The 57,671-nt window shown below is 48.7% G+C and carries 31 protein-coding genes (2 of these 31 cut by a window edge); 12 read left to right on the forward strand and 19 right to left on the reverse strand.

Annotated features, from left to right (window positions below; genetic code table 11):
- The 10 genes from IC229_RS02895 to IC229_RS02940 all read right to left on the reverse strand — a co-directional run.
- On the reverse strand, positions 1–1,869 hold the 5' portion of the coding sequence (locus IC229_RS02895; protein ID WP_190885424.1) for a c-type cytochrome. It extends 831 nt beyond the left edge of the window; the window shows 1,869 of its 2,700 coding nt (coding positions 1–1,869); its start codon is at positions 1,867–1,869; its stop codon lies beyond the left edge, outside the window.
- Positions 1,870–2,289: 420 nt separating this feature from the next.
- Complete coding sequence (locus IC229_RS02900; protein WP_190885425.1) at positions 2,290–3,801, reverse strand: RagB/SusD family nutrient uptake outer membrane protein; 1,512 nt, start codon at positions 3,799–3,801, stop codon at positions 2,290–2,292.
- Positions 3,802–3,853: 52 nt separating this feature from the next.
- Positions 3,854–7,069, reverse strand: coding sequence for a SusC/RagA family TonB-linked outer membrane protein (locus tag IC229_RS02905; protein ID WP_190885426.1), 3,216 nt, complete (start codon positions 7,067–7,069; stop codon positions 3,854–3,856).
- 188 nt (positions 7,070–7,257) lie between these two features.
- On the reverse strand, positions 7,258–9,432 hold the full coding sequence (locus IC229_RS02910) for a c-type cytochrome domain-containing protein (protein ID WP_190885427.1): 2,175 nt from the start codon (positions 9,430–9,432) through the stop codon (positions 7,258–7,260).
- A gap of 192 nt (positions 9,433–9,624) precedes the next feature.
- Positions 9,625–11,079, reverse strand: a complete 1,455-nt coding sequence (locus IC229_RS02915; RefSeq protein ID WP_190885428.1) for a DUF1501 domain-containing protein — start codon at positions 11,077–11,079, stop codon at positions 9,625–9,627.
- Between the two features lie 4 nt (positions 11,080–11,083).
- Complete coding sequence (locus IC229_RS02920; protein ID WP_223833833.1) at positions 11,084–13,360, reverse strand: PSD1 and planctomycete cytochrome C domain-containing protein; 2,277 nt, start codon at positions 13,358–13,360, stop codon at positions 11,084–11,086.
- Positions 13,361–13,513: 153 nt separating this feature from the next.
- Entirely contained in the window at positions 13,514–14,944 is a 1,431-nt protein-coding gene (locus IC229_RS02925) for a DUF1501 domain-containing protein (RefSeq protein ID WP_190885430.1), read from the reverse strand.
- A gap of 62 nt (positions 14,945–15,006) precedes the next feature.
- Positions 15,007–17,364 carry a DUF1549 domain-containing protein gene (locus tag IC229_RS02930; RefSeq protein ID WP_190885431.1) on the reverse strand — a complete coding sequence of 786 codons (2,358 nt, stop codon included), beginning with the start codon at positions 17,362–17,364 and terminating at the stop codon, positions 15,007–15,009.
- Positions 17,365–17,485: 121 nt separating this feature from the next.
- Entirely contained in the window at positions 17,486–18,982 is a 1,497-nt protein-coding gene (locus tag IC229_RS02935) for a RagB/SusD family nutrient uptake outer membrane protein (RefSeq protein ID WP_190885432.1), read from the reverse strand.
- Positions 18,983–18,994: 12 nt separating this feature from the next.
- Positions 18,995–22,183, reverse strand: a complete 3,189-nt coding sequence (locus IC229_RS02940) for a SusC/RagA family TonB-linked outer membrane protein (RefSeq protein WP_190885433.1) — start codon at positions 22,181–22,183, stop codon at positions 18,995–18,997.
- A gap of 263 nt (positions 22,184–22,446) precedes the next feature.
- On the opposite strand from IC229_RS02940, the gene IC229_RS02945 reads away from it, so the two are divergent.
- Positions 22,447–23,463: a GntR family transcriptional regulator gene (locus IC229_RS02945; RefSeq protein ID WP_190885434.1), complete on the forward strand. Its 1,017-nt coding sequence runs from the start codon at positions 22,447–22,449 to the stop codon at positions 23,461–23,463.
- A 97-nt stretch (positions 23,464–23,560) separates the two neighbouring features.
- On the opposite strand, the gene IC229_RS02950 is transcribed toward IC229_RS02945, so the two are convergent.
- Both IC229_RS02950 and IC229_RS02955 read right to left on the reverse strand, forming a co-directional pair.
- Positions 23,561–24,697, reverse strand: a complete 1,137-nt coding sequence (locus tag IC229_RS02950) for a glycosyltransferase family protein (RefSeq protein ID WP_190885435.1) — start codon at positions 24,695–24,697, stop codon at positions 23,561–23,563.
- A gap of 10 nt (positions 24,698–24,707) precedes the next feature.
- On the reverse strand, positions 24,708–25,499 hold the full coding sequence (locus tag IC229_RS02955) for a UDP-2,3-diacylglucosamine diphosphatase (RefSeq protein WP_190885436.1): 792 nt from the start codon (positions 25,497–25,499) through the stop codon (positions 24,708–24,710).
- Positions 25,500–25,937: 438 nt separating this feature from the next.
- Here IC229_RS02955 and IC229_RS02960 point away from each other — a divergent pair, with 438 nt between their 5' ends.
- Together IC229_RS02960 and IC229_RS02965 are read left to right on the forward strand one after the other, a co-directional pair.
- Complete coding sequence (locus tag IC229_RS02960) at positions 25,938–28,835, forward strand: TonB-dependent receptor (protein WP_190885437.1); 2,898 nt, start codon at positions 25,938–25,940, stop codon at positions 28,833–28,835.
- Positions 28,836–28,881: 46 nt separating this feature from the next.
- A complete protein-coding gene (locus IC229_RS02965; RefSeq protein ID WP_190885438.1) occupies positions 28,882–30,576 on the forward strand; it encodes an IPT/TIG domain-containing protein in 1,695 nt (564 codons plus the stop codon).
- Between the two features lie 139 nt (positions 30,577–30,715).
- Here the strand turns inward: IC229_RS02965 and IC229_RS02970 are convergent, their stop codons facing one another.
- Both IC229_RS02970 and IC229_RS02975 read right to left on the reverse strand, forming a co-directional pair.
- Positions 30,716–31,255 carry a hypothetical protein gene (locus IC229_RS02970; RefSeq protein ID WP_190885439.1) on the reverse strand — a complete coding sequence of 180 codons (540 nt, stop codon included), beginning with the start codon at positions 31,253–31,255 and terminating at the stop codon, positions 30,716–30,718.
- A gap of 39 nt (positions 31,256–31,294) precedes the next feature.
- Positions 31,295–32,479: a hypothetical protein gene (locus tag IC229_RS02975; RefSeq protein WP_190885440.1), complete on the reverse strand. Its 1,185-nt coding sequence runs from the start codon at positions 32,477–32,479 to the stop codon at positions 31,295–31,297.
- A 367-nt stretch (positions 32,480–32,846) separates the two neighbouring features.
- Here IC229_RS02975 and IC229_RS02980 point away from each other — a divergent pair, with 367 nt between their 5' ends.
- From IC229_RS02980 to IC229_RS03005, 6 genes are all read left to right on the forward strand, one after another.
- Positions 32,847–33,551: an RNA polymerase sigma-70 factor gene (locus IC229_RS02980; RefSeq protein ID WP_190885441.1), complete on the forward strand. Its 705-nt coding sequence runs from the start codon at positions 32,847–32,849 to the stop codon at positions 33,549–33,551.
- A gap of 57 nt (positions 33,552–33,608) precedes the next feature.
- Positions 33,609–34,622: a FecR family protein gene (locus IC229_RS02985; protein ID WP_190885442.1), complete on the forward strand. Its 1,014-nt coding sequence runs from the start codon at positions 33,609–33,611 to the stop codon at positions 34,620–34,622.
- 23 nt (positions 34,623–34,645) lie between these two features.
- Positions 34,646–38,188: a SusC/RagA family TonB-linked outer membrane protein gene (locus tag IC229_RS02990; RefSeq protein ID WP_190885443.1), complete on the forward strand. Its 3,543-nt coding sequence runs from the start codon at positions 34,646–34,648 to the stop codon at positions 38,186–38,188.
- Positions 38,189–38,311: 123 nt separating this feature from the next.
- Positions 38,312–39,790: a RagB/SusD family nutrient uptake outer membrane protein gene (locus IC229_RS02995; RefSeq protein WP_190885444.1), complete on the forward strand. Its 1,479-nt coding sequence runs from the start codon at positions 38,312–38,314 to the stop codon at positions 39,788–39,790.
- A 209-nt stretch (positions 39,791–39,999) separates the two neighbouring features.
- Positions 40,000–41,430: a sulfatase family protein gene (locus IC229_RS03000; RefSeq protein WP_317171512.1), complete on the forward strand. Its 1,431-nt coding sequence runs from the start codon at positions 40,000–40,002 to the stop codon at positions 41,428–41,430.
- Positions 41,431–41,454: 24 nt separating this feature from the next.
- Positions 41,455–42,924 carry a sulfatase family protein gene (locus IC229_RS03005; protein ID WP_190885446.1) on the forward strand — a complete coding sequence of 490 codons (1,470 nt, stop codon included), beginning with the start codon at positions 41,455–41,457 and terminating at the stop codon, positions 42,922–42,924.
- A gap of 98 nt (positions 42,925–43,022) precedes the next feature.
- On the opposite strand, the gene IC229_RS03010 is transcribed toward IC229_RS03005, so the two are convergent.
- The 4 genes from IC229_RS03010 to IC229_RS03025 all read right to left on the reverse strand — a co-directional run bounded on the left by IC229_RS03010 (position 43,023) and on the right by IC229_RS03025 (position 50,587).
- The gene (locus IC229_RS03010) at positions 43,023–43,796 is read right to left on the reverse strand and encodes a polysaccharide deacetylase family protein (protein WP_317171514.1); all 774 of its coding nucleotides are present in this window, start codon (positions 43,794–43,796) and stop codon (positions 43,023–43,025) included.
- A 105-nt stretch (positions 43,797–43,901) separates the two neighbouring features.
- Complete coding sequence (locus IC229_RS03015) at positions 43,902–45,218, reverse strand: NAD(P)/FAD-dependent oxidoreductase (protein WP_190885447.1); 1,317 nt, start codon at positions 45,216–45,218, stop codon at positions 43,902–43,904.
- Between the two features lie 56 nt (positions 45,219–45,274).
- On the reverse strand, positions 45,275–46,357 hold the full coding sequence (locus tag IC229_RS03020) for a shikimate dehydrogenase (protein WP_190885448.1): 1,083 nt from the start codon (positions 46,355–46,357) through the stop codon (positions 45,275–45,277).
- 249 nt (positions 46,358–46,606) lie between these two features.
- Positions 46,607–50,587, reverse strand: a complete 3,981-nt coding sequence (locus IC229_RS03025) for a hybrid sensor histidine kinase/response regulator transcription factor (protein WP_190885449.1) — start codon at positions 50,585–50,587, stop codon at positions 46,607–46,609.
- 323 nt (positions 50,588–50,910) lie between these two features.
- Here IC229_RS03025 and IC229_RS03030 point away from each other — a divergent pair, with 323 nt between their 5' ends.
- The 3 genes from IC229_RS03030 to IC229_RS03040 all read left to right on the forward strand — a co-directional run bounded on the left by IC229_RS03030 (position 50,911) and on the right by IC229_RS03040 (position 55,991).
- Complete coding sequence (locus IC229_RS03030; protein ID WP_190885450.1) at positions 50,911–51,585, forward strand: 3-keto-disaccharide hydrolase; 675 nt, start codon at positions 50,911–50,913, stop codon at positions 51,583–51,585.
- 137 nt (positions 51,586–51,722) lie between these two features.
- On the forward strand, positions 51,723–54,563 hold the full coding sequence (locus IC229_RS03035; protein WP_394355922.1) for a PVC-type heme-binding CxxCH protein: 2,841 nt from the start codon (positions 51,723–51,725) through the stop codon (positions 54,561–54,563).
- Between the two features lie 168 nt (positions 54,564–54,731).
- Positions 54,732–55,991, forward strand: a complete 1,260-nt coding sequence (locus IC229_RS03040; RefSeq protein ID WP_190885452.1) for an FG-GAP repeat domain-containing protein — start codon at positions 54,732–54,734, stop codon at positions 55,989–55,991.
- 76 nt (positions 55,992–56,067) lie between these two features.
- Here IC229_RS03040 and IC229_RS03045 read toward each other — a convergent pair whose 3' ends face one another.
- Positions 56,068–57,671, reverse strand: partial view of a cytochrome c biogenesis protein CcdA gene (locus tag IC229_RS03045; protein WP_190885453.1) — the 3' portion only. It continues 508 nt past the right edge of the window; the window shows 1,604 of its 2,112 coding nt (coding positions 509–2,112); its start codon lies beyond the right edge, outside the window — the gene reads right to left on this strand; the stop codon is at positions 56,068–56,070.

Below are 57,671 nucleotides of genomic sequence, written 5' to 3' on the forward strand. Positions count from 1 at the left end.
CAGAATAAGATCGCTTGATGCAGTTACGGTTTCGCCACCAACAGGGCCGGTATCTTCGTTTTTCTTATCCAGCAGAGCAAGCGTACGGTCTACTACGTTGGGCGCTTCCAACGTAATGAGCAGTTTGCTATAATACCGGTTCGCTACAGCCGATTTTGCCGGATAATGCGGATTCAGATAAGCAATCACTTTATCACGGTCGGCACCTTCAGCAACGCCCGTGCGGGTAAATACTAGCTCAATGGCACGTAGCACAGCCAGTTGTTGCTCTTCTGTGAGTGGATCTAGTTTGATTTTTAGTAACGTATTGAGCATCTGGCTTCTCAACGAAGCGTCACCGTGGTGTGTCAGCGCAATGATGGCATACGTAGCACGAATGGGATCGGTTTCGGCCAGCGCTTTCTGCTGCCACTGCGCAACTGGCTGATGTTCGACAGCTACGCGAGCCGCATAACGAACGAACCGATCAGGATGATTCAGGTAAGGCCAGGCCGTTTCAATAGCATTCGCCATTGGCTCGCCGTGAAATGCTTCCAATTTTGTCCGAATCTGATGCTCGGCGGTTGGGGCGGGCGTTTGCGTTGCAGGTGTAACTGCATCGGTACCCGCATACGTAATGCGATACAAATCAGACTCTAACCGACGACCACCCGTCAGGAAATAAACCGCGCCATCAGGGCCAACCATGCCGTCGGTGAGGGGTAGGGGAGAGCCTGAAATGAATTCCTCGGCAGTCGCTTTGTACGAAGAACCCTGTGGCTGTAAGTGAACGGCGTACATGATACCAAAACTCCAGTCGAAGGCATAGATCGCTTTCTGATACTTCTGTGGGAAACGTGAGCCACGGCCTGCAAAAACGCCCGTTGGTGATCCCTGTCCCATGTTCAGAACAGCAGGTAAACAATCAGCAAACGTAGGCGACCAGTTGCTGGCGGCTGTGCGCCATCCGAACTCAGCACCACTGGTGATGTGGCAGATACGGGTAGGCTTATACCAGGGCAAACCGAAATCCCACTCCATGTCAGAGTCATAACCGAAGATGTCGCCCGCATCGTTAAACGCAAAATCGAACGTATTACGGAAACCACCTGCGATAAACTCCCAACTTTTACCTTCTGGATCCGTTTTAGACAACCAGCCACCCGGCGCCATCCGGTCGGTAGCGTGACCGCGTGGATCTTTGATGGCCGGAAACAAATTGTCTTCTTTCCAGACGGGAGGCAACCGGTAAGCATCCAGTTTCGGTACGTCGGTGAAGTTACCGCACATGAGGTATAGCGATTTCTTGTCGGGCGACAACACAATGCTGTGTGGGCCGTGTTCGCCTTCGCCTTTCAGCGATTTCAGTAGCGTTACTTTGTCATACTGGTCATCCCCGTTGGTGTCCTGCAAACGGTACAATCCACTGCCTTTTCCAAAGTCCTTGTTTTCCCGGTTGTTCACCATGACGTACAGGCTGTTGAAAGCATACAACAAACCCTGTGCATAGCCCATACCAACCTTGGCTTCGTCGGTTGTCTGGCCGTTTTCCAGCGGTACGTTCAACTTTTCAACCTTCGGCGGCTGAGAACCGGAGCCGAGTGGAGGTAACGTAAGGCGATACAGAAAACCATACTGATCCGATGTAATCATCCGGCCCTTATCGTCGAACGTCATCGACACCCAGGAACCCTGTTTGTTTTCGGAAGGGCTGTAAAGATGGTCGGCTTTAAAACCGGGCAACAGTTTCAGCTTGTCAGTTCTGGGGTCGGCTGGGGCGGTTTTAACCGTAGCAGCTTCCTGCATACTAATCCAGGAGGCTCCAAGCAGAACGATTGCCGAAACCGCCAATCCGAGCTTAGCCTTAGCCTTGTTGAGTCTGAATATCATAGCATTTAGTAGAAAAAGGTTTGAAAAAAATGGAGGCTTTCACGTTTTCAGCGGCTAGCCGATGTCAATTGTAAGGTTGTTATTCTTTATTAAGAGGCAGCAACAGGTCGTACTCTACTGCTTTATTGCCTGAATTCTTTGTGTATATACCAGCATTTTCGTTCTTAAATCAGTGCTACGTTGTACTGGTGTTTAAGGTCTTCATGATTACCACGTAACGGTTGGCCGGAATAAGCTATTTATACGGTTAAATTGTTGCGGAGGTAATCAGCGTGTTTGTTGAGACGGATAACGTGTTGATACTTCAGAATGTGATTAATCAGTGGATAAGGCTTTTCGTTAACTAGTACGTATTAAATCGATTTGATCAAAAGAAAAAGGTACCGAAGTACGAGACTCCGGTACCTCCGGACGTATTGATTAGAAGCTTGGCGTCAGAGCGGCTTCAACAGCAGGCAGACCATAATAATCGTCAAGTACCGTGAACGCGTTTGGTGGCGGAACAGCCCCGGCTGGGAAATAGTAATCGGCCGGATTCGCTTTCACTTTTGCGCCGTAAGCGCCGATAATTTCCTTCACACGACCTGTTCTCGTCAAATCGAACCAGCGTTTGTTTTCAAAGGCCAGTTCAACACGGCGCTCTTTGAAAATCGCTTCCCGCATGGTAGCCTGCGACGTAGCGGTTGTTGCGGCCAGCCCAGCGCGGGTCCGCACCTGATTGAGATACGTAGCAGCATCGGCTGTTTTGCCTTGTTCGTTCAACGATTCAGCCATGAACAGCAGCACCTCCGCGTAGCGGTAAACGGGCCAGTTCTGACCCGTATTGTTGTGTTGCGAATGAGGGCGCGCGTATTTTTTGATATACGGATACGTTTTGTTAGCCCGCAGACTTCCACTTAATACGACGGTACCGATGGAAATATCTTTCCGTTTATCCCCCGGCTCATAGGCCGCAATCAGGTCTGGAGTCGGAATGTTATTGCTCTCCTGAGATGTAGATTGTGCATTCGACGTACCGGTAAGCGGAAGAATTTCAGCTGCCGATATTGGCGATGGTATAAACCGATAAATCTGATTACCGTTGTACCCAGCTGAACCTTCCATGTACTGAATCTCAAACACCGACTCCTGATTGTTCTTGTTCGTGCTGGTGAACGAAAAGGCGTTGTTGTAATCAGGCATCAGCATATAACCGTCGTTGGTTATTACTTCCCGCATCAGTGTTTCAACCTGAGCCCATTTTTTCTGGGTCAGATACAGGTTTGCCAGCAGTGTTTTTGCCGCCCCCGACGTAGCACGACCAGCTTCCTGTTTTGCTTTGTTAGGCAGCAACGTAGTAGCTTCTTTCGCGTCTTTTTCGATTTGATTATAAAGCTCCTCTGTGGTCGCCAGCGGTGACGCTGCATCGTTACGTCCCGTAATTGGGGTTAAGTGCATGGGCACTTTTCCAAACAAACGAACCAGATCGAAATAGGAGAAAGCTCTCAGGAACAGCGCCTGACCTTTCAAATTATTTTTGGTATCAGGACTGGCAAATGTGATCCCGTCGATAAGCGCCAGAATCTGATTCGCCCGAGCAATAACCACGTAGTTTAACCGATACTGAACCAGTACGTTATCGTTGGCCGTAACACCACCAGCCGTTGGAACGGCGAAGTCTGCTACGTTCTCCGTTGGGTCAACCGCGCCATACAACGTATTACGGGCATAATACGTATTGTCGGAGTGCATTTCCTCCAGAACCCACGCCCGTTCGTTATACATCTGCCGGAAGGGGACGTAAGCGCCATTGACAGCCTGTGCGAAATCAGCTTCAGTTTTGAAAAACGTTGCCGAACTCAACGCTGTTTCGGGCACTACGGTTAAGAAACTTTTGCCGCAACCGCTTAGGAAAATACCTAAAAGACAGGCAGCTATATATTTTATTTTCATCCTAATAACGAATTAAGAATGTTAACAAATGAGTTTAGTTTACCTGTCTGGCTTAGAAGTTAAAATTAACACCAAGCGTGTAGGTACGTGGAACTGGATAGTTCGAGAAATCAACGCCCTGGCTCAGGTTACCGCCATCGCCGTTACCGTCACCCTGTGCGCTGGTTTCCGGGTTAGGACCACCCCAGTATTTGGTGAAGACGTACACCTGCTGAGCCGATGCATACACGCGAGCCGATTTGAAGAACTTGTTCAAAGCGCCGAACGTGTAACCCAACGTTATGTTTTTGATGGTGAAAAACGATGCATCGGCCAGAAACTGTGTACTGTTCCAGTCACGCTCGATACCGGTGAAATTACCACCGTTGTTTGTCGCGCCAAACTGACCAGCCCCAGGAGTAATAACCGTCGTAGCAACCCCTACGCCACCAACCATCGTGTTTTGAACGCGGAAACGATCTTTAACGCCCTCAACCATGTTGAACACAGCGTCCAGATTGGCGGTGCTATACAGGTGACGAACCCACAATTGGTTGCCATACGAACCAGATCCAGCGATCGAAAAGTCGAAGTTGCCGTATTTCAGATCGTTGGTGATACCATAGGTAAATTTCGGGAATGGAGTGCCGATAATCGTCCGGTCATCCGCATCACCACCGTTCGTAATCACACCATCGCCGTTGACATCCTTAAACTTGATCGTACCGATAGCCGAACGACCCGGAATGATGGGCGAGCTTTTCAGTTCTTCAGCATTCATGTAATACCCTTGTTTAACCAGACCATAAAACTGGCCAAAAGGCTGTCCTACCTGAGTGATGTGGAACGTACCATACACGCGGTCGATGCCGGGAGCCAATGAAACGACCTGATTCCGGTTGAACGAGATGTTGGCATTGGTGGTCCATTTTAGCTTGCCCGTTGTATTTTTGGTCGTCAGCGAGAACTCATGGCCCCAGAACTTAATCTCTCCGATGTTATCGGGGAAGTTAACAAAACCGGATTCCTGCGGAACCTGTACGTTATAGAGCAGGTTCGTCGTATTCTTGGTATAAAAATCGTAGATAAACTGAATCCGGTCGTTGAACATACCCAGATCTAAACCTAAGTCAAACTGCTTGGTAGTTTCCCAGCCTAAGTTTGGGTTCGCCAGCGACGTAACAACCGATCCGGTAGCAACGTTGCTGCCAAAAACAGCATTGGTCGTGTTATTCACCAGCGCATACGATGTGTAGTTACCGATGTTGTTATTACCGATAACCCCGTAGCTGGCCCGGACTTTGGCAAATGAAACCGGCGTAACGGCTTTCATGAAATCTTCATCCGATATTACCCAGCCTACCGAAGCAGATGGGAACGTACCAAACTGGTTATTAGCTCCGAAACGAGACGAACCATCAGCCCGTACAGCCGCTGTGAACAGATACTTACCTTTGTAGTTGTACGTTAAGCGAGCCAGATAAGACGTTAGAGTCCATTGGTTAATACCGTTGTTCGTGCCACCCCGGTTGATGTTAAGGGCACCCTGAATCGTTGGCAGGCGATCATCGGCATACGTATCCGCCTGAATCCGACTGAATTCCTGACGGAAATACTGGTTCGTGAAACCGGCCAGCACCTCGAAGTTATGTTCGTTAAAACTCTTTGAATACGTAGCCAAGTTTTCGTTCAGCCAGGATGTGTTTTCCAGTCCTTGTCGAATCGAAACAGCCGTGGTTGGAATCGGTGTGTTGATGGCGCTGGTGGCCGTCGACGGGTTAAAGAAGAAGAATTTCGAGTTTTGGTATTCGATGTTCATCGTCGACCGCAGCGATAAACCTGAGATCGGCCGGTACTGTATGTAAGCATTCGCCAGCAAGTTCGTATTCCGGGTTTCATTGATCAGCTCGCTGGCTGCCCGTACCCAGTTCGGATACTGGAAAATATTACCCGTGCTGCTTGGGAACGTATTAACTTTAGTCAATTCGCCATTGGCATCGCGAATTGGCATCACCGGCCAGGTATGCAGGGCGTTAAACAGAATACCTGTTCCCCGGTCACCGTCGGTTCGTGGTGTGTTATCAAAAACATACGAAGGCGCTACGTTAAAACCAACCGTAACGCGATCAGACAGGTTATAGTTAGAGTTCAGACGTAGTGAATAGCGCTTGTATTTGTTATTGATGACAACGCCATCCTGACTGAAAATACCCGCTACTAACGACGTATTAGACTTGGCTGTATTGCTCGAAACGCTCAGGTTATAACTCTGAATGGGTGCCTCACGTAGCAAAGCGTCATACCAGTCGTTATTTTTGCCCGCATACTGCGACGGGTTCTGAAACTCCGCCGGTACTGGCTGTAGCATATCTTCGTAGAACTCTTTCTTAAACTGGGCGAATTGAACCGCATCCAGCATTTTCACCCGACCTTTCATCGGCACCGTCTGGGTACCGTAGTAGGAGCTAAAGCTGATGTTTGTCTGACCTGGTTTTCCTTTTTTGGTCGTAATCAGCACAACTCCGTTGGCTGCCCGTGAACCGTACAATGACGTCGAAGCAGCATCTTTCAGGATAGAAAGGTCTTCAATTTCGTCTGGGTTAAGTTGAGCGATATCGCCCGTAATTGGAAAACCGTCGATAACGTAGAGCGGGTTGCTACCTGCCGAAACCGATACCTGTCCGCGAATCCGGATGCTGATACCCTGACCAGGTTTACCCGTCGTCTGGTTAATCTGAACCCCGGCCAGACGTCCCTGTAGTTTCTGACCAATCTGCGAAACGGGTAAATCTTTGATTTCCGCAGCACTTACCGTTTGCACAGCGCCAGTTACTTCTTTTTTCAACTGGCTACCGTACCCCACAACAACTACTTCGTTCAGCGTCTGATCGTCGGGAGCTAACGTAACGGATATGTTTGTTTGACTGCCAACCGCGACTTCCTTGCTGCCATACCCCACAAAGCTAAAAACAAGGGTAGAACTGGCACCGGGTACGTTGATTCGGAAACTGCCTGATGGATCAGTGGTTGTTCCCTGGGTGGTTCCTTTAATCACGACGCTCACACCGGGCAAACCGCTCCCTTTTTCGTCAGTAACCTTCCCTGAGATGGGAATATCCGCCAGAGCATTAATTCCCAGTCCCTGCTCCACTTTGACAATGTGTTTGGCCAGTAGCTGACCATTCACTCCCTTACTCTCTTTCTGCAGGACTGACTTAAGTTCCTGAGCAAAGGCAGGTGATACGCCTGTCATAATACTCAGCGCTGCTAACTGATAGAGTCTTTTCATAATTTAGGATTTATAGATAGGATGGCACAATAGAGGCTTGCAAAAAGCCAAAAGAGTAGCCAAATATTACCAGCTTTGCTCCCTCAACTTTCCTATACCTACCCAATTTTAGTATTATTTGAGTAATTTTCTTGGAATTTTTAATATTAAATTTCTGGATAAGCCTTTTTATAGCTGATATATAGAATTTAGTTTATAAATATTTCGTCGACCAGCAGAAGCGCCTTATTTCCTTTATTTGAATGCCATTCTGGTATCTGCGCAAGCGGTTTTGCAATAATTTTTATATAGGATACTGTATGAGGCTTAAATGTGCAGCCGATAGCTTTCAGAACTGGGCTACTACCTTTAATAGGCATAGCAGGATGAGCCGTTCCAAGTAGTTGCATCTGATCTCGACTGTTACCACCCCATACCTCGATTAACGATGGCGGAAAAATGCTCGTTTCCGGCTCAATCATCGTCCGCAGCTCAACCGACGTAATACTGACGGGCTTTTTAAATTCGGATACCAGCACCAGATCATTTTTGCGTACCCCCAACCAGTTATTTGCCCATGCCGGACTATTGGCATTGAACGTACCCAGTTTGTGATCAAAGAACGACTTCACACCTTCGGCCTGATGCACCGGACTAAGCGGCAGTAACAGCGTGGAACTGTCTGGTTTGTAGGAGTTTTTATAATAATCGAACGTAGCAACCGGGCTACTTATCCAGCCGTCCTTATATGCTTTCGCCTTGATGGATTTGCTTCCCGTGATAACCATTTTATTGTCCATCAGGGGCGAATTGATACTGTCAGGATCAGTGCCATCGGTCGTATAACGTATCACTACGCCTTTTACCGGGTGTCTCAATTGCACAACCGTTGACGTAGCAAAAATGGCTGAGTTTCCTAGTTGTGGCGGATTTAGACGTATCGGTTCGCTCTTGTCGCCGTTGAATCCGGCAATGAACTGAATACGTGGGTATGCCTTCTGCAACTGGTTGATTTCAGCATCGGTGAGGCCGGTTTCCCAGAGCGCAACGGTTTTCAGATTTTTGAACGTAGCAATCTGATTTTTTAAATCGGCAAATTTCACCTGTGTCCCCGATAAAGCGAGGCTTTCCAGATGCTGTAACGTAGCAAGCTGGTTCAGTTCTTTGCCAGTAATATCGGTAAAGTTTATGTCGAGTTTCTGAAGATTTTCGAACTGACTGATGTGTTTCAGGTCGGCGTCGTGCACCGGCATTTTATTCAGATTGAGATAAACAACCTGGCTTTTGATGGGACTAAGTTCCTGTAGTTTTTCGGGGGAATACGATGCTTTGTTGTATAAATTAACCGATAGTGCGGGTGAGTTTTTGGATAAGGGCGCAATCGTTCGGTAATCGGAATTCAATTCTTTGATGGTTTCATCATCGGCCGCGTCGAACGCAAATTCTGGTTCAGTTAGCTCCGTGGGACTGAATAGCGTTGTCGCCAATATACGTAGCGAATCGGTAGCTGGTAAGTCAACAACCTTTTTGTTGAACTCGGCTCTGCCTTTTACCCACAGCGCCAGCAGCTTTATTTCCGTGGGAGTAAGTTGCGCCTTACCCGACGGTGGCATGTGCTTTTTTTCTTCTACCGGTAAGTGTATACGTCGAAGCAGCAAGCTGATTTCAGGTTTTCCAGCTACAAACAAAGCCCCGCTTTTACCACCCTTCTGAATGGCTTCAGGCTCGTTCAAGGCCAGTGCGCCTTTTAGCTTATCGGGATTGTGGCAACTGGTACATTTCTGCTCAAAAATGGGCTTGATGACATCATTAAAAACCAGCGCCTGCTGAATATCGACAGGTTCTGGTGTCTGGTTCTTAGTTAAAGGGGCTAGCACAAAATCAGCACCGTGAGTAATGGTGGCTCCATAATGACCTGCACTAAGCAAAATAACGCCTAAAATCACCGAACCTGTTTGAGCAACTACCCGCGAATACCAGCGTTTTTGCTGCGCCCAATAAAGCAGTGCAGCCAGAAAGAACGTAGCAGCCCCCGTCCACTTATGCCACTGAACAACCGAACCCGTATAGCCATCTTCTTTCGACAGAAACAGGCCCATAATAACCGTAACAGCCGCTAGCAACGACCCAACGAGCAATAGATTTCTTGAAAAAATTCGATACGATTCATTTGCTGCGTAAGCCTTATAAAACCGAAAGGCTTCCATCAGCACAGCCAGCAGCAGCAACGTGATAGGAAAGTGCAGCAGCAGTGGGTGCATCCGACCAAAGGGTTGCAGCCAGACAGGTATAGCTATTTTATTTTCAAATACTAACAGAAACAGAATGAAAACTACCGACGCAAACAGGCCCTGTTCCGCTAAATTGACTAACTTTTTCTGCATCTGATTGCTGACTGAAATAAACCTGTTTTAATTTGTACTACGTAGCGTTTTTGTCATGCTGAGGTACGAAGCATCTTAATGTCTTCCTGATTTGAGAATAGTGATACGTTAAGATGATTCGTACCTCAGCATGACAATAACACCTTTCTTGGGCCGTTTTCCTGTAATTTCACTACGTAGCACTTTTAATGCTTAAGCAATAATATCATGCACCACTTTTCCTGATACGTCTGTTAGTCGATACCGGCGGCCTAGATGCTTGAAAATTAGCTTTTCGTGATTAAGCCCAAGTTGATGAAGTACGGTTGCCTGGAAATCGTGGACGTGTACAGGATTACTTGCTACGTTGTAACCGACCTCATCAGTTTCACCATAAACGATACCTGGTTTAATGCCTCCACCTGCCATCCAGATGGTGAAGCAACGAGGGTGGTGGTCACGACCGTAGTTCTCTTTGGTCAGTTTGCCCTGTGTATAACTGGTACGTCCAAACTCGCCCCCCCAAATCACCAGCGTTTCATCCAGTAGACCTCGTTGTTTGAGGTCGGTGACTAAGGCCGCCGACGCTTGATCCACGTCTTTTGCCTGCTTGGCAATTTCGAAAGGTAGATTGCCGTGCTGATCCCAGCCCTGGTGATAAAGTTGTACAAACCGGACGCCATTTTCGGATAGCTTACGCGCCAGCAGGCAATTGGCTGCAAACGTACCAGGCACCAGACAATCAGGGCCGTAGAGCTTAATAATGTCGTCTGGTTCTTTCGATAAATCCATGACCTCGGGAACGGCGGTCTGCATCCGGTAGGCCATTTCGTACTGTTTCACTTTGGCCATGATTTCCGGATCGCCGAACTCCTGATAGCCCATTTCGTTCAGTTGCGCCAGATTGTCGAGCATATCCCGGCGCGCTTTTCGGTCCATGCCTTCGGGGTCGCGGAGGTAGAGCACCGGGTCTTCGCCCTTACTGAACTGAACGCCCTGGTGAATCGAATCCAGAAACCCATTCGACCACAGTTTGGAATATACGCCCTGCCCATTCCCAATTCCCCGCGACAACAACACCGTAAAATTGGGCAGGTTTTTGTTTTCGTTTCCGAGGCCGTAACTCAACCAGGAACCCATGCTTGGGCGATTTCCCTGCTGCGACCCCGTTTGCAGAAATGTCAGGGCTGGGTCGTGGTTGATGGCTTCGGTGTACATCGATTTCACAATGCACAGATCATCAACCACTTTCGCCGTGTAGGGCATCAAATCACTTACCCAGGCTCTTGATTGACCATATTGTTTGAAATCAACGAAGGAGCCAACCAAAGGAAACTCTTTTTGGTTAGCTGTCATGCCGGTCAGGCGCTGGGTACCCCGGACGGATGGCGGAATTTCCTGGCCCCACATCTCCCGCAGTTTAGGCTTATAATCGAACAGCTCCTGTTGAGAGGGCGCTCCATTCTGAAACAGGTAGATAACCCGTTTGGCTTTGGGGGCAAAGTGCGGCATACCGGGCGTAAAGCTTTCGTCATCGGCACTTCCGCCACCAAACAAATCGGGAATCAGCAACGATCCTAAAGCTGCACTGCCCAACCCCAAACTCAGGCGGGAAAGAAAGCGACGCCGATTAAAATTCAGTCCGTGTTCCAAGATTTCCTTTTCCATAGCGTTAGGACTTGGTGATTGTTTCTTCGAGATTATAAATGGTCGAGACAATGCGCATCAGGGCCGCCAGTTGCACCTTATCCACTTTTTTCGGAATCGGATACTCGCCAACGGCCAGCGCTTTTTCGGCGCGCGATTTATCTAACCCCTTCAACTCTTTATCGTAGTAAGCACTCAACACCGAAACTTCCTTTTCTTTCGGTTTACGGCTTACAATCAACTGGAAAGCCTTGCTGATTTTATCGTCGATACCCGTTTTTTCTTCTAAAAGTTTGGCAGCCAGTACGCGTGACGCTTCCAATACAGTCGGGTCGTTAAGCATGATAAGGGCTTGTAATGGCGTATTGGTTTTCAGCCGCCTTACCTCGCACAGGTCACGGTTGCTGGCATCGAAAATAGCCATTGACGGGGGCGGCACGGTACGTTTGATGAGTGTATACATGCCCCGACGATATAACTTCGGCCCGTGGTCCTGTACGTACATCGACAACAGCCCGCGTCCCGACGTAGCACCTTCCCACAATCCGGGTGGCTGATAAGGCTTCACGCTCGGTCCTCCAATTTGCCGATTCAATAATCCGCTGCTGCTTAGGACTAAATCACGTACAAATTCAGCATCGACTCGGTAACGTGGGCCACGAGCCAAGTACTTGTTGTCAGGATCGGTCTGTAGTTTTTCGGGTGTGATAACCGCCGACTGTCGATACGTGGCAGACGTAACCATTTGCTTCACTAACCGCTTGATGTCCCAGCCGTGCTCCCTGAAATCGACGGCCAGCCAGTCCAGCAGTTCGGGGTGTGTTGGCAATTCGCCCTGCATGCCAAAATCACCAGCGGTTTTTACGATTCCTTTTCCGAAAAACTGCTGCCACAACTGATTGACGTAAACGCGAGCTGTCAGCGGATTTTTTGGGTCGAACATCCACTTCGTCAGCCCAAGTCGGTTCTTGGGATAGCTTTCGTTAAACGGCAGAATTGAACTGGGGGTACCTGGTTGTACTTCATCGCCGGGGGCATCGTAAGCCCCTCTTTTCAGCAGGAAAGTTTTTCGTGTAGTGTCAAGGTCAGTCATGACCGAGACGATTAACTTGTTGGTATCCCGCTTGTTGACGAACGACAAAATATTCTTTACGTCTTCGTCGCAGATTTCCATCAGCGGCTTTTTGGCATACGTATCAGGGCCACCAATCACCGATTCGATACCGATTTCCTTTACGTTATTGAAGAAAGCGAAGAGCCGGTAATATTCTTTCTGCGAGAACGGGTCGTATTTGTGATCATGACAATGCGCACATTCCATCGTAACACCAAGCAACCCTTTCCCGAACAAATCCGTCCGATCTGTTACGTACCCAATGCGGTACTCTTCAGGAATGACTCCACCTTCTTCGGTAATTTTGTGATTTCGGTTGAAACCGGTTGCCAGCATTTGTTCTTTCGATGCCGTACCAGGGCCGCTCCAGCCGTTCGGACTTTTCAGGAAATCACCTGCTAACTGCCACGTAACGAAATCGTTGTAGTGCATGTTGGTGTTGTACGCATGAATCACCCAGTCGCGCCAGGGCCATTGCGTGCGGTAGCCATCATCCTGATACCCATGCGAGTCCGCATAACGAGCCAGATCGAGCCAGTGAACGGCCATTTTTTCACCATACGCCGGATTTTTTAGTAACTGATCGACCGCTTTTTCATACGCATTGTCGCTCTTATCGGCCATGAATTGCTCCATAAGCTCCAGACTGGGCGGTAAACCGGTCAGATCCAGGCTTAGTCGTCTCAGCAAACGTTCTTTATCCGCTTCTTCATTGGGCGACAATCCTTTTTGTTCCTGCTTCGCCAGAATGAAATAGTCGATTTCGTTACGTGGCCAATCCTCATTGTCAATTTCGGGTAGCTCAGGCTTCTTCGGCGCAACAAATGCCCAGTGTTTTTCATACGTAGCGCCCTGCTTGATCCATTTCTCAATCAGCTTGATTTCGCGGGCGTTGAGTTTCAAACCGGAATTAACAGGCGGCATCAGCGCCGACGTATCCTGCGACGAAATCCGGAGAAATACTTCGGATAATTCAGGTTTTCCGGCAACTAGTGCATGCGCTCCGGGATGCTCTTTCAGGATTTTAAATGCACTTTCAGGATCATCGAGTCGCAGTCCAGCTTTACGTTTATTGGCATCTGGTCCATGACACGCCAGGCACTTATCTGACAAAATAGGCCGGATATCGAAATTATAGCTGATTTTGTCAGGCAAAGCCTCTTCCTCCGCCTGATTTGACGAATGCATCGTACAGGATTGGCCGTACCAGACAATTGTGGCAATTAATAGAGTTAGGATGCTTCTATACATATAGAATTTTGATTGTGACACAGAGATGCACGGAGGTTAAAAGAGATTCTCAGTTGATGTCTCCGTGCATCTCTGTGTCATAACTTTTCATCATGCCAGCAAATCCATGACGGCTTTTCCTTTTCCGTCGGGTGTAGTATAAAAGGGACGTTTTTCTACTTCATACTGTGTATCTGGAGCCATGCCCAGCGCGTGGTAGATGGTCTGGTGAATACCATCGATACGTACCGGATTCTCGATGGTTTTGCAGGGACGTTCATCGGCCGTTTTGCCATATACGAAGCCCTTTTTGATACCTCCACCGAACATCAGCATCGAGCAGCCATCCGTAAAGTGCCGGTGCATGCCGTAGAACTTCATATCAGACAATATCTCGGGCTGTTTTACCTGCTCTTTCACTTTGGCGTCGGGTCGCCCCTCGACCATCATATCCCGGCTGAACTCGCTGGCCAGAACAATGAGCGTTCGGTCTAGATGGCCAGATTTTTCCAGATCTAATACCAACTGAGCGATTGGGCCGTCAATCTGGCATTTCATATCAGCTAGCCGTGTATGCCCGTTTTCGTGCGTATCCCATCCTTTAAACGGTTCATACTCAGTTGTTACGCTTATGAATCTCGCGCCTTGTTGGGTAAGTCGGCGAGCCAGCAGACAACCTAGCCCAAAACGACCCGTATTATACCGTTCGTAAATATGTGCGGGCTCCGTACTTAAATCAAACGCCTTGGCTTCAGGAGAATTCAAAAGCCGATACGCCTGCTCCATCGACCGACGTAGTGATTCTTTCTGGTAATCGCTGCCAAACTCACCAACGGGGCTGTTGCTGATGAGTTCATTGTAAAGCTGATTACGTCGCTCGAACCGGCGGGCATCCATGCCAATCGGCGGTCGAACACTTTCTAGTCCCTGACTAGGATCGGGAATGAAGAACGGGCCAAACTCATTACCCAGAAAACCAGCCGTATGGAACGCCTTCAACTCTTCCGCTTCGCCAACCGTAAACCGCTGACCAATATCGATGAACGCCGGAATCACCGGATTTTTCGGACCTAGTTCCTTCGCAATCCACGAACCCATGTGCGGAGCGGCTACAGTCTGCGGTGGCTCGTAACAGGTGTGCCAATGGTACTGATGGCGTGAGTGGAGAATAAATCCCATGTCGGCCGCTACGTAGGAACGTATCAGTGTGCCCCGATCCAGTACGTCGCCGATGGACTGAAGCCCCTCTGAAAAGTGGATGCCGTCGAGTTTGGTCGGCATGGATTTGAACGTACTGAGCACCCGATTCCCCTCCATATCTTTTTCGAAGGGCGTGTACCGTTTGGGGTCAAAAGTTTCGGTGTGCGCCATACCACCGGCCATCCAGAGCAGAATGACCGTATCGGCGGTTCCACGTTGACCAGCCTTACCACTTGTACAGCTTGATAGTAGACTTGGAACAGGAGCGCCAGCCGCTAAAGCCGCCAACGTAGCAGCGCTGGTTTTCTGGAGAAATTCCCGCCGATTCCATTTATAATTCATAGCGTTACGATGTTTTTAACGTAGCACGGACCGTCCGTAATTGTGATGGAAATTCGCAATACTTAGTAAATCAATTGAAACTCAGGGTGTATAGCCATTGCCCAGACCAAATCCTGTATGCCTTCTACACTCGGGTTTTTACCAACGATTTTCTCCGCTACGGCGATTTCTTTTGGCAGTGGGTTGCGGCCCAGTGATTTTCGATAAAGCTCTTTCACCAGCGCGTCCGACGTCGGATATTTCGCTTTCCAGATTTCGGCACCGCGTTTCAGGGCTTCGTTAAACGTAGTACCGTTGGTCAGTTCGAGCGCCTGTAGCAGATTGGCCTGAGAGGTGCGGCTGGTACTTACCGTTTCTCGATTCGGGCGTCCAAGCGCGGTTAAGAACCGATCGTTTTTCACTAAAGCAGCCCGCGAGAACGGAACCTCTTTTTGAATAGCAGGTGGTAACATCTTCACCAGCGACGTATCCTGATAAATTGGGTTGAACGCCAGACTTACGGCATCGGCAAATTGCTCGGCTGTCAGTCGCCGACGTACCATACCCTGGAACACATATGTAGGAGCCGTTACCAAATCGGCATCTTTGATACCTACGGAGGGAAGTTGATACGTTTTCGACGTAGTGATCGTGTAAATTAGCTTTTTAATGTCGTAGCCGTTCTGCACGAAATCATACGCCAGCCAATCGAGCAAATCCTGACTCCAGGGTTCGTTGTCCATTACGTCGACCGGCTCCACAATTCCACGACCCATCAACTGCGCCCAGACCCGGTTCACCAATGTTCGATACAGCCGGCCGTCTTTCGGTTGCACCAGGAAATCAGCCAACTCACGAAGGCGGTTTTCGGTAGGCGCATCAACACTAATTTGCCCCAATTCTTTGTACAAAATCCGCCGACCGGCCATTTTTCCCGTCGGTTTATCGCAACGGTGAATTTCTAACGTAGTGTCGGCAAAAACGTTGGCAAAGGCGTAGGCATCATCCAGTTTCCAGTCGCTGATGAAACTGTCGTGGCAGGAAGCGCACTTGAGATTGAGGCCCAGCATTACCTGTGCTACGTTCTGAGCGGCCTGCATTTCAGTACGTTGGCTCGAATTGATCGTGCCCCGCCATTTAATGCCTTTGATAAACCCTTCCGATTCTTTGTTCGGGCTAATCAGCTCGCGGACGAACCAGTTGTACGGTTTATTCTTCTTCAGCGAGGCATACAGCCATTTCGTAATATCGTAGCGGCCACCGGTAATATAGCCCGTTCCGGTATAGTCGTTACGTAGCGCGTCGTTCCAGAACGTAAGCCAGTGTTGGGCGTAATCTTCGTTCCGGTTCAACAGGCCTTTAACCAGCGTTTCGCGCTTATCAGGACGTTGGTCAGCTACAAAATCATCAATTTGTTTGGGAGTCGGCAGCAGACCGACAATGTCCAGATAAACCCGGCGCTGATACGTTCGGTCGTCGACAACCGTCTTCCAATTGATTTTATTTTTCTGGAAATACGCATTAACCAGTCGATCAACTGGATTGGTAATATCGACCGTAGCTGGCGGCAGAACGGGTAAACGCGGAGCCAGATCGGCTACGCGATACAAACTTTTTTCGGGGCCGTTAGGCCAGGGAGCCCCCGCCTTTATCCAGAATGAAAGCAAGGCTACTTCCTTCTCGGTGAGCCGTTTGCCTTTGGTTGGCATGGCTTCCTTATCGTCGGCGGGCAGCATGATGCGACGTATCATTTCGCTATCGTCGGGGTGGCCCGGCTTCAGAATCGCACCGTGTTCTCCGCCTTTCATAATCAGTTCTTTTTTATCGAGCCGGAGTTCACCTTTGGTTTTGGAAGCGCTGTGGCAGCTATAACAGTTATGCGCCAGAATGGCCCGAACTTCCAGATTCAAATCCTGAACCTGCTTGTCGGTTAGGGGCTGGTTTGTATTGACGCTGGCAAAAGCAAAATTGGTTTCGCCCCCCTCCGGGCTTTTCGGTTTGTTCCCTGGTAATACGCTTGAGAGGTAATCTTCTCCATGAGTAAGCAAAGCACCATAATGCCCCGCCAACGTAACGCCCAGCACCGTCACGATGAGCAGGCCACGATACAGAGCAATACGTTGGGAACGTAACGCCAGTACAGTCAGAATCGCCAACGCCATCGTGGCTAAACCTGACCACTGGTGAATAGCAACGGTGCTGCCTTCGTAATCTTCCCCATTTTTGAGAATTAACCCAAGTACCACCGCAACGATGGCGCTGATGGTACCAATCCAGAGCATAGCTGTAACGCCCGCCCTAAACTGATTCGATTTACGGTACCAGTCGGCGGCTTCCAGCAACAGCGCGATGCATAGTAAGCCAACCGGAAAATGAACAAAGAGCGGGTGTAAACGGCCTAAAAACTGCCAAAGCCAAAAGGAATCTGCAATGATTGTCACTACGAAAAGAATTAGTTATCAGTAAACGTATTACTTTCATATGATTTTTCAGCACGAATCTAAGTTTAAAGAACATCGATCCGTGCTGAAAAGTGCCTGATTAAGATCTCTTTAATCAGTTCTATTGGTATCCGGCGTTTTGTGTGAGTTTGTTATTGATCAGAATTTGAGGTGCCGGAACCGGGAAAAAGACCTCGAAATCGCTGTATACGTAGTCCAGCGCGTTAAACGCAATACCACCCCGATCTACTGTTGGTTTCGCCTTTTCTTTAGCTCCCTTCGCGTTCAGGAAAGTTGCCAGTTCGGCCGGTGTCATGGTACGTTTCAGGTCGAACCAGCGGTGATTTTCGAAAGCTAACTCAACACGACGCTCCTGCAAAACGGCTGTTTTGAATGCAGCTTTATCAGTTATAGCCAAATCTTTCAATCCAGCCCGTTTGCGAACCTGATTCAGATAACCAAGGGCTTCTGTGGTTGGTCCCGATTGCTCGTTAATCGCTTCGGCCATCATTAGCAATACGTCGGCATACCGAAGTACCGGCCAGTTATTGTCGGTACGTCCGGTAATGGTGTGCGGATACGTAAACTTTATGACGTAGGGAATTGGCACCACCGTACCGTTGAGCGTGTAACTGGTTTTCAGCGAAACATCTTTGCGTAAATCGCCCGTTTCGTAAGCCGCAATCATGTCGTTGGTCGGAATGTTACGTCCGCCGGGAGTTGTGTTGGCAAATCCGGTAACGGCAGCGCCCGAAAGCCGGGGAGCAAACGTATAGGCGAATGTGCTCCACTCACCCAAATCGTTACCACCCTGATACTGAACTTCAAAAATGGATTCGGGGCCGTTTTTCTTCGCTGGGTTGAAGTTGTCGGCATAGAGCGCATTCAACGAATAACCGGTGACCTGTTTCAACGTAGTGACGGCTTCAGTGTATTTTTTCTGTGTTAGATACACTTTGCCCAACAATCCTAACGCAGCGCCTTTCGTAGCCCGGCCCAATTGAGCGGCTGGATACGTAGCGGGTAAAGCAGCCACAGCTTCTGTCAGATCTTTTTCTATCTGTTTCCAGACATCAGCTTGTGGAGAACGTACCAGATCGAACGCCTGGTTCGGGTTTTGCAACGTCGACGTAACAAGTATTACGTCACCAAAATACTGAACCAGATGAAAATAAAAATACGCGCGCAGAAACTTCAACTGCCCTTCGATGGGGGCTTTGGTAGCCGCGTCGAGCGTACTACCACCCATCTTTTCCAGCGTATAGTTGGCGTTGTAAATGGCTGAATAATACAGGTTCCACATATTGGCAATTTCGCCGTTACCCTGGTTGACGGTCGAGAACTCAAACGCTTCCCAGCCAGCGGCTCCGCCCCGGTCGAGCGGGTTGAAGTCGAGCGTTGTATTATCGGTGTTGAACTCCTGGAAAATGTAGGCGGAGTTCGTTATCGTCTGCAAAAGCCCATAAACCCCATTGAGCGCTTGCTGAAACTGGGTTTCGTTTTTATAGAACAAGTCGGTACCAATCCGCGTAGGGTCAGTGGTAACCAGCATATCCTCTTTGCATGAAAACTGTGTCAGGCAAAGAAAAAAGGTAAATAAGAGCGTTATTTTTTTCATTGTCTGGGCCAATTAGAAGTTAAGTTTAATACCAGCAGCCACTGTTCTCGGAACCGGATACGACTCGTCATCATTATTCAGCTCAACTGAATTCGCAGTTGCATTCCGTACACCCGCGTCAGGGTTATTACCCGGATATTTTGTGAAAATAAACAGGTTGTTACCAGTCAGGAAAATACGTGCGTTGCTGAGTACAGACTTGAATTTGGGAAAGTTATACCCAATTGTTATGGTTTTCAGCCAGGTGTAGCTGCCATCGTACACGTAGCGGTCGCTGCTCTCCCTTGACCATTTGAAATAGCTCGTTCCGCCCTGCGCGTGTACATCCGTCGGGTTTGATCCCTGATTAGTAGCCGACCGCCAGCGATCTTTTGCTTTGTCCAGTACGTTGAACACGCCGTCCATGTTCATGGTCGAAGCCTCAATCGTTCGATAGACGTCAAAGCCCTGCACGCCAAGAAACATTACGTTGAAATCGAAATTTTTATAGTCTCCAGCGAAAGTCCACGCCCAGGTGAAGGAAGGGTTTGGGTTGCCGATTTCGACCATATCCTGCGTATCGTAGGAAATCACTCCGTCGCCCGTGGCATCCAGAAACTTCATCCCACCCGGAATAACGCCGTCCTGTTTGGGAGCAGCATCGATTTCGGCCTGCGTATTGAAAATGCCCAGTTTTTTGTAACCGTAAATCATCCCGATCGGGCGACCCACTTTCTGCACGTTGTAGCCACCGTAGAAACTACCATAATACAAGGCGTCGTTGGGCCCTTTAATGGCCAGAATTTTGCTTCGGTTGAAGCTGATATTAGCATTGGTGCGGAAGTTGAGCTGCCCAAAATTGGTTCGGAATTCGCCCCCGATCTCAATGCCTTCGTTTTTGACTTTACCGATGTTATCCAGCGCCGTAGTGAAACCCGAAACCGATGGAATCGAAACGGGCAGCAGCATGTCGTTGGTTAACTTATTGTAATATTCAATGTTGAATGTCAACTTATTATTAAGCAATCCAACATCGAGACCAACATCAAGTTGATTTGACTTTTCCCATTTTAGGTTCGGATTCGCGAAAGCACTCACGACTTTACCGGCTGCAAAGGAATTTCCCAGAATGTAGTTGTTCGCGCTCACGAAGGCGAGACTGGGATAGTTACCAATCGTTAAGAAATCATTATTTCCGGTTACGCCATAACTCGCCCGAAGTTTCAGATCGGTAAGCCACGACGTTTTGGGCATAAACGATTCTTCCGTGATACGCCAGCCTACTGATGCGGCCGGGAAATCGCCGTATTTATTATTGGACCCAAATCGCGAGCTGCCTTCTCGCCGGTAAGAAGCCGAGAATAAATACCGGTCTTTGAACGAGTAATTGACCCGGCCGATGAAAGCCAATAATGACCACCCGTACTCATAGGACGTAGACGACCGGATGGACGCTGAGCCGAGGAAAGGAACCAGGTCGTCGGGGAACGTATTACCGGTGCCAGTGAAGCCACGGACTTTTTCCTGCTGAGCCGTATAGCCCAGCAGTACGTCGAAACTGTGGTTCGTTCCAAGCTGAGGCTTGTAGGTTAGTAACTGGTCAAGCGAATAGTTAGTCAGCTCTTCAGTGTTATCGGTTTCGGTGGCAATCCGGGGGGGAGCACCCGCTGAGCCTGAAGCCACTGCTAGTCCAATAGTCGACGGTACGTATTCCTTGTACGTATTGTTATTGAGCTTTACGTTTGCCGACGTTCTGAATTTAAAGTCCCGCAGAAATGAAACTTCCACGAAAGCATTGGTCAGCAGATCGGAAATATTACGTTTCCGGTAAATGTTCTCGAGCATGTAGAGTGGGTTGGGGAAACCAAATACCCCATCGACCCCATTGATGTAAGGAACCAGCGAACCATCTGAATTATAAGGTGAAGCGCGGGGGTCCATCAGCAGCGCACCCCCAACCAACGCACCACGTCCATCAGTATTGGCCAGATTCTGGCGGGTATACGTACCATTGATGTTTAAGCCAACGTTGATGAACTTGTTAACCTGACCACCTAAATTAGAACGTACTGAAATTCGGTCATAACTGGTTTTCTTGATTGTGCCCTCTTCCTTATAATACCCGACCGAAAGCATTGCTTTGAGTGGACCTGTACCCGACGAAACGCTCAAATTCAGGTCAGAATAAGGCGCATTATTGTTCATAATCAGGTCGTACCAGTCCGTCGAGGTTTTGGTTTGCTCGGGGAAGCGGTAGCCAATCGGCACTTCGCTCTCCAGCGGTTCACGTCCCTGAATGATCCGAATCTGGTCCATGAAAATATCTTTCTTAAACTGGGCAAACTCGACCCCGTTCAATACTTTCGTCCGGCGTGACATCGGTATATTCTGCACTCCGTAATCGAGTGACAGATTGATAGCAACTTTGCCTTCCTTAGCCTGCCTGGTGGTTATCAGCACAACCCCGTTAGAACCTCTGGCTCCATAAATAGCCGTGGCTGCCGCATCTTTTAGTACTGTTACGTTCTCGATATCGTTCGGATTTAAATTCTGCCCAACCGACGTACCAACTACAAAGCCATCGACAACGTAGAGCGGATTACTGCCACCTCCCAGCGAACCAATACCCCGGACGCGTACTTCAAAAAGTCCACCCGGTGCACCACTTTTCTGTTTTACCACAACCCCCGGTGCCCGTCCTTGCAGAATCTGATTTGGGTTGTTGGCGGGTTGAGCGCCAATATCACGCATGTTGATAACCGATACGGCCGACGTAATATCCTGTTTACGTTGCGAACCATAACCTACAACTACTACTTCGCTCAATGTCTGATCGTCGGGAGTCAGACTAACGGCAAGATTGGTTTGATTTCCGACTGTTATTTCCTGTTTTACGTAACCTACGAAACTGAAAACCAGTATAGTGTTTCCATCCGCAACCGTTATTCTGAATCCTCCATTGCTGTCGGTATTGGTTCCCTGCGTGGAGCCTTTAATAACGACGCTAACGCCCGGCAGTACAACGCCCTTGTCGTCGGTAACTCGCCCTGATACGGTGATATCTGCCGGAGCAGCAGAAACGTTGATTTGTTCCATCCGAGGAACGTAGCGGGCGAGCAGTTGCCCACCCGTGACATGCTGATTTGCTCCCGTTTGTTGAGCATAACCAGTTAGGCAACCTGCCAATACGCCTAGCGTAGCTAATTGATAAAGTTTGTTCATTATAGCTTGATAAAGAGTTAGGATAGTCAGGTTGTCTACAAAAAAGCCAACCTGATAATCAAATATTACCAGATTGGCGTTGTTAACTTTCCTATACTTACCTAGCTTTTTGATTATTTGGCCGATTTTTTTATCTTAATCAATATAAATAGATACTTCTGCGCTTTCTATCCTGTGGGCTGTGTGTTAACGTTATTCTGATATCAGGATTAGTAAAGTGCTACGTTATAGAATGAAATCAAGTATTAAATCGGTTACTTGTAATGCTCTCTCACATTAAAATCAATGACTTTTCGAACACGCCCAAGTACCAGCAGATTTATAATTCGGTCGTGGAGGGTATCGAAAGTCGGGATATTTTACCGGGCAATAAGCTACCGTCGATCCATGAAATCGTTGCCGAATTCGATGTGTCGAAAGGAACCGTTGAGCGTGCCTACGAACTGCTGAAAGAGAAGGAAATTATTGGGGGCGTTAAGGGAAAAGGATTTTATATAAACTACACGCCTACCGGTAAAAACCTGAAGATTTTTCTGCTGTTCAACAAACTCAGCACCCACAAAAAGATAATTTACGATTCATTTGTCGAGACGTTAGGGCCAGACGTAGCGATTGATCTGTTTATCTATAACAATGATTTTCGCGTGTTTCGGGATTTGATTCTGAAGCAGGCGCATAATCATACGCACTACGTTATCATCGGGCATTTTTTCGATGGCGACGAGAAGGCCGACGAACTCATCAATAGCCTGCCCAAACACAAACTGGTGATTCTGGATAAGTTGCTGGAGGGCGTAACCGGTAGCTATGCAGCTGTTTTTCAGAATTTTGAAAAAGACCTTTATCAGGCACTTACTGAAGCACTGCCTCTGCTGAGAAAGTACGCCACGCTTAGCATTCTATTTCCCTCATACTCGTATCATCCGAAAGCCATTCTGAACGGATTTTATAAATTCTGTTACGAGCATGGCTTTCAAACCAGAGTCATTCAGGATATTCAGAACGAATCAATTGAGCCGCAGCAAGCCTACATCAACCTGATGGAAGAGGATCTGGTTGAGCTAATCAAGAAGATAAAGAAAACAAGCTATACTGTCGGAAAGGAAGTCGGGATTTTGTCCTACAATGATACCGCTATCAAGGAAATCCTGCTGGACGGTATCACGGTCATGTCGACCGATTTTGCACAGATGGGCCGAACGGCGGCTCAACAAATCTTAAACGGCAGTGTTGAACATATCGAAAACCCGTTTCAACTAATTGTTCGCCACTCGCTCTGATAATAGGTTTTTTGCCCTTTGCAGGCAGTTTTTTTGTCATTCTGACGAAGGAAGAATGACAAAAAAACTGCCTGCAAAAGTTTAATCAGATTCCATTTCAAGCCGGTTTTACCGCCCCGTATTGTCCCGTCGTAGCAGTCGTTCGATTCGAGTTCGCGGCCCGGTTTAGTGCTGATAAGAACAGAAAATGTCCCTGATTATACCACTGCCGGAATCGTTCGCTTACCTGTGCATCATACGTTGGCAGGAAATCCATCAACTGGTTCAAATTGAAGGAGTCGGAAGCTACACCGACGCCAGCCCGTTGCCCGTCCAGCGCATTGCCCATTTGTTCGTAATGATTGGGCTGCGGAATCATCAGGACTGGCTTTCCGAGATACAACGCTTCGCAAACCGACTCAAAACCGGCGGTTGTTACCACGGCCTGACAATGCTGCATGGCGTCGAGGTAACGTTTTCCATCAATTCGGTAATACGTCAACGTAGCATCGATGGGCTTCTCTGCTACGTTTACACCCGCATGAAAATACCGAATCGCTACGTCTGGACGCTCCTGATGAGCTTTTACGACTTCTGTTTGCAAGCCAGGTTGGGTCGTGTACGCCAGAATATAAGAATCATTAGTCGGTTGTAACGTAGTGACTTCCTGACGTAGCAACGGGGGCACTACCCGTAATCGTTGTTCCGGTACGTCGGGTTGTTTATCGAACGAAAGCCCGAGCAACTCCTGCGCACCCCAGGCGTTCATTTTCACTAACCACTTAAACGTCAGTCGTTCAAACCCCTTGCCTTTGGGAAATGGAAAGTCAGGATGTAAGCCCAGACACTGGTGCGCAATGCAAACCATCGGAACGGATGGGCGATGAAATGCGTAAGTCAGTCCGCCGAGCAACTCAAAGAAATTCACCACTACGTCGGGTCGCTGTTTCTGAATCGCATCTCGAATCAATCGAAGACTTTTTCGGTAACGACCTATATTTTTCAGCGCTTTGCGGCATGTTTCAACCGCATCCAGTGCATTCGTTTTTTTGCAGTACGTCAATCCCGGCCCTTCTACCGGCGTGATGGGTGCCGTAAACTGATCCATGAAAAAGGGAGCGATAGGGCGTCCATCGGCAATACTGACCCAGGCACCCACTACGTCGTGTCCAGCCGTTTGCAGAATTTGCGCTAATGAGATAGCCTGCGTCAGATGCCCGCGACCTTCGCCCTGAACAATGAATAAAACACGCATAAACAGATGGTTAAGAAATAGAAATCTCCTGAACTGTGTCTGAGATAATATCAGCCATATCGGTTGTGTAATACAGCAGGCTCCAGTTTCCGTCATGGTCTTCGACCAACGCACTGAGCGATTCGACCCAATCGCCGGAATTCATATAGGTGATTCCGTTAAAGTCGCGGATGGCTGGTTGGTGAATGTGTCCGCAAATGATACCATCGCAGTTGCGGGCGCGGGCTAGCTCGGTTAGTTTGGTTTCAAAATCTGATACGTAGTTGACGGCCAACTTGATACGGTGTTTAATCTGCTGCGAGAGTGAATAATAGGGAAGCCCGCGCCAGCCCCGATACTGATTGTAGAGTTTGTTGAGCCAGAGCAGAAACGTGTATCCAACGTCACCCATGTAGGCCAGCCACTTCATCTGCGACGTAACGGAATCAAATACGTCGCCGTGGGTAACGTAATACTGTTTGTCTCCGCTCTTTAATACGTAGTCTTTTCGAATCGAAAAATTCTTGCCGACACGTAGCGGCATAACCTGGTCTAGAAAATCGTCGTGGTTACCGCGCAGATAAATGACTTTAGTGTCATAATGCACAATCTGCTTGAGCACGGTTTTGAAAAAGGCCGTATGTTTCTTTTTCCAGGTACCGTATTGTTTCAGTTGCCAGCCGTCGATGATGTCGCCATTGAGAATCAGTTTCTGGCAGGAGTAGGACTTCAGAAAGTCGGCGGCTTCCTTTGCTTTTGACCCTGTAGTACCCAGATGAACATCGGACAGAACGATAGTTCGGAAATGAGGTCTGACTTGCATAGGCAAATCTACCGACCACGTATTAACTCATTTTTACGAGAAAGTTAATCTATTGCTATATCTGGTTACGTATCGGTGATGGTGGGTTAATACGTATCGATGAAGGCCTGTAATAAACTTGTTCATCTTTTTCATCAATAGTTGTTTTGTCATTCTGAGGAACGAAGAATCTTAAAGCACCCAAACGTATAGGTTGGGAAACATTAAGATTCTTCGTTCCTCAGAATGACAAAAACGCTCGTTTTTAACCTGTTCTTTATTGTTCAGGAGATTGATTTTGTGAGAATCAGATGCTACGAAATCTATTGTTTAGTAACAATTAAACAGGTGGAAAATCAGGATGCTGAAAGCCTAACGCAAGCATAACGTTGTGGTAATCTTGAGGTAATATTGGGCTGGTAGTTTTGCGACGCAAAAAGCGATACCAAAACTATACACATGAATCGGATTTTATTACTACTCATTTTCGCCCTCTGCGGCACGCTCACTCAGGCCAGAGACAACACAACGGGCATCATTAGGGGAACCATCCGCGACGAAAAAACAAAGGAAGCCCTCATCGGCTGCACCGTACGTATCGACGGAACACAACTAGGCGTTACCACTGACATCGAAGGAAATTTCAGCATCCCAAACGTACCAGCTGGTTCCCAGAAAGTAGTTATCTCCTACGTATCATACAAGACTAAAGAAATTGCGAATGTTCGGGTTGAATCGGGAAATACGACCGTAATCGATACAGAATTAGAAACTGAAGGAAAGTCGCTTCAGGAAGTGGTTGTTCGGGCCAATAAATCAACAAATACTGAAATAGCCGTTATCACCGAAATTAAGCAATTGAAGCCGATTGCGGTCGGTATTTCGGCGCAGCAAATCGTTAAATCGCAGGATCGCGATGCGGCAGCGGCCATCCGTCGGGTGCCGGGCGTGAGTATTCTGGACAACCGCTTCGTACTGGTACGTGGCTTGGGCGCTCGTTATAACTCCGTATTAATCAACGACGTAATCGCACCATCAACGGAAGTTGAAACCCGCTCTTTCTCGTTCGACCTGATTCCGAGCAATATCCTCGATCGGATGATTGTTTACAAATCGGGTTCAGCGGATATGCCGGGTGATTTTGCTGGTGGCGTTGTAAAAATCTTTACCAAACGCCGTCCCGACCGTAACTTTCTCGACGTTGGTTTTACCCTTGGCTATCGCCCCGGCACTACTGGCCAGCAGGTGCAGACGCACGATCGAGGTGGTTTGAGTGCTCTTGGTTTATGGTCGCCCAACCAAACCATACCAACTAGTTTTGCTCAAAATTCAGGTGAATTCAATGCATTAGGCGCTCCTCAACGAGCCGCTTATGCAAAACTGTTGCCTAACTCCTGGGGTTTAGTGCCAACTACGGTAGCGCCCGATATTCGGTTTGCGCTCAACACGGGTCGGAGATTCGATATTGGTGCTATTCAGGTGAGTAACATCACCAGCATCAACTACAGCCTGACCAATCAGTTTGCTGATATTGACTTCAGCGTTTATGACAACGGGGCTACGGCCAACGTTTATGCCCAGAATTATAAGGATGCCAACTACGCTCGTCAGTCGCGGTTGGGTATTCTGCACAACTGGTCGCTACGTTTCTCACCGACGTTTACACTCGAGTGGAAAACGCTTTTCAACCAGCTTGGCAATCAGGAGACGGTAGTACGTCAGGGCCAGAATTTCGATTCTAACGCCGACATTCGGAGCTATTCACAGCGATTCGAGAACCGAAGCATCGGTACGACGCAGCTTGCCGGCGAACATAAACTGAGCGATTTAACGAAACTGAACTGGGTAGCTGGTTATGGTTATTCGGGTCGTTGGGAGCCTGACTGGAAACGGGCGCGCTACCAGGCACCGCTGAATAGTGGTTCGTCGGGTGTGTACACGCTGGTGACGCCCCTGACGCCCAACCCAATCGACCTGGGCCGTTTCTATTCGAAACTGAACGAGCATACGATTTCGCTGGTCGGAAACTATGAACACACATTCGGCAACCCAACTGATCGCGAACCCAATCGTGTTCGTGCAGGTATCTATGGCGAAAGCCGCAACCGGGATTATGCCGCTCGTTTCTATGGTTACCAGAACGTAACAGGCACTGGCGACGTAACATCGAACGTAACGCAGCAGCCTATCAATTCTATTTTCTCGTTGGCTAACGTAAATGGCCAGCCGGGTGGTTTTTCGCTGCTGGACGGTACGTCGGATCTTGATTCATATCGTGGCGAAAACACCTACGGAGCCGCTTACGTCAGTGGCGATTTGAATATTGGTTCGCGTACCAACGTAACGCTGGGTTTTCGGGGTGAATATAACGTACAAGGCTTGCGGATACAGCGACGCGGTGTTGATCAGCAACTGGTTAATCGGCAGATTTTCAGCCCACTGCCATCGGTCAACGTAACGTATAAACTAAATGATCGCCATAATCTGCGGCTAGCTTATTCGGCTACTGTAAACCGCCCCGAACTTCGTGAGTTGGCTCCGTTCCAGTATTTCGATTTCAACATGCTGGCCGTGGTTATCGGTAATACGCAGTTGACAACCGCAAGTATTCAGAATATCGACGCCAAATGGGAGTTTTACCCAACACAGAACGAGCTGATTTCGGTGACGGGTTTTTATAAGCAATTCAAAAACCCGATCGAGACATTCCTGCTGCCCACGGGTAACGGCTTTAACTACACCTTCATCAATGCTCCCTCGGCCCGGAACTACGGCGTAGAAGTGGAAATCCGTAAAGGTTTCCAGTCGTCGGGAAGTGTCTTCCTTCAGAACTTACAGGTAGTAGCCAACGCGTCGATCATCAACAGCCGTGTTACGTTGGGTGAGTCGGTGAAAGCACCGGATGCTACGGGCAATACGCAGGATGTAAACCTGACCAATCTGGCTGATAAAGAACGACCACTTGCCAACCAGTCGCCCTACCTGATAAACGGCGGTCTGTACTACGAAGCACCAAAATCGGGCGTTCAATTTAACGTACTGTATAACGTTTACGGAGCACGCATTTTCGCGGTGGGAACACGTAACAACCCAACCATTTACGAATTGCCCCGGCACGCTATCGATCTGAATATCAGCAAGACATTTAATAAAAAGCTGGAAGTTCGATTCGGGGTGCAGGACTTGCTGAATCAGGCCGTCCGCTACGCGCAGGACTTCAACGGCGATGGTAAAATCGGTAGTGATCTTACCTCACAGACCGTCAGTGCCGATCAGGTTTTCCGGAGCTTCCGTCGTGGGCAGTACGTAACGCTGAGTGGTATTTACACCTTCGGTCGTCGGCCCATCATTCCTTAATTGCTTACTAATCAATTACCATATGCTAACCAAAGTAATGTTGTCTATGAGTCAAATGAAACGATGGGCTTTGCTGCTCATTCTAGGAGTCGGATTTGTTGGATTCATAGCAGCGTGTAAGAACGAAGAAGCGCCTGCGCCAATACTCAGCGTTACGGGCATCAGCCCAACATCAGCACCTGCTGGAACAACCATTGTCATTACGGGTACAAATTTCAATGCTACGCCAGCCAGCAACACGGTTGCCTTCGGTAACGTACCAGCTACGGTTGTTTCGGCCAGCTCAACACAATTAGTTGTAACGGTTCCAGCGAATGCCGGTAGTCCTGTTTCAGTATCGGCCAATGGCTCTACGGCACAAGGGCCAGCGTTTACGGTGAGTGCCAAGCCAGTGGTTTCGGTGGTTGGTTCGATTTCGGTCAATACAACCTGGACGAATACAAGTGTTTATCTGATAAAAGGGTTCGTGCGCGTGAAAAGCGGTGTTACGTTAACCATCAATCCAGGTACGGTAATTAAAGGTGGTACTGTCGATGATGATCCAGATGGAGCCAAGCGGGGTGGTACGTTAATCGTAGAGCAGGGCGGTAAACTGGAAGCAGTAGGAACGGCCCAGCAACCTATCATTTTTACATCAAGCAAAGCCGCTGGTCAGCGTAAATATGGCGATTGGGGTGGTATTGTTCTGATTGGTAAAGCTCCTCACAACCGGCCTGCCAGCCAGGCTCCGGAAGGTGGTATCGGTGGCCAATTAGGTGCTTTCACCGATGCAGCTGATAATTCCGGTACGTTAAAATATGTACGTATTGAGTTTGGTGGTATTTCGTTAACGAGCGAAGCCAACAGCGAAATCAACGGATTGACGCTCTACGGCGTTGGCTCGGGAACGACCATCGATCACATACAAGTGTCCTATAGCGGTGATGATTCATACGAATGGTTCGGCGGTACGGTAAATGCTAAATATCTGGTGGCTTATCGTGGATTTGATGATGACTTCGATACCGACTGGGGTTTCACCGGTAAAGTACAGTTTGCGCTGTCGATCCGTGACCCGAAAGTAGCTGACCAATCGAGTTCGAACGGTTTCGAATCAGATAACTTCAACTCGGGTGAAAATGCGGCCGGAACACCTTTGTCAGCCAATAATGGCTTGCCTCTCACCCAGCCAACTTTCGCCAACGTAAGTAGCTTCCTGACGGATGGCGCTCCTAGCAATGCGTCTACAGCCAGCTCGGGTGGTAGCGGTCCGTATCAGTCGGCCATGCACCTGCGTCGGAATACGGCCATTAGCATCATCAACTCGGTTTTCGTGGGTTGGCCAGAAGGATTACGTTTAGACGGTACAGCTACTGGTACGTATATAAATTCCACAAACGGAAGTCTTGAAGTAGCTGGCGTGACCATCGCCAATTCACTAACGGCAGTGAGAGGAGCAGGTGCCATCACGAACGATCAGGCTACAGCGTACTTCAACGCGGCTGCTCGTAAGAACACGATTATCGCTTCGGCTGATCTGGCGTCGCTGCTGCTGAATTCGGCTACGTTTAATCTGGCAGCCCCGAATCCGCGTCCGCAGGCATCGTCTCCATTGCTGGTGGCTGCTAACGCCATTACAGGTGGCAAAATTGCTGATACGTTCTTTACGGCTGCTCCATACCGGGGCGCTTTCAATGGCACAGATAATTGGCTCGAAGGCTGGACCAACTTCGATCCACAAAATACTGACTACGATAAATAATCGGTCTAACGGTGTCGGGTAGGGTGCTGGTGTAGTCAGGAATTGGCCCTATCGCAGACAGAATTAATCTCAATATTGGTGTCGCAAGAAAAGGCCAGCGCTTTGCACTGGCTTTTTTTATGCACATTCATGCAAGATGTTATCTTAATACAGCTGGCCCTTTATCAGTTAACGTATTTACCAGGAGCGAAATAGTAAGCGTACTATACCCAATGAACATAACAGGAGCTAGGTATCGAAAATAGAATTTCCATGAGTAGGTACCAATGATGTATTTATCCCAGTAATTCGCAAATGAGTAATCAGGAAATTCGGTCAATAGATAGCGAACCGATTCTGTAAAAGGATTAAAAATTACAAAAGCAAGAAGCATCACGGGTAAGAAACTGAGTTCATATCGAGCGATTGTTGACCAGGTTGAATCAATCAGTTCGATTTTCAACCAACGACTCATGTAATACGTTAGTAACGATAAAATGAAAACCGTAACCATTTCAGGAAGCAAACTATTTCTGATGAGTAAACCAGCGTAAGCGAATAAACCACCAGACCGGCTTAAGATTGCTAACTTGGCCTCATAAGCATAAATCCAGGATATGGTTTCAAATAAAACTATAAGGATAATCAGCACAAGTACGCCATACGTTAAAAAGCTACGGAAAGAGCGAATGTTATTCATGATTTGATCAATTTATAGAACATACAATCTCTACTGAATTTAGTAAATCCTGAACTGTAATCGATACGTCGAGGGCCTAAGATTACCACGTAGCAACAATTGACCGGCTTCGGCATTGCCGGTTAACGTAATAATATGCCCTGGTTGAATAGTCACTACGTCGCAGGCCAGCGGTAAACGGCTGGATGACCAAAGGCTGGTCGTTTGCCAGTTTCCGGAGCCAGTACTTACAAAACTAGTGCAATTGATAAAAGCGCCGACATGATTCGAGATGTCAATCTGAATGCGTCCGGTGTTTGTGTAACGGGTTAACAAATTACCGGATTGACGTACCGGCCCTACGAAAGCTGTTCCGGGATTACTCGGATTGGGGCGTGGACGAAACGGAGCAACTCCATTATTCGGTTCTGTTGCCGAATATTCATATTCACCCCAGCTAGTGGCTTCGTGGCCATATAGCCACGCCCCGTACCAGGCATAGGCAAACAAAGGTGCTACCTGTGTATCAGTTGCATTGGCCTGCGCCAGACTATTAGTTGTACATGACCAGATGCGAAAACCAAGTTGCTGACGATAGCTCTCGACCAGCGCAGCTTTGGGTATCCAGTCTCCGGGATTGGTGTATGAACCTAAACTAATCAGAAAACTTTCGGACAGATAAGCGTCACGGCTGTCGATTGGCGTACCAGCTCCCGTCGGATTATACGTGGGATTTATCTGCTGTCCAAAAATTTCATCAGGTTTATTGCCGTTCACAACAACCGAAAGCGACTGTGCATGAGCATATTGAATAGCGCCATTCATTCGTGCCCGACTCACGCCATAATCATATTCAACATCATCAAAGAATATACCATCTACACCCATCGCTTTCCATTCCAAAATACGGGTTTCTATTTCGGCTGTCGAGTGGTTTTGCAACGGTGGTGTGACGCCTAGATCAATATAGCCATAGAAACGTACTGAATTTGTAGCAGCATTGGTCATCAGATTTTGAGTGAAAACATGATCTTTATGGACTGCTTTTTCCAGATCCCTTCCGAGCACAACGTAATTATATTGAGCCATAGAAGCAGCTACCTTTGAAAGCTCGCGGTTATTTTCTGACAGGTTGAAGCTGGACGGATACCCGTTATAAATCATTAATCGCTTGGGGGTAGTTTGAGCGGAGACTGGCTGCACCAGGAGCCAGCTAATGCAGAAGCTGAATAAAAGTCGTAGCATGGGTAGAAGCAGTGAAAAATGTCTATCAAGATAGCAACTATGAATGTATAGTCAATGATTGTAAAACAACTTAAACTGTTGATTGATCGATAATAAGTTCAGGATATAGTGACGCAACCTAAATGATTGCTTATCGAATAGATTGTCTATAGTACTAGTATATTTAATTCCTTTATTTACCTTTGCTCGCAAACGTATTAAAGACTGCTATTTTTTAATCTATAAATACGATAGGATTCATTGACTTTATAACGAAACAAATTCTGTCTAATTTTTTCTTAAAATAACGCAGTCTCGACTACGTAGTTTTTGCCTTAGCCTTGTCTATTGTTAAATCCTTAACCCAGAGTGGCTACTGCCCTAATCTATGCAAGCTACTTTTACCGTTAACAAGTCTGATAATGATGCTGCTCCACCGATAAGGCCCTATTCAGAGCAGGAGCAACCCGTCGCCAGTAGGTATCGGGACGATGGTCATTTGCCTGATAATGAACTGTTTATCCGGCGAACCTTCGACGAAAATCCGCAAGCGGGCTGTAAGCTGCTGTTCCAGTTGTACTACAAGCCCATGTGTACGCACGCAGTACGGTTTGTGTATTCCAAAGAAATCGCGGAAGACCTCGTTTCGGATGTTTTTTATACGTTCTGGAATACGCAGGCATTTAAGTCCGTAAATCGGTCGTTTCGGGCGTACTTATTCCGGTCAGTTCGCAATAGTGCCTATAATTATCTGGCCAATGAATTCAGGAAATCAGCTCCGTTGGATTCCGCTGGTCATCAGGTAGTTGCTCAATCGGATGGCCCTGAATCCATTACGTGTTACAACGAACTGTATGGCAAGATTGATGAGCTGGTGGCTTCGCTGCCGCCCCAGTGTCGGAATGCCTTTATTCTCCATCGATTTGAAGGAAAACGGGCGAAAGAAATTGCCAGCCAGATGGACGTATCGGTACGTACCATTGAAGTTCACATCGCCAAAGCGCTTGCTACGTTGCGCGACGGACTCAAAAATCAGTGGTTGATCGTACCGCTGACGTTGTGGCTTCAAAACTGGGCAGAAACTCTCCTCTAAGGTATCACTACGTGCGCTCCGCTAAATTTTTCGCTACCTAAGAACCTCCCGACGTTTATGACACCTGCTGACCATAAAGCACTTCTTTTCGCTCATTTCGCTAATAAAACGACTCCCTTGCAGTGTCGGATGATTGACGAATGGCTGAAAGATGAAGCGAATCAGGAGCGATACTATGCCTGGCTGGTTGAGTGGGAAAATCAACTGCCCATTTATCAGCCCGAACTGGAAACTCCGCTCGCCAGGTTTGAAAACCATATGAAAACGCACTCGGTTGAGGGCGTACAGGAACCAGCCGCCGAAGTGACTGAAATATCGATTGAAACCGCATCACGAGCGAATTTTGGATGGATGGCCGCTGCTGCCGTGTTTGTATTGCTGGCACTCGGCGGCTGGCTTAATCGCAGCAGGCTTTTCTACCAGACGTATCAAACTGCCTACGGTGAAACCCGCACCATTCGATTAACAGACGGAAGTACCGTAACACTCAATGCACATTCATCGCTACGTGTTCCGCGCTTCGGATTCGGCATCCGTTCGCGTGAGGTGGACTTATCAGGTGAAGCTTTTTTCGCGATGCAACACCGGGCCGACGATCAGAAATTCATTGTCCAGACGCCCAACGGATTTAACGTAATCGTACATGGAACGGAATTTAACGTATCGGCCCGCACCCATCGCGCCAATGTCATGCTTCATAAAGGGAGTATTCAGATGGATTATGCGCTGGGAAATACCCGTCAGCAACTCATGCTGAAACCCGGTGACGTAGTAACCATGAATCGCCACAGCCATCCGCAATTACGTCACCATGTCTGGACGCAGCCGTATCTGGCCTGGAAAGACCATCGGTTTATTTTCGATCACATGACATTGACTGATTTCGGCCAGCTCGTGACCGATACGTATGGTTTGCGCGTAGAAATAGCCTCGCCCACGCTGGCCCGACGAACGCTGGTTGGATCTTTACAGGCTACCAGTGTGGATGAATTATTGCAAACCGTATCGGAGCTTTTCGACCTGAGTGTGGTCAGACAAGCTAATAGCGTGATTTTAAAAGAAAAAGAATAACAACCGATTTCCTCAATTGCTCAATGAAAAAAAATCTATTTCCACTACGTACAAGTCTGCTGTTGTTGAGTCTGCTTGTCTCCGGGTATTCCGGCTGGGCGCAGCTCATAGCCTGGCAGCATCAGTTACCGGTGAAATCCGTTCGTGTTACGTCCGAAAGTCGACCACTGCAGGAGGTTCTTCAAACGATTAAAACGTATTACAAAGTTGATATTCTGTCGGAAGGAAGTCTGGTGGATAACATCGTAGTATCTACGGCTGATCTGGATTACCATCGGAAACTGGAATACAATCTGGACAAGATTCTGATTCCCAATCGGCTCCGGTACAAAAAAGTGAGAGAGGGATTCTACCTGATTCTGACCGACAAAAAAGAACGCAAGAAAGACCTCTCAGCCATAACGCCTTCTGCGATTGGCGAAAAACCGACTGCCACTACGTCTACAGGCGACGTATTGACAGCTCGAATCGGCACTATCGCTACGTTAGAAAACGCTACGTCGACGGTTGCGCCTGCGGCCGACGTAGTGACAGGGAAAGTATCCGACGAACGGGGAGAAGGCTTACCGGGCGTTAACGTACTGATTAAAGGTACAAATCAAGGAACCACGACCGACGCTTCTGGCGCGTTTCGGCTGACGGTTCCTGACCAGGGCACTACGTTGGTGTTTTCGTTCGTTGGTTATCTGTCGAAAGAGGAAGTCGTTGGGAACCGTACTACGTTGCTAATCACGCTCGCGACCGACACCAAAGCGTTGAAAGAGGTTGTAGTGGTCGGGTACGGTACGCAACGGGCGCGCGACGTAACGGGTTCGGTTGCTTCGATTGATCAGACCACGATCAAAGACTTGCCGGTTACAACTATCGACCAGAAAATGATCGGTCAGGTTGCCGGAGTACAGATTCAGCAGCCCTCTGGCGCGCCGGGCGCTGGTACGTCGGTTCGGATTCGGGGAAGCGGTTCGTTGGGGGCAGGAAACGAGCCCCTCTACGTAGTGGATGGCATGCCGTATTCGTCGGGATTGAACCAGAATCTGAATCCCCTGGTATTCATCAATCCGAATGATATTGAGTCGATTACGATTCTGAAAGATGCCTCTTCGACGGCTATTTATGGCTCTCGCGGATCGAATGGCGTAGTGATGATTACGACCAAACAAGGCCAGTATAACCGAACGCAGGTGACGGCCAGTGTGATGCGGGGTGTACAGCAGGTACCGATGAAAGGCCGTCCGAAACTCATGAATCAACAGGAATTTGTTGATTTTCAGCGTAATCGAATCGACATCGCGGTACGTCGTACTGAAAATCGCGAACCCACCATCAACGATTATCCGGTAGAGTACCGTACGCCTGAACAACTGGTTGGCAAAGGCACTGATTGGTACGATCTGTTGCTGCAAGCTGCTCCGATTCAGGACTATAGCGTGAACATCAACAGAGGAACGGAGGATTCTCGGTTGAATGCCAGTTTGGGGTATTTCAAACAAGACGGCGTTCTCAAATATACGGGCGTTGAACGATACAGCGCTCGTCTTGGGTTGGAGACAAATTTGGGTAAGGCGTTTAAAATAGGCGCATCGCTTCAGCCGACGTTCATTATTCAGAATCGTACGAATACAAACAACAATCGGGAAGATGTTATTGGCGTAGCCAACTGGGCCAACCCAACGCTATCGCCTTACGATGCCAATGGCAATCTGATTCCATATCTTACATCGCCACAGAACAAGTATCACTCCGCCTGGAGTTTTGCGAATCCGTTGTTCATCCTTCGGGAAACGGCCCAGACGCAGCGGCAGTTTCAGAATCTGGGAATTGCGTTTCTTGAATGGAACATTATCCCAAACCTGACAGCACGAACTTCGCTGAATACCATCTGGTCAACATCTAGATTTTCTCAATACGTGCCCAGTACAGTCGGCGGCCCAAACCGTCCGCCAGTAGCCGGGACCGGTAGCTCGTCCAACAACAACAGCGAAACGTTCAACTGGCTGATCGAAAACACGCTGACATATAAAAAAGTATTCGGCGATCACCGGATTGAAGCACTGGCTGGGTATACAACTCAGATGAGCAAGACTAATAGTTTGTCGCTAACGGCAGGTCCTTACCCCAACGATCTGGTGCAGACAATCAACGCGGCTCCGACCATCAATACGTGGGGACAGAACGTGAACGAGTGGAGCATTATTTCGTACCTGGGACGTATCAACTATGGCTTCAAAGACAAGTATTTGCTGACAGCCACGGTACGTTCCGATGGTTCGTCGCGGTTTGGTGCGCAGAGTCGTTACGCTACGTTCCCATCGCTGGCGGGTGCGTGGCGGATTTCGGAAGAGGATTTTCTACGTAACAACCGCTACGTTAATAGCCTCAAACTTCGGGTAAGTTACGGACGTAGCGGCAACAATAATATCGGAGATTATTCACACCTCGCGTCCATCAATCCGGGTTCGTATGTGTTTGGTAATACGCAGGTTACGGCCTCATACGTGGGTCTTTCCAATCCGTATCTGACCTGGGAAGAATCGGAGCAGGTAGACGGCGGTCTTGATGTAGAATTGTTCAACAGCCGCGTATCGCTGACCCTCGATTATTACAACCGGACCAGCAAAAACATGCTGTTGAACGACGTAATTCCGGCCATTACGGGTTTCAATTCGCAGGTGGTCAACAAAGGAAATGTACGTAACCGGGGTGTCGAACTATCGCTAGGTGTTCGTCCGCTGATCGGCGAATTAAAATGGGACCTAAACGCCAACATTGCTTTCAACCGGAATAAAGTTCTGGCGCTGAACGATAATAGCGACCGGATTTTGTCGGGTAGTAACGACAGCAATCCAACCCACGTAACAGTAGTTGGTCAGCCGCTTGGTCAGTTTTTTGGCTTTGTGCTCGAAGGTGTCTATTCGGATGCCGACATCGCTGACCCGAATCTGATCAAAACGCAACAGGTATACGCCGGAAATCCGAAATACAAAGACGTAAACGGCGACGGAATGATTAATGACTTTCTCGACTACACCATCATCGGGAATCCGCACCCCAAATTTACTTACGGCCTGAGCAACAACCTGACCTACAAACGGTTCAACCTCGGCGTTATCGTCAACGGGCAGTACGGCGGTCAGGTAATGAACGGCCTCCGGCAGACGGTCGATAACCTGCAGGGCTTTTTCAACGTCCGGCAGGAGTGGGTAAATCGCTGGCGCAGTACGGCCAGTCCGGGAACAGGTATGCTGTACGGAGTTCCCAAATTGACGCCAAGCTGGGGGCACCGGGTCAACTCGATGTGGGTTGAGGACGCTTCGTTTCTGCGGATCGCCAACGTATCGCTCGGTTACTCATTGCCCGATAATTTAGTCAAGAAAACGGGCTTTATCAGCGGTTGCCGGTTCTACCTGACGATTCAGAATCTGGCCATGTTTACCCGCTACGAAGGCGCAAATCCAGAAGGCCAGTCGCAGAATAACGCTGTCAACAATACACTGTCGCCGGGTTTTGATATGTCGTCCTACCCGCTCGCCCGTACTACGTCACTTGGACTTAATCTTCAGTTTTAAAATAATGGATAATGTAAAATGAATAATGCAAATACGTACTCGATTAAGTTGTTGATTATAAGTCAATTGATCTGGTAGTTATTCATTGATCATTGTACAATATTCATTAACCCCTTCTTTACCATGAGATACCTAGTTGCCACTTTTATCATACTAACACTCTCGGGTTGTAATAAAAATTTCCTGGAGTTATACCCGCAGGCAACCCTCAACGAGGGTAACTTTTACAAGACCGAAGTCGAATACATTCTGCTGGCAAACGGCTGCTACGTTCCGATGCGGGATTACGAAAAAACGTATCACTGGGTGCTGGCCGAACTGATTTCCGACAATGCCAGCTTTCAGAACAACACCCGTATTGGCGAAGCCGCTCGTGGCGTCATCGACCAGTTTATTCTGGTATCCGACAATGCTACGTATTCCAACTTCTGGAATCTCTCATACAATGGTATTACCCGTTGCAACAAGCTTCTGTCAGAGCTGGATCGCCCGAATGTGAGCTGGTCGAAAATGTCGTTTAAAGATCGGTGTGCAGGTGAAGCCCTGTTTCTGCGGGCGTTGTATTACTTCAATCTGGTTCGTCAGTTTGGTGGCGTGCCGCTGGTACTGTCGCCGATTGCGTCGCTGGATGCCGTTAACGTAAAACGTTCATCGGAACAACAGGTTTACGATGCTATCATCAGCGACCTCAAGGAAGCAGCCAGCCATTTTGCCAAAGCGGCTGACGTAGCAGAAGTAGGACGCGCCAATGAAACGGCGGCACTGGCCTTACTCGGCAAAGTATATCTGACCCGAAACGATTATTCCAATGCCGAACCCATCCTGAAATCGGTGATTACGGCCGGAAAATACAGTTTACAGGCAAACTACGCCGATCTGTTCAACCCCGCCAGCAAGGATACCAAAGAGACCATTTTTGCCATTCAGTATTCCGAAAACAGCGCAGAATTGGCTCAGCGGTTTATTTTTCTGTTCGCTCCGCATACTTCTGCCGGTGCCGTTACCAAACGTCCGAACATCAACATCATTTCGGCGGGCTGGAATCAGCCAACGCAGGATTTGATAAACGCTTTCGAAGCGGGCGATAAACGGAAAGACGTATCGATTGCCTATTGGACAGGTGCCGACTGGGATGGGGTGGTACGTCCGATTCCCTACTGCAATAAGTACAAAGCGCCACTTAATGCGCCCGACGACCGTGCTGGCGATAACCTGCCCGTACTACGTTACTCCGACGTATTACTAATGTATGCCGAGGTACTAAACGAGCAGGGTCGCAGCGCCGAAGCCATTACGTATGTGCAACAGGTACGTAATCGCGCCGGCCTGACGAATCCGTTGACTGGCCTGGATAAAACGGCATTGCAAACACTGATTGCCAAGGAACGTCAGGTTGAGTTTTGCTTTGAAAATCAGCGCTGGTATGATTTGAAACGTACCGGAAAAGCGCTGGATGTCATGACAGCCCACGGCAAGCGGGAAAAAGCCAGCAAGAATTTCCTGTATCCAGAGTCGTATTCGCTGACTGCAAACAAACTGGTAGCGCCAATTCCGGTGCTGGAGGTATCTGTTAATAAATTAGATCAGAATCCGGGGTATTGATGTCAATATTTTTGTCATTCTGACCGGGCCGCCGGAGCGGGAACGAAGAATCTTAATTCTCCCTCCCCCCCAGGCGAGATTTTTTTAAGATTCTTCGTTCCCGCTCCGGCGGCCCGGTCAGAATGACAAAAATGAGCGCCAAAACCTCAAATAAGCATTTAACTACCCACGATTTAGGCTCCAGCTTGGCCCAAACAAAACACTACGTTGTGAAGCGATTTGTTACGTTACTTCTGGTCGTTGTGGCAGCCACAGCGCTACGTCCCTTGTCGGTTGAGCCGACAGCCCAGGCAACGCCACCGAACATTATTTTTCTTCTTGCCGACGATCAGCGATGGGATGCGTTAGGCGTGGCGGGAAATTCGGTAATCAAGACGCCGAATATTGATAAACTGGCTCGGGAGGGATTTTACTTTCAGCGCTCCTACGTCACTACGCCCATCTGCGCCGTGAGCCGGGCCAGTATTTTGAGTGGTCAGTATGCGCGCCGACACGGAATTGTCGATTTTGCCAAGCCATTTTCAGATTCGGCGCTGGCGCAAACGTATCCGCTCGTGCTACGTAAGCAGGGGTATCGAACGGGTTTCATTGGTAAATATGGCGTCGGCGATGAGATGCCAGAAAATCAGTATGATTACTGGAAAGGCTTCAAAGGGCAGGGGCAATACGCGGCTAAAGATGCGCAGGGAAAACCGATTCACCTGACTGATTTAATGGGTCTGCAGATGGACGAATTTCTGACGAATAATCCGAAAGGAAAGCCATTCTGTTTATCAGTAAGTTTCAAAGCACCACACGCGCAGGACGGGGCTAAAATCGAATTTCCTTATGCCGACCGCTTCGATGAGCTTTACAAAAACCAGACTTTGAAACGTCCGGCTGCTTCCGCTGACAAGTACTACCAGCAATTCCCTGACTGGTTTCGGCATAACGATCAGAATGAATCGCGTATCCGCTGGAGCCGCCGTTATGCGAATGATTCGCTGTTTCAGCAAATCACAAAATCGTATTTCCGACTCATTACGGGTATTGACGACGTAGTAGGTAATCTGCGTAAGTCGCTTCAGGAGCGCGGTCTGGCGGATAATACCATCATTGTTTACACAAGCGACAATGGGTTTTATCTGGGTGAATACGGTTTTGCCGATAAATGGTACGGCCACGAGCTTTCCCTCCGCGTGCCGCTCATCATCTACGACCCGCGTCGCCCGAACTGGCACGGACGTACCACGAATCAATACACGCTCAACATCGACCTGGCTCCTACGTTACTGACGCTGGCCGGTGCGCCAATTCCAAAACGAATGCAGGGCCGCAGCCTGACCGCGTTGATGGATAACCGCGACGGCGGTGATGCGGCATCCCGACTGGCCAAAAGTCCCTGGCGGACGGAGTTCTTTTTCGAACACCTGGTAAATCTGCCAACGGTATTTATTCCGCAAACGGAAGGTGTATTAAGTCAGGACAGAAAGTACGTGCATTACTTCAATCTGCGTGAGTCGGCCGATTCGTATGAGGAAGTTTACAACCTGAAAACCGACCCGCAGGAATTGACCAATCTTGCTACGTTACCACAGGGTAAATCGCTGAAAAATACATTGCTGCCAACCTTCAATCGACTAAAAGCAGCCGCCCAATAACGCCCCTAAACCAACGCTACGTTTATGAATTACTTCACTATAGGTGCTGGAAGTGCCATTTTGACTGGCTGGATGCTCTGGCTTTCTAACTCACCCGTAAAATCCATTACGTCGGTTCCGGCGGAAACGAAAAAGCCCAACATTGTTATCGTCATGGCCGATCAGTGGCGGGCCGAAGCGTTTGGCTATGCTGGAAATCGAGACGTCATTACGCCCAATATTGACAAACTTGCTGGTGAGTCAACGAATGCCCGTTATTGCGTAGCATCGGTGCCAGTTTGCTCACCCAGTCGGGCCAGTATGCTCACCGGTCAGCACGCGCATACACATGGTGTGTTTTACAACGACCGTCCGCTACGTAACGAAGCCGTTACGTTGGCTGAAGTTTGTAAGCAAAACGGCTATCAGACGGGCTTTATCGGGAAATGGCACATTAACGGGAGCATGATAAAGGATTATGCACCGGGAAGAGTAGCGCCCATTCCGGCCGAACGTCGGCAGGGGTTCGACTACTGGCGGACGCTGGAATGTACGCACAACTACAATGATTCGCCGTATTACAATGAAGTCAATACGCGTTTTGTGTGGCAGCAGTATGACGCCATCAGCCAGACTGATTCGGCGATTTCTTTTATGACGCAGAAACGGGATTCACCTTTTCTGCTGGTGCTTGCCTGGGGGCCTCCGCATGACCCGTACCAAACCGCGCCCAAAGAATACCGGCAGAAATATGCTGGCAAACCTATTGCGCTACGTTCCAACGTGCCAACTAAAGATACGACCGATGCCCGTCGGGCACTACGTGGTTATTACGCTCACATTAATGCGCTGGATGATTGTATTGGCCGACTGCAAACCGCGCTAAAAGGAGCCAGTCTGGACGATAACACCATATTTATTTTCACCTCCGACCACGGCGATATGCTCTATTCGCAGGGAGAGCTGAACAAACAGAAACCTTGGGATGAATCGATACGTATCCCTTTTCTGCTTAAATATCCCGCTGGACTTGGACGCAAAGGCCGCACGCTGGACGTACCGATGACGTTGACGGACGTAATGCCAACGCTATTATCAATGACTCAGCAGTCGATTCCGGCGAGTGTTCAGGGGAAAGATTATTCCGCTTTGATCAGGCAACCCCGCGCTGCCCGTCCTGACGATGCTGCGCTGATTGCCTGTATTGTACCGTTCCACCAATGGGGCTATGGCCGGGGCGGCCGCGAGTACCGGGGGGTTCGTACGCCCCGATATACATACGTGCGCGACCTGAAAGGCCCCTGGCTTTTATACGATAACGAGAAAGACCCAAACCAGTTGACTAACGTAGTGAATAAGCCAGATATGGCTCCGACACAAAAGCAACTGGAGGCAATATTGACCAAGAAATTGCGGGATGCCAATGACGATTTTCTACCCGGCAACGTATACATGGATAAATGGCATTACCCCTGGGCGGTCGTCGATTCGGTCGGTAATCCGTACTATAAGTGAGTATTTTTGTCATGCTGACGAAGGAAGCATCTTAGAGCGTCCTTATTCACGCGTTAGGATACCTTAAGATGCTTCCTTCGTCAGCATGACAAAAATACTCACTGACTTAGCTGATAACGTAGCAGTTCCGTAACCGTTTTAAAGGTGAATCCCCGGCTTTTCAGTTCCCTGACAATTGGTGGAATGGCTTTTATGGATTCCTTTCCGTCGTACATGATATGAAGTAGAATGATAGAACCCGGCTTCGTATTAGCCAATACGTGTTTGGTAATTTTTGCTGAATCAGTAGCGATTTCAGAGAAGGATTCCGGCTCTACGTCCCACATGATGGTTTTTCGCCCGGTTTGCTTTAAATAATATGGTAGCGCAAAGAGCCGCTTTCCATAGGGTGGCCTGAATACAATTTCTGCCTGAAAGCCGGCCTTGCGTATTAGCGAGTCTGTTTTTTCAATTTCCTCTTTCACAAACGAATACGATTTCAGAACCATCCGCTCATGCGAATACGTATGATTGCCTAACTGGTGTCCGGCTGCCAGGATTTTCGGTGCTTCGGTTGCATACGTTACTAAATCCCGACCGATCACAAAAAAGGTTGCTTTAATGTCTAAATCACGGAGGAGTGTCAGAATACTGTCGGTACGGGGCGTTGGGCCATCATCGAACGTCAGCGCGACCACTTTTTCAGTCGTGTTAATACGTGGATAGAGTTCGCCGAATACCTGATACGTTCTCGATCTGGAAAGTTTCCATAATCCGATGGAGCCTAAAAGCACTATAGCTAATAGAATCAGGAGCCGTTTTTTCATAGAAGCCGCTACGTTTCCAGGTGTTTTCGGCTGAAAAATAATGAGGTTGTTTAGAGTTTCGCTCACAAGACTGCAAATGAGTTTTTTGTCATGCTGACGAAGCCGGGCCGCCGGAGCAGAAGCATGACAAAAAATGTCATCAGGCGAATTTTTAAACAAATTCGAGACTCCTTAAGCTGCTACGGCCTGAATAGGATTCGTCTGAACGTCCGTTGTTGCATCAGCAGCCCCTTTGCGTTTACCCCGGAATAGTAGGTGAAACCAGTCGCCAACGGTATCGAGCATCAATCGGCGGGAAGGCATGAAGTAATGGAAGAAAAACCAGCGCATAATCCAGGCGAGGGCGCCCGTAAACTGAACGCCGTACATCTCGGTAATGCCTTTGCCAAGCCCTAAACTAGCCGACTGACCTAAACCTCTGTAGGTAAATGGTTTCAGTTTTTTTCCTTTAACGGCTCTGGCAATATTGCGGCCAACGTATTCACCGTGTTTGATGGCCCACAACGCATTAGCCGGGCAAGCTATACCTGTCTGATAATGTGCTACATGGCAGGCATCGCCACCACCCCAGACATTGGGTAAATTATCGACCTGCTGATACGCATTTGTATAGAGCCGCTGCAACGTATCGCGGGGCATCGGTTCGGTCCCCGCCAGTGTAAACCGGCTTTGTCCAACCGTCGAGAGTACCAAACTGCTTTCCAGGAACGTACCGTCGCTTAGAAAAGCACCGTCAGACGTTACTTTCGTCAGTTTTGCGTTGTTGATTAACGCAATGCCATACTTCCGCATTGTTTTTTCAGTGTAACGTATCAGACGTTTATAATCAGGTTGAAGTGCCGATAAAACCTGATTACCGCTATTAACCAGCCGGATTTGCGGCTGTAGGTTGCTCAGGCCCGGATACGATTTTTTCGCCAGATTGACCCATTCGGCCAGATTGGTTACCAATTCGACGCCTGCAAATCCACCGCCAGCTACGGTAAAACTCAGCAACTGACGAGCCTGCTCCGGATCGGCCTGGGCGGCCTCTTTCACCAATTGGTGAAGTTTATTCCGGGTCCGCTGGAAGGCTTCCGGCGATTTTATCTGGTATCCATACGTGCGAATACCTTCGACGGCTTCACTGTCAAATGAACCGATTCCCATCAGCAGATGATCGTAACGTAGCGTTTGCTGATCGCCATTTTTCGTACGGATATGCACAACCTGTGCGCTGTGGTCCAACTTTTCGGCTTCGCCCAGAATCAGATTCGCTTTGGGCATAATTTCCGTTAATGGACTAAGGCGGTTGTGGTCCCGGATAATATCGGTCAGACTTTCGGCCGTCCAGCCATGGTAGAAATGATACGCGTGCGGGCAAATCACCGTAACGGTTACCTGACCATTGGCCATTTGCGAACGTAGCATGTTCGCCATCGTGCGATATGCCCAGACGGATACGTAGCCACCGCCAAGAAAAACAATCTGAGTAGGAGACGATTGCATAAAGAGATTAGGATAAGCCAGCTTTTGTTCGATATCGACGTAGCAGGTAAACGATTTTATAGTTCGGCGAGTGATTCTCTGGAATTGTGGGTATACGTTGGTTGGGCAATACGTCGGCCAAAGCTATGGTCGGGTGCTACGTCGAAGCCGAGGTGCGAAAACTGTTGCGAAACAGTACGGATATATTCGGCTTGTTCCAAAGTTGGATTTCCGATGCTGAAATTGCCTTCGTATCCAGCTTTGGCCAGCAGCATCGTTTCGGCCAGACAAGCGTATGAAAGTCCCCGTGGCAGACCGATGCCACGATTGTTGGTTTTCAAATGAGGAACGCTCACCAGGCCACCATCGATAATCGTTACGTCGGGCCGTTCGGTTAGCAGGCGCGGGTGCGTGTTACGTGGTTGCGTATCGTCCAGAACAACAGCGTTCGGTTTCAGATGGCTTGACTGCAACAGACAATCCGACGCGCTGGTCAGCAATACGACGATATCAGCCCGTTTTACGTCGTCGATATGTTGGGAGGTGGTTGGCTTAACTTCGAAATTCGTTTCGGTCATTTCGCTGGCTAGATCAACTAACCGACGTTCGTTACGTGCCACTAACAGATACTCAGCCTCAGGATTATGTTTGGCGAGCAGTTTGCAAACCAGTGAACCAACGCTTCCGGTAGCACCTACTAACGCAACAACGGGGCGATAGGCGGGTGATTCGTCAATAAGTTGCGCAATTCGTTCGTGGGTAATTACGGCGGTGTAGGCGTTACCGTTCGTTACTGATAGATGCGGGTTGTTCTCTACCAGTTTGCCGCCCATCGTAATTGGTGAACTCAAGGCACCTAAGCCCATGATTTCTGCCCCTTTTGAAGCCGCCAGTTTTGCCGCCTGTTCTACCAGGGGCACCATTAGTTTTTGCTGTTCCAATAATTGACGACCTGAATACGGTAACATAATAATATAACCTTCTGGCTCGGTGGCTCCGGGGGTTAGCGTTACGTCACTCCAGATGAACGGCGGGAGAGGGCGATTACGTAGCGCATACCGGTACACTGAGTCGGGAATCCAGCCCAGCGGTGCCGCCATGTGTTTAAGGTCTTTATTATAGTTACTGCGCAGGTGTACTAGAAAAGCAAATTTTTTCATGGTTTAAATTGGTAGAAGGTTGTAATGGTAATTGGACGTAACAACTGGCAAGCGAACTAAAAAGGAGACATTTCCTGAGCAGTCGAGTTTGTGCAATAGTCGATCACACAACTTTGTTCTGTGCTGGTCAGAAAACCTTTACAAAGTTGGCTTACTACGTCGATAGGGAGTTATCACGGATGTTCCAAATACTATAACGAATGTTCCAACTTTAAGAAAAGCGGTTTAAAAAGGCAGAAAAGCGTCTAATCAGGCTTGAGTGGCAAATTCGCGGGGTGTTGTCTGGTAAACTTCCCGGAAGCATTTTGTGAAGTAGGCGGGACTATCGAAACCCACCTGATAGGCGGTATCGGTAACGGTAATACCAGAACGTAGTAGTTGCGTAGCCCGTTTTAATCGGTACTGACGTAGCAGATCATTGGCCGATAAACCCGTCAACGCCTTTACTTTTCGGAACAGGTTCGTGCGGCTCATTCCGAGTTCAGCCATCATAATGTCGACTCCGAAAGTAACGTCGCTCAGATGGTTGTCGATGATGCCGTAAAGTTGTGTCAGGAAAGGATCGGTCAGTTCGGGAACAGCTTGAGCGGCAGAGGGATCTGGGTTGTTCAGGTTGATACGTACCCATTCGCGCATCCGTTGTCGGGTGGTCAACTGATTGTGCACGCGCAGTTGGAGTTCCTGCACCTGAAACGGCTTGGTCAGGTAATCATCAGCGCCTAAAAGCAGCCCTTCCGTCCGGTTCGTAGGCGACGATTTTGCTGTAAGCATAATAACCGGAATATGGCTGGTTTGCAGGTCTGTTTTGAGTTTGCTGCATAAAGTGAATCCGTCCATTTCGGGCATCATTACGTCCGAAATAATCAGGTCGGGCAAATGTTCGATGGCCTGTTCAAGTCCGTCGCGCCCGTTGACCGCCCGGCGAATCCGGTAATGACTGGGCAGGCTTTCAGCGATGAAGTGAGCCAGATCGTTGTTATCTTCCACAATCAGCACACGCGGTACGTATTGCTCATCGGCCACCGCCCATGCCTGATCATCCGTTTCAATTCGGGAAGGCAACGTAGCGTCAACCGTTTTCTCGGACGTAGCCGCCTGCCGATACGGGAGTTCCACAAAAAAGGTGGTGCCTTCGTTCACCCGGCTCTCGACCGTAATGATACCTTTCTGAAGCTGCACCAGTTCTTTCACCAACGCCAGCCCAATACCAGTGCCCGTCTGACCGGGCATGGCAGCATACGCATTGTCGGCTTGATAAAAGCGATCGAAAATATGGGGCAGATTTTGCTCGGGAATACCAATACCCGTGTCAGCAATCGTCAGTTTGATACGTTCAGACGTAGTGGTTAAGGTTACTGTGATAGTACCATTTTTTGTGAATTTGAGGGCGTTGGCCGTGAGGTTATAAACGATACGTTCCAGCTTTTCGGCATCGAAATAATAGTTGCCTTCGACCTCCGAATGGAACGCCAGCGCAATTCCCTGTTCGGCGGCCTGGTCGATCAGCGGCTGAAGCCAGCCCTTGATGCAATCTGTTACGTTGCCAACCGACTCCTGAACAGGCATCACACTGGCTTCCAGCTTCGACAAATCCAGCAATTGGTTAATGAGACGTAGTAAATGCTGGGCGTTCTGTTCGATACTTAGCAGTCGGCGCTGATTTTTGGGCGTTGGGTTTTCGCTGGCCATTTGCTCGGTGGGAGCCAGAATCAGTGTTAGTGGTGTACGGAATTCGTGCGAAATGTTGGCGAAGAATCGCGTTTTCATATCGTTAGTGGCTCGTAACTGCTCCGTTTCTTTATGCTTCAACTCCACTTCCCGCTGTTGTAGTAAAACCCATTGACGAAGTTTGATTCGATTTACAGATGCCCTTATTACGCCGAAAATGACACCTCCAATTACCAGAACATAAGCAATATACGCCCACCAGGTAGCCCAGAAGGGCGGTTCGATGTCAATCGTAAGCGTACGAACCTGCGGACTCCACACTCCCGACGTATTGGCGACATTGAGACGTAGTGTGTAATGACCGGGGCGCAGACCGGTGTAAACGGCTATGGGTCTATCCGTTTCGGTCCAGGAATTTTCGAGTCCTTCCAACTGGTAACGGTACCGAATCTTGTTCCGCCGATTGTACTGCATAGCCGCAAACTGAACTGTCACGAAGTTTTTGTCATAGGGCAACGTAAGCTTATCCAATGTCTGGACGGGCGCTTCGCTCGACGGCATGGGCTGGTTATTGATTTGAATGTTGGTGATCTGAACGGTTGGCTGATACGTATCTTCCCGCAGATTACCCGGATCGAACGACGTAATACCTTCCAGACCACCCATAAAAATGCGTCCAGTAGGTAGTTGAAGGAAATGGTGTCGATTGAATTCATCGCCCGCCAGCCCGTCTTCGCGGGTGTAGATACGTGTCTTGAACGTCCGCCGATCCATTTGTCCAAGTCCCTGATTGGTGGCTACCCAAAGATTGCCCTGTCGGTCGGGAATGGCGGCATAGATTACGTTGTTGGGCAAACCATCGGCTGTTGTCAGGCGTCTGCTACGTCCCGTTCGTTTATCAAAGCGACACAATCCTCCGCCGAACGTACCAATCCAGAGAATCGTTGAATCGGCCGGATCAGCAGACAAACAGAACAGATGGTCGTTACTAATTGAGAATGGCTCTGTCGGATTATGCACGTACCGGCGAATAGCACCTGTTGCCCGATCGATTCGGTAAAGACCATGATCCTTGGAAGCAATCCAAAGAGCCTGTCCGTCAACCGCTATGTCTTCAATGACTTCTACAGTCGAAATTTTCCGGATGGAATGTGGAAATCGTATCCACTGCTTCTGCTGTTCATTGTACCATAAAACCGTCGAATCATAAACCGCCCAGACCTTTCCCTGTGAGTCGGTCGCCATCGGCACGGGCAAGTTTGACGACGTGGTCGACATATATACCGGAAATGGAATTTGACTAAGCTCGCGGGTTGTTAGATCGAGCCGGTAAAAGGGTGAGGTTCGAATATTGAACCAGAGTTTTCCGCTGCCATCAGTCGTATACCGAAACAGATACGACCAATCGCCGGGCAGCTTAGGAATAGTTGCTGGGGATAAATTGAGGTCACGAATCAGTAAATCCCAATAAAATGAGGTATGATACGGCGTTGCGGTAAAAGCTCCAGCGCGAAGGTTGTACTTTAGCACACCGCCCCCATTGGTTCCGACCCAGAGTACGTCTGACCGATCGATTAATAGACTCTGGCTATGAAGATCATGGGGCAACCGCGTTGCTTCTTTTAACCCGTCCTGCGTGGTGTAGCGATATAAAATATTGCCCTGGGAAAGAAAAACGGGCTGTTGGCGGTCGGATAGCATTGGCCCCCACTGCCACCACTCTTCTTTCACCGGCAACGGATAAGCCTGGCGAACCTGGGCGGTTTTGGGATCAAACTGCATGACATAGGCATTTGATCGGAGCAAAAGGTCACCACTAGGCAGCTGTTTCAGTTCTTTCAGCTTGTTATCAAGCACCGATGATGTTTGCCCCGCACGAGGATGATACCGGGTGACGGCACCTGTTTGTCGGTTCAGGCGATCAAGGCTGGAGCCGGTAACTACCCAGAAAATATTCTTCTCTGCCTGGTCCTGAATAACCGAGCGGACTGTGTCGCTGGACAGACCCTTGCCAACTGTTTGGTACTGATAGCGCTTGATTTGCTTTTTCGCAAAATCCAGACTCGCCAGCCCTTGCCCACGGAGGCAGAGCCATAGCAAATTCTGCGAATCGAGATAAATATTATCGGGTGGAATCAAACCAATTTTCTCTCGATAGAACGGTTGGCGTGATACGTTAATAAACGCTTCCTGAGCCGGGTCGAACAGGTCCAGATCACCCGTTTCACTAATGAGCCATATTTTGCCCTGATGATCGAGAACCATTTTGACTATCTCCGAAGAAGTTAGCGAAGGGCTGCCATCCGTTGAGGGCTGAAAGACTTTGAACGTATTACCATCGTATCGACAAAGGCCGTCGCGCGTGGCCATCCAGATAAATCCCTGATTGTCCTGAATGATCGACGGTACGAATGCCTGAGGAAGCCCCTGCTGACTGGTAATGATTTCAGGAGCAGGTAAGTTCTGAGCCGCTACGTATGCCGGCCCAATGACTACCATAATCCAGGCCCGACTCACTAACAATCGTAAAGTCAGGAAAAGCGCAGACCAGTTGGTTTTCATAGGTCCGACAGGTAACTGATACAAAGGGATATTTATTGGTGGAAAGACCGCTCAATATACAATTCTAATAGGGGAGGTGAAAAAACGTTTAGCGAATGGTATAGTACTATAAACTTCTGGTTTATATAGTGATACGTTAGTTAATATTTATGCAATTTGCTTTGCAATGTGACTCCCAATACGTGCGTAGTTGGAATCGTACTCATTGCTTAGTTTTCGGGGTGTTGCAAGTCATTATAATAAGTATTGTTCCTTCAGAATAAGGAGACTTACCAGCCAACTGTGCTTTATACAAATTAGATTCTACCGAAACGTCTGATCGCATGAACGCAAACCGGAAGCCTTCTTTCTCTGAATCGAACGTAGCAAAACGGCTGCTGACACTGGTATTTCTTCTTGGTGCCCAAATCTCTGTTTTTGCTCAGTCGGGGAAAACAGTGTCGTTATTTGATGGCAAAACCCTGACCGGCTGGAAAACTGTTGACCCTGCTCATGCTAGTTTATGGTTCGTAAAAGATAGCGTAATACGTAGCGGTGACGGTGTAAAGAAAATACCGGAGAATACGTATCTGCATACGGTAAAAGAATACGGCGATTTCGAGTTCCGCTGTCTATTCCGACTGTCTGGCGACCCAAAAACCGGGATGATAAATAGTGGTATTCAATATCGTTCGATTCTTGAAGGAAAGAAAATCATTGGTTATCAGGCCGATATAGGTAATGGCTTTTGGGGCGATATTTACGACGAACATCGCCGGGAGAAGCTGGTTGGTGGCGATTTGAGCGTCCTCAGGAAGATTCTAAAAGAAGATGGCTGGAACAGCTACATTATCCGCTGCAAAGGCAATCGGCACGAATTGTATATAAACGGCATCAAAACCGCCGATTATATAGAGCAGGACAGCAAGATTCCGAACAAAGGTGTTATTGCCGTTCAGATTCACAGCGGGGGCGTAGCGCAGGTCGAATTCAGAGATTTGACCATAACCGAACTGTAAAACGGATTTGTAAACGTAACACTCCAAACGTAGCATTATTGATTCCGAAATAGCTTTATTCCTAAATTGTAATGAATCCCTTTCGACCTAATCTCATGAACAATTGCCGTCTGCTTGTCGCCTTCCTGCTGACTGCGATGTTGGCGACTACTACGTCCACTTTCGCGCAGAACACGAAAGCCAAAGCCGCTGCTACTCCCGCTCCAGATACCGCCAAAGTTGATCGCGAATATACGATGGAAGCAACCATGTTGGGCTACTTCGCCAAAGATGGAGCGCGTAACCCAACCTTAAAAGCCAATAAAGGCGATAAGGTACGTATCACAATCGTCAATGGCGAAGTGATGACGCACGACATCGCCCTGGAAAAACTTGGTGTGAAAAGTAAAACGCTTCAGGACAAAGGCACCAAAACCAGCATTACGTTCGTCGCTGACAAAAACGATACGTATTACTGCACCGTTCCCGGCCACCGGACCGCGGGTATGGTTGGTACGTTCGAAGTAGTAGAAGGCAAGATCGGCGAGGCAATTACGGCTGGACAACTGCCAATGAAAGACGGTCAACCGCTAAACCTGAACTTCGAAACCGGTACGTTGAAAGATTGGACTGCCAAGGGCGATGCTTTTACAAATCCCATTTTTGCGCAGGACGACCCTTCGCCGGTGCACGAGAAAGATATGCATGTTGGTTTTGCGGGGAAACATTTTCTGAGCAGCGGTGGCACGACTAACTACAAATTGACTGGTACGTTAACCTCGGTTCCGTTTAAAGTCACGCAGCCGTTTGCCGCTTTTATGGTATCAGGTGGCGCTTTGCAGGATACGCGCGTAGAGATCGTGCAGGCAAGTACCGACAAGGTTATTTACCATATTACGGGCCAGGGTCGTGCTACGTTACAGCCTGCCGTTGTTGAGTTGCAACCCTATCTGAATCAGGATATTTTCATCCGAATTGTGGATAACGAAACGGGTATTTCGCAGATTCCATACATCCCGAACGACAAATGGGCGCACATTAATTTCGATGATTTCCAGTTCTATGCCACGCGCCCTACGTTCCCGAATGAGTTGAAACAGAAGGACATCATCATTCTTCCTCCACTCGATCCCGTCTTAAATGCCGGCCTTTCAGGCGTTAAAGCGGCTCAGGCAATGACGCCCCCCAAAGGCTTTAAAATTACGCTGGCCGCTGCCGAACCCGACATCGTAAAACCGATTTGCTTCACCATCGACTGGAAAGGCCGACTGTGGGTGGTGGAATCGCACACGTACCCGGTTCCGGCACCCGAGGGTCAGGGACGCGACAAGATTTTCATTTTTGAAGATACCAACGGCGACGGTACGTTAGACAGCAAAAAGCTGTTCACCGAAGGACTGAATCTGGTTAGCGGCATGGAGGTTGGCATGGGTGGTGTTTGGGTTGGTGCAGCTCCGTATCTGCTGTTCATCCCCGCTGATTTCAAAACCGATAAACCAACCGGGCCACCGCAAAAATTGCTTGATGGCTGGGGTACACAGGATACGCACGAAACGCTGAACAGTCTGCGTTGGGGGCCTGATGGCTGGCTTTATGGTACGCACGGCGTATTTACACACTCGAATGTTGGCAAGCCCGGCGCACCTGATTCGGAACGTACCAAAATCAACGCGGGTGTCTGGCGGTATCATCCAACAAATCATCAGTTTGAGATTTTTGCCGAAGGAACCAGCAATCCGTGGGGCCTCGATTTCAACGATTACGGTCATGCGTTCATTACGGCATGCGTTATTCCGCACATGTACCACATGATTCAGGGCGGGCGCTACCAGCGTCAGGGCGGGAAACATTTCAACCCGTATACGTACGACGACATCAAAACCCACGCCGACCACGTACACTGGCTGGGCGAACGCGGTCCACACGCGGGGAATTTCCGTTCAGCTTCGGCAGGTGGTGGACATGCGCACGCTGGTGCCATGATTTACCTCGGAAATAGTTGGCCGCAGGAGTACCGGAACGACATTTTCATGAACAACATCAACGGTGCCAAACTCAACCGCGACCATCCGTCTCGTGCGGGTTCCGGCTATATGGTCAGCCACCGCCCCGATTTTATGGCGATGAATGATTCCTGGTCGCAGTGGATCAATATGAAATACGACCCAAGCGGTTCAGTATGGGCTATCGACTGGTACGACAAAAACCAGTGTCACAGTTCGAATCCCGACGTTCACGACAAAACGATGGGCCGTATTTTCAAGATTACGCACGAAAATGACAAGTGGGTACAGGCCGATTTATCAAAAGCATCGGATATGGAACTGGTTAATTACCAATTGAATGGAAACGACTGGTACGTTCGTCAGGCCCGACTTTTGTTGCAGGAGCGTGGCGGTAGTAAAAAGGTGCATAAAGCGCTGAAAGAAATTCTGGAAAAGAACCCTGATGCGACCCGCAAACTCCGTGCGTTATGGACTCTGCATGTAACGAAAGGGTTGACCGAGAAAGAGTTAGTCGATTTACTGAACAACGAAAACGAATACGTCAGAAGCTGGGCGCTTCAGTTACTCGCTGAAAACAAAACCATTTCGCCGGAAACGCTGAAGCGTCTTGCTACGTTGGCTCAAAACGATAATTCGTCGCTCGTTCGGATGTATTTGACGTCAGCCATGCTACGTCTCGAACCCGCTCAGCGTTGGGACGTAGTAGATGCGCTCGTTCAGAAGGCAGGCGACAAAGACGATCACAATTTGCCTCTTATGCTTTGGTACGCGTCTGAACCGCTCGCCACTGTCGATATGAAACGGGCATTGGAACTGAGTCAAAAATCGAAAATGCCGAAACACCTCAATTACATGATCCAACGTATCGGCGCTATCGGAACCGACGATGCCAAAAAGTTGCTGAAAGACTTTAATGATCGGGTAGGAAAGCGCGATCATTCGCACGAAAATCATGAGATTCAGGCACTGATTGCTAAGGTATTGGGAGAGTAAAGAATAGTTCTGTTTTTTGTCATGCTGAGTCGGACCGCCGAAGCGGCACGAAGCATATTAAATTGCCCAACTTGAGGGTAATGATACGTTAGGATGCTTCGTGCCGCTTCGGCGGTCCGACTCAGCATGACAAAAGTTATCTAATGACGTTTAGCAGACATATTTATTATGAAGACTCGGATAAACAGAAGATACGTACTAGGTGCTACGTTGCTTTGCTGCTGGCTTACCAATACGTATGGCCAGGAAGATAAGTCGTTGTTTAAGGTTCGGCAGCAACAGGCTGCGACGCCAGAAACTAAAGCGCCGAACAAAAACGTCGTTCCATCGGGCGAGTTTAAAAAAACAAAGCTGACCGGTGATTTCATTTCGGAAGGTGCCGCTGTAGCAGATTTAAATAAAGATGGAAAGCTGGACATAATTGCTGGTTACTACTGGTTCGAAGCGCCCAACTGGACGCGTCGCGAAATGGCTCCCTCGCGCACGTATGACCCACGAAAGGAATACAGCGATTCGTTCCTCAATCTGGGCATGGACGTCAATCAGGACGGCTGGGACGACGTAGTGATTGTCGATTTTCCAGGCAAACCGGGTTTCTGGTTTGAAAACCCCAAAAACAATGCACCCGGTACATGGAAAAAGCACATCATTGCTGATTCAGTGGGTATCGCCAATGAATCGCCGGGATTTATCGACATCGATGGCGATGGCCGACTCGATATTCTTTGTGGTGATAAAGCTAAAAAGCAGATTGTCTGGCTAAAATCGCCCTCAAAACCTGGCGACACTGAATGGAAACGCTTTCCGCTGAGCGCTGAGAACGTAGCAGGAACCGAGATTTTTTCGCACGGCATCGGGTACGGTGATATTGATAAAGATGGCCTTAATGACGTAGTGGTTAAGGAAGGCTGGTATAAAGGAACGTCTGATAAAAAAGCGGGTAACTGGGTATTTCATCCGGCCAATCTGGGTGAACCTTGCTCACACATGCAGATTCTGGACGTAAACGGCGATGGCAAAAATGACGTAGTGAGTGCATCGGCCCATGCGCTCGGCATCTGGTGGCATGAACAAATAGTGGATGAACAGGGAAAAATCAATTTCAAAACGCATCTGATGAGCAATACTACGGCTCAAACGCACTCGTCCATTATGGCCGACCTCAATGGCGATGGACGTAAAGATTACATAACCGGCAAGCGATTTCTGGCGCACCACGGTCGCGACCCCGGCGATGCGGACCCTGGCATTATACTCTGGTTTGAATTTACGCCCGGAAAAGCGCCGTATTACAAAGAACACGTCATTGACAATGATTCGGGTTCGGGCCTGAACGTAGTGGCGCAGGACATGAACAAAGACGGTAAAATCGACATTGTCATTGCCAATAAAAACGGTGTGTTCCTCTTCGAGAATAAAATGAAGTAAGAGAGGTGCTGAATAGTTATTTTGTCATGCTGAGTCGTGCCGCTTCGGCGGTCCGACTCAGCATGACAAAAACATCCTAAAATTTGGCCTTCCCCGCATCCAGAAACGCCACGAAGTTTGCTACGTCACGATCGTAGTTTTTAGGCGACACCAGCAATTTTCCTTCGCTGTTGACGAGGCAGTAATGAGGCTGGGCGTTGTTGTTATACTTCGTAATCTGCAAATCGGCATTTTGCGCGCCGATGGTCTTTTTCTGCTTCTGGTCGTAGGTCGAGGTGTACCAGGACGTTTCTGGAAGTTCGGTTTTGTCGTCTACGTAAAGCGCAACCACCACAAAATCATTCTGTAACCGCGACAGCACCGCTGGATCTGACCAGACACGGGCTTCCATTTCGCGACAGTTCACGCAACCGTGTCCGGTAAAATCGATGAAAACGGGTTTATTCACTTTTCTGGCATAAGCCAGCCCCTGTTTGTAATCGAAAAATCCCTGCAAGCCATGCGGCAAGTGAAACAGATTGGCGTATTTAATATTCTCCGCAAGTTGTCCCTCAGCCCTCTGCCTATTGCCCCCAGCCATTTGTAAATTGAAATCCTGCGACGTTTCTGGCGGCAGATAACCTGATAATGCTTTTAAGGGTGCGCCCCAAAGTCCGGGAATCATGTACACGACAAACGAGAACGTAACAATCGCCAGCAATAACTTCTGAACACTGATGGATTTCACTTCGCTATCGTGCGGCAAACGCAGTTTCCCAAGGAAATAAAAACCAATCAGGGCGAAAATGACGATCCAGATCGAAAGAAAAACCTCTCGATCGAGCAAGCCCCAGTGATAAACCTGGTCGGCTACGCTCAGAAACTTTAGCGCCAGCGCCAGCTCCAGAAAGCCGAGAACAACCTTCACCGAATTGAGCCAGCCACCCGAACGAGGCAGATTTCGCAGCCATTGTGGAAAAGCCGCAAACAACGTAAAAGGCACAGCGAAAGCCGACGAGAATGCCGCCATGCCAAGAATTGGCTTCACCACTTCGCCACCGGCTGAGGCTACCAGCAAACTACCGACAATCGGCCCTGTGCAGGAAAACGAAACGAGCACGAGCGTAAACGCCATAAAGAAAATACCGGCGATACCACCCTGTTCAGATTTGGCGTCGGCTTTGTTAACCAGCGAACTGGGAAGCACAATTTCAAACAAACCCAGAAACGACAGACCAAAAACAAAGAAAACGGCGAAAAACAGGACGTTCGGCAGCCAGTGCGTACTCACAAAATTGGCAAACGCCGGCCCGTTCACCCGCGATACAACCGTACCGATTAATACGTAGATACCAATGATGAATACGCCGTACAGCAACGCTTTCCACTGCCCGCCCTGCTGATTGGTGAAAAAGCTCACCGTAGCCGGAATAATCGGAAATACACAGGGCGTGAGCAATGCCACTAATCCCGATAGAAAAGCAGCTAACAGAAAACCTCCCAGCGAACCACCTGACGTATTGTTTATATCATCCCCGTTCACAGAGCCAACCACCGGGGCAGTGGCAGCTTCTGTAGTAATAGGTTCAATTTCTTTTACAGCTACCGTGTCTGATAAAACTGGTGACGACGTAGCAACGGCAACAGTCGTTTCGGAGGCCGGTTTCGTAACTGTTGATTCTGTTTTGGGGGTTGACGCAA

This window comes from Spirosoma profusum, assembly GCF_014699005.1.
Lineage (GTDB): Bacteria > Bacteroidota > Bacteroidia > Cytophagales > Spirosomataceae > Spirosoma > Spirosoma profusum.

Coding starts and splice junctions, on each gene's coding strand:
- IC229_RS02900 (WP_190885425.1), bottom strand. CDS start 3,801: ATGAAAATAAAATATATAGCTGCCTGTCTTTTAGGTATTTTCCTAAGC.
- IC229_RS02905 (WP_190885426.1), bottom strand. CDS start 7,069: ATGAAAAGACTCTATCAGTTAGCAGCGCTGAGTATTATGACAGGCGTA.
- IC229_RS02910 (WP_190885427.1), bottom strand. CDS start 9,432: ATGCAGAAAAAGTTAGTCAATTTAGCGGAACAGGGCCTGTTTGCGTCG.
- IC229_RS02915 (WP_190885428.1), bottom strand. CDS start 11,079: ATGGAAAAGGAAATCTTGGAACACGGACTGAATTTTAATCGGCGTCGC.
- IC229_RS02920 (WP_223833833.1), bottom strand. CDS start 13,360: ATGCATTCGTCAAATCAGGCGGAGGAAGAGGCTTTGCCTGACAAAATC.
- IC229_RS02925 (WP_190885430.1), bottom strand. CDS start 14,944: ATGAATTATAAATGGAATCGGCGGGAATTTCTCCAGAAAACCAGCGCT.
- IC229_RS02935 (WP_190885432.1), bottom strand. CDS start 18,982: ATGAAAAAAATAACGCTCTTATTTACCTTTTTTCTTTGCCTGACACAG.
- IC229_RS02940 (WP_190885433.1), bottom strand. CDS start 22,183: ATGAACAAACTTTATCAATTAGCTACGCTAGGCGTATTGGCAGGTTGC.
- IC229_RS02945 (WP_190885434.1), top strand. CDS start 22,447: ATGCTCTCTCACATTAAAATCAATGACTTTTCGAACACGCCCAAGTAC.
- IC229_RS02950 (WP_190885435.1), bottom strand. CDS start 24,697: ATGCGTGTTTTATTCATTGTTCAGGGCGAAGGTCGCGGGCATCTGACG.
- IC229_RS02955 (WP_190885436.1), bottom strand. CDS start 25,499: ATGCAAGTCAGACCTCATTTCCGAACTATCGTTCTGTCCGATGTTCAT.
- IC229_RS02960 (WP_190885437.1), top strand. CDS start 25,938: ATGAATCGGATTTTATTACTACTCATTTTCGCCCTCTGCGGCACGCTC.
- IC229_RS02965 (WP_190885438.1), top strand. CDS start 28,882: ATGAGTCAAATGAAACGATGGGCTTTGCTGCTCATTCTAGGAGTCGGA.
- IC229_RS02970 (WP_190885439.1), bottom strand. CDS start 31,255: ATGAATAACATTCGCTCTTTCCGTAGCTTTTTAACGTATGGCGTACTT.
- IC229_RS02975 (WP_190885440.1), bottom strand. CDS start 32,479: ATGCTACGACTTTTATTCAGCTTCTGCATTAGCTGGCTCCTGGTGCAG.
- IC229_RS02980 (WP_190885441.1), top strand. CDS start 32,847: ATGCAAGCTACTTTTACCGTTAACAAGTCTGATAATGATGCTGCTCCA.
- IC229_RS02985 (WP_190885442.1), top strand. CDS start 33,609: ATGACACCTGCTGACCATAAAGCACTTCTTTTCGCTCATTTCGCTAAT.
- IC229_RS02990 (WP_190885443.1), top strand. CDS start 34,646: ATGAAAAAAAATCTATTTCCACTACGTACAAGTCTGCTGTTGTTGAGT.
- IC229_RS02995 (WP_190885444.1), top strand. CDS start 38,312: ATGAGATACCTAGTTGCCACTTTTATCATACTAACACTCTCGGGTTGT.
- IC229_RS03005 (WP_190885446.1), top strand. CDS start 41,455: ATGAATTACTTCACTATAGGTGCTGGAAGTGCCATTTTGACTGGCTGG.
- IC229_RS03015 (WP_190885447.1), bottom strand. CDS start 45,218: ATGCAATCGTCTCCTACTCAGATTGTTTTTCTTGGCGGTGGCTACGTA.
- IC229_RS03020 (WP_190885448.1), bottom strand. CDS start 46,357: ATGAAAAAATTTGCTTTTCTAGTACACCTGCGCAGTAACTATAATAAA.
- IC229_RS03025 (WP_190885449.1), bottom strand. CDS start 50,587: ATGAAAACCAACTGGTCTGCGCTTTTCCTGACTTTACGATTGTTAGTG.
- IC229_RS03030 (WP_190885450.1), top strand. CDS start 50,911: ATGAACGCAAACCGGAAGCCTTCTTTCTCTGAATCGAACGTAGCAAAA.
- IC229_RS03035 (WP_394355922.1), top strand. CDS start 51,723: ATGTTGGCGACTACTACGTCCACTTTCGCGCAGAACACGAAAGCCAAA.
- IC229_RS03040 (WP_190885452.1), top strand. CDS start 54,732: ATGAAGACTCGGATAAACAGAAGATACGTACTAGGTGCTACGTTGCTT.